This window comes from Planktothrix sp. PLAVEN19ND, from assembly GCF_057220675.1.
In genome coordinates this window covers 368015-423339 of record NZ_CM170132.1, presented here as the reverse complement: position 1 = coordinate 423339, position 55325 = coordinate 368015, and the positions used below count along the sequence as shown (strand labels likewise).

Genomic DNA, 55325 nt, shown 5'->3' with positions numbered 1-55325 from the left:
AGCTGGATAGTGTTTTCCGGTTGCATCATAGCTGATCTTGGATCTAAAATCAACTCTTGAACCTTTATTCATTATTTGTTGAGATCCCAGCCCATTTAATTCAATATTATTTATTTTAATTTATGGATTTTTTACAAAAAAAACAGTCCCATTATACCCTAGAAACTCGAAAGGCCAGAAACCTATTAATCCTATTACTTCCGGCTACAATTTGGTTACTAATTTTCTTTATTATTCCTCTGATTATTGTCTTAGTTTATAGTTTTTTAGAACGGGGAACCTATGGGGGAGTTACCTGGGAATTTACTCTGAAAAATTATCAACGATTAGCTAATGATTTATACCTAAATATTTTTTGGCGATCGCTAGGACTTGCCTCTTTAACTACCTTAATTTGTTTAATTATTGGTTATCCCTTAGCATTTTTTATTGCCACATCTACGGCCCGTTGGCGAAACCTGTTATTGTTTTTAGTAATTATTCCCTTTTGGACAAACTTTCTAGTTAGAACCTATGCGTGGATGATTATTCTTCGTTCTGAAGGTATGATTAATACTTTTTTACAAAGTTTGAATTTAATTTCAGAACCTCTGAATTTACTATTTACTCCCTTTGCCGTTATTGTCGGTTTAATTTATGGTTATTTACCCTTTATGATTCTACCATTATATGCCACCATTGAACGATTAAACTTTTCTTTAGTCGAAGCGGCTCAAGATTTAGGTGCAAACCATATTAGAACGTTTTTCAGAATTATTTTACCCTTAACTTTACCTGGAATTATTGCCGGATCTATTCTGGTTTTTATTCCGGCTTTAGGTGCATTTATTACCCCAGATATTCTCGGAGGCGCAAAAACAGTTATGGTGGGAAACTTAATTCAAAATCAATTTTTACAAGCCCGGGATTGGCCTTTTGGCTCGGCGTTATCAATGGGATTAATGATATTAGTATTAATTCCTGTTATGATTTATTTTAGAAGTTCTAATACTGATAATTTATATTAAAACCATGAACATTAAAACCCTAGATAATTTTATTCATACTTGGGGAAAAACCGGATTAAAAATACAGGCTACCTTGGTTTTTTCCTTTCTTTATTTACCGATTTTAATTTTAATCATTTATTCCTTTAATTCTTCTCGATTTAATTCAAATTGGATGGGATTTACGTTAAAATGGTATCAAAAGTTATTCAGTGGCTTAACAGAAAGTACCGCCGATATTTCTACCCAAAGTCTCTGGAATTCCTTACAAAATAGCTTGATTATTGCGATCGCTTCCACCTTAATAGCCTCCATTTTAGGAACCATGGTAGCCTTAGCTTTAGAGCGCTTTCGGTTTCCAGGATCTAAATTACTAGAAGCATTATTATTATTACCTATTATTATTCCTGAAATTACATTAGGCGTTTCCCTATTAGTCTTTTTTACCTTAGTTTTTAGAATCCTAGAAAATCTCACCGGAATTCACTTGACTTTAGGCTTACCATCGGTAATTATTAGTCATGCCACCTTTAGTATTGCCTTCATTACTATTACGGTCAGAGCGCGTTTATCCGACTTAGATCCAGCTTTAGAAGAAGCCGCATTAGATTTAGGAGCAAATGAATGGAAAACCTTTTGGCGAATTACCTTTCCCTTAATTTTCCCCGCTATTTTAAGTGGCGCATTATTAGCTTTTACCCTCTCCTTGGATGATTTTGTTGTTACCTTTTTTACCACTGGAGTAGGCGCAACTACCCTACCTTTATTTGTATATGGAATGATTAAATTATCCGTCAGTCCAGTTATCAATGCCATTTCAACCTTAATGTTACTCGCTTCTCTTTTTTTGGTAATATCATCTTTAAAATTACAAGATGGAGTTAAGCTAAAATAGCGAGCGGTGACCCTCGCACTACTTGTATTTATAACCGATTAAGTTTAAAATTAATCAATCCATAACTCACCCTAAACTTTGATATTAATTTATAGAACATGAAACGAATTTTAACCTTAATTCTGCTATTCTGTTTGGGTGTATTTTTACCCTTTGGTTGCACAGCAAATCAGTCTAACACCCCTCCGACTGCCCCTACAGCAAATGTTCTGAATCTTTATAACTGGTCAACCTATATTGACCCCGAAGTGCTTAAAGCCTTTGAGGAAAAATATCAAGTTAAAATTAATTATGATACCTATGATAGTGCCGAAAGTCTTTATGCTAAATTAAAAGCCGGAAACCCAGGTTATGACCTGGCATTTCCCCCAGATTATATGGTTAAAATTATGGTAAAAGAACAAATGTTAGAGGAGTTAGACCCGGCTAATATTGCTAATATCAAAAATATTGAACCAAAATTTCTAAATCCTCCCTATGACCCAGGAAATAAATATAGTATTCCCTATCAATGGATCACGTTAGGAATTGGCTATAATCTCAAAAAAACCGGAGAAGAAATCAATAGTTGGTCAGCCTTAATTGATCCTAAATATAAAGGTAAAGTGGCTTTATTAGATGATATGCGCCATACAATGGGGGCAGTTTTAATGTATTTAGGCTATAGTCCCAATACAAAAAAACCTGAAGAAATCAAAAAAGCCCAAGATTTCCTAATTAAAAATAAAGATAATATTGCCGCTTTTGCTCCCGACACAGGTCAACAATTGTTAAATCAAGGAGAAGTTAATTTAACCATGGAATATAGTGGCGATATTTTTCAAGTTATGGCAGAAAATCCAGATTTGCGATATGTTATTCCCAAAGAGGGAAGTATTATTGGTATGGATAATATGGTGATTCCCAAAGGCGCGCCTAATAAAAAACTCGCCGAAACCTTTATTAACTTTATTTTGGAACCGGAAAATAGTGCCAAAATCTCTAATTTTATCGATTTTGCTTCCCCAAATAAAGTTGCTATTGATCAGAAATTAATTGACGCTGAAAACTTAAAAAATCCCGGTATTTATCCCCCTCCAGAAGTTTTTGAAAAACTCCAATATCTCCAAGATGTAGGAGAAGCCACCCAATTATATGATCAAGCTTGGACAGAAATTAAAGCGGGTGTGGGGAATGGGTAATGGGGAATGGGTAATAGGTAATAGGTAATAGAAAGAGTTTACCTCCCCTGCTCCCCCTGCTCCCCCTGCCTCCCCTGCTCTCCTACCTCCCCTGCTCCCCCATGAATGCTGCCGTTGAATTATTGAACGTTTCTAAATTATTTAAAGGATTAAATAGCCAGGATTTTTTGGCTGTTAATCAACTGAATTTACAAATCAAAACTGGAGAATTTTTCTCCTTATTAGGGCCATCTGGTTGTGGAAAAACCACAACATTAAGAATGATTGCTGGATTTGAACATCCGACTTCAGGGGAAATTTTAATTCATCAACAACCGATGAAAAATTATCCTCCCTTTCATCGTCCCGTTAATACCGTCTTTCAAAATTATGCCTTATTTCCCCATTTAACTATTGCGGAAAATGTTGCCTTTGGACTAGAAATGGAAAATTTGCCCCGTCCCCAAATTAAAAGTAGAGTTTTAGAAGTATTATCCTTAGTTAAATTAACCGATTTTCAAACTCGTTATCCCCGTCAACTATCCGGTGGACAACAACAACGGGTAGCTTTAGCTAGAGCATTAGTTAAACAACCAAAAGTGTTATTATTTGATGAACCTTTGGGGGCTTTAGATTTAAAATTGCGAAAAGAAATGCAGTTAGAACTCAAAAAAATGCAGAAACAATTAGGGATTACTTTTGTTTATGTCACCCATGATCAAGAAGAAGCTCTAACCATGTCTGATCGAATTGGGATTATGAATTATGGAGAATTATTACAAGTAGGAAACCCGATGGAAATTTATGAATATCCTCAGACTAAATTCGTCGCTGATTTTATTGGAGAAACCAACTTTTTAACGGCAAAAGTAACCGAAACCCAAGGACAAGAAATTACCCTTTTAATTGATGAAAAACTCCCGATTCATCTGACAGCATCTCAACCTATTATACTAGGACAAATAATCAATTTAGTCATCCGTCCAGAAAAATTAACTATCTATCCTAAGACCCATGAAAATCTGGGAAATTATCAAAATGCACAAACCTGGGAAGGAACTATTGAAGAATCTGTTTATTTGGGAACTGATACCCGTTATGGAGTGCGTTTAACTGATAAAATTTTAATCATTATTCGCCTGCAAAATTGGTATCAAGATGATTTGCAACAATTTAAAATTGGCGACCGGGTTAACGTCGTTATTTCACCGAATAGTATTCGGATAATTGACAATTAAAAACTGAATTATTATATATAGCAAGAGGCAATAGGGAATAGGCAATCTCGCTATAGGTAAATACTTACCATGAGCAGCTTTTAGCTTTCAAGAATGTTCTAATAGATGCGGCAACTGCTATATTTTAATCTTAAAAAATATTTCAAAACAAAAAAACGCCCATCCTAATGGGCGCTAAATCAGGGTGCAATACCATCAATATTCTGATATCATATTATAGTTGATCAGAACCATATCGGATCGGGATTTTTAATAAAAATTAACAATAATATTCTCCAAAACTTTTAATTGTTACTTCCATGACTCCAACATTAATCGGACGGTGGCAAACTCGTCTATTTCTATTTGCAACTATTGGTGTTTTAGTAACCTTAGCCTTTTTGGGGTTAAAAATTAATGATCAACCCCGATCAATTTATTTTTGGGTTTTAGGATATATTACCTGTTTTGGCTTTTTTTGGGATATTCTGTATATCAAAATGCAACAATTTCGCTGGGATCGAGATTGGCTAGGTGTTTTTCAACTCTTAGCCGGAATTTGGGAAGGCTTATTTTTAGTAAATCTGATCAAAACAATCGGTTTACCCGGTCTTTCTGCTTCAGAATTTAATTTGGGACTATTTATTTTCCACTATAGTTGCGTTTGGGTTGCTATTTTTATTGCTTCCCAAAGTATAATGAGAATTTTATTTCCTTACTGGCGTTTTCGAGGGGGACAATTATTTTAAGTTTTAGGGTGCATAAGAGCTTCTCTCCCGCACCCTTTTCAATATCTTAAAACACCCGCCGATCAACCTTCAACTATCTCAATTTCCTTTAAAATTTTCAGAGAAGGAATATTAATTGGAATCATTTCTCGCCTAGCTTGGTTTAAATCATGAAAACTCCCACATAATAATAAGCGATCGCCTGCTTCTAAATCCAAACTTCGATTCGGCCAGCGATAAAATTTATCCTCTCGACGTAGGGCTTGAATTTGTACCCGAAACCGATTTGCTAAATCTAATTTAGATAAAGATTTACCAATTACCGGACTATTTTCGGGAATATTTAACCATTGACAAGAAATACTTTCCGCCGGAATCGTCACTTCTCCTTTTGCCAATTGATCTAAAGTTTCTAAGGCGGCTGCTTCTCCCACCACTAATAACTTATCATCCTTTTCTAAACGAACTTGACCATCGGGATAATCAATTTCTTCTCCTGTAAACCGTCGAATAGCCATCACACTAATTCCCGTCATCGGACGGATATTACTTTCTTCTAACGTCATTCCTATCAAGGGAGAAATCACAGGTAAAGTATACCATTTACTATTCATTTCTTGAGTAGCCTGCTGTAAATCCCGCGCCACTTCTTGAGCCGATTGTTTCAGGCGAAAATCAGAATACTGACTTTGACGAATTTTCTGTATTTCCTGTTGAATTTTATCCCCTCCTAACCCCATTTTTGTTAATACATGATTTGATAATTCTAAGCTGGCTTCAAATTCTGGTTGCACTACCTCTTTCGCCCCTAATTGATATAGTAATTCAATATCCTTATCTCGATCTGCTATGACAATTACATCTAAATTTGGTGAAAATTCTAAGGATCTTCTTAAACATAATCGGGTACTCATGGGGTCAGGAAGGGCGATCGCCATGGATGCTGCCCGATCCACCCCGGCAGCTTCTAAAACGTGCAAACTAGCTGCATTTCCATATAAATAAGGAATCTGATTATTTCTTAATTCCTGTACTGTTTGTTCAGATTGATCAATCACAACCACCGCATAATTATGAGCTTGTAAAAGCTGAACTAAATTACGACCAACCCGACCATATCCACAGACAATAATATGGTTTTGTTGAGGTAAATCTTCGGAAATATTCGTGATTTTTTTACTGTTTTCTAAAAGATTAGATAAATCCCATTTTTCCTCAATCCAATCTAATAATTTCGGAGCAAATTGCAAAATAAACGGGGTAATCATTAATGTTAAAGCTGTCGTCCCCACAATTAATAAATAAACCCGTCGAGAAACCAACCCTAATCCCTGTCCAGCACTGGCTAAAACAAAAGAAAACTCTCCTATTTGAGCTAATCCTAATCCGGTAATAATTGAAGTTCGCCAAGAATAGCCAAATAATTTAACTATCGGAATAATAATTAAGGTTTTTCCAGCTACAATCAGCAACATTAAACCAATAATCAATTCTAAATGTTCCCAGAGAAAGATCGGATCAATTAACATCCCTACCGCCACAAAAAATAAAGCGGCAAAAATATCCCTGATCGGTTCAACATAGGTTAAGGTTTGATCGGCATATTCCACTTCAGAAATCATTAACCCGGCTACAAAAGCCCCCATTTCAATCGAAAAACCCAAATGTTCTGTTAACAGAGCAATTCCCAAACATAAGGCGACAACCCCTAATAAAAATAGTTCTTTACTTTCAGTTTTTGCTAAAAATTGTAATAACTTAGGAATTACCCAAATTCCGGCAATAACTGCCCCTAATGCAAATAATCCAATTAATAAAAGCGATCGTCCCACCGCTTCAAAAATCACCCCGCCCTGGGGTTGATTTAAAGCAGGTAATACCGCCAACATTAACCCCAAAGCCAAATCCTGTACCACTAAAATCCCTAACATTACCTGCCCTTGAGGACTCGCCATTTCATTGCGTTCCATCAAACATTTCAGAACAACGGCTGTCGAAGATAGGGATAAAATTGCTCCTAAAAATATGCCTTGAATTGGAGAAGTATCCCAACCTAAAATCCCCATAGTTAGGGCGGTAATTAATATCGTAAAGATAATTTGTAACCCGCCACCTCCTAAACTAATTCCCTGGACTTTTTTTAACTCCGCAAAAGAGAATTCTACCCCCAAAGCAAAAAGCAGAAATGCTACTCCAAATTGAGCGAGGGTTTCGACTTGAATTAACTCTTTAATCACCCCTAATCCACCCGGGCCAACAATGATCCCACCAATCAAATACCCTAAAATCGCCGGTTGTCGCAGTAAGGAGGCTAAAAGTCCTCCAACAGTCGCAGCGGCAAGGACAAGGACTAAATCTACAATTAAACGAAAGTCTTCTGGCACGGTTAATTTTAGGTTAAATAACTCAATGTAAAATTATATTACTAATTCTTAAGATACTAGAATTGTTAAGATTCTGGGATTAGTCCTAAAATTTTAGGGGGGTGACCCGTCAACATTGGAGACAAAACAGAAGATGAGAATAAAAATCCCTCGGGGGATCAAATCGTTGGTTTTAGCCCTAATCACCGTTGGGGTGGTTCTTGCCGTGCCGGGACTAGCTGCCCAGGTACGGGTCAATCCTACCGCCCCGGAGTTGGGGAATACCTTGTCTGTGGTTTTGGAGTCCCCCACTTCCGCCACCCCCACGGTTACTTGGCAGGGCAAAACCTACCCGATGTTTACCACTGCCCCAAACCGGATGCGGGCCTTATTACCGACGACACCTTTGGATCAGCCGGGAACTAAATCCCTACAAATTAATGATGGGACACAGGGACAGAACTTAACGGTACAGTTGCGCGATCGCTCCTTTCCCACCCAGTCCATTTGGCTACCCCCCGATAAAGAAGAACTCAACGGTACGGATAAGGAATTTGATCGGGTGGATGCGTTTAAAGCCTTGGTGACTCCCGAAAAATACTGGAAAGGCCCATTTTTACGTCCCAATGCCGGAGAAATTACTACCATTTATGGCGTCCGCCGTTACTACAATGGCGAGTTTGCCAAAGACTATTACCATCGGGGCGTAGATTATGCCGGGGAAATGGGATCGCCCGTAGTTGCCCCAGCAGCCGGACGAGTTGCCCTGGTGGGACGAGAATCCGAGGGATTTGAAATTCACGGCAATGTCATTGGTTTGGATCACGGTCAGGGGGTGGCAAGTATTTTCATGCACCTCAGCCGGATTGATGTGCGGGAGGGAGATTTTGTCCAACCCGGTCAAGTGATTGGGGCGGTGGGAGCAACGGGAGCATCAACTGGGCCGCACCTACATTGGGGTCTCTATGTTCAGGGCCAAGCTGTTGATCCGGTTCCCTGGCGCTATGCAGCCATTGAGTGAACGGATGTGTCGAAAATCATAAACTGATGGTGGGTGGGTTAGGCCTAATTCCCTCAGTATTGTAAAACTTCACTCAACTTCTGGTTGAATATTCTCAGGAATAGTATTTTGTTAACAAAAGAGATTAGCGAAACGGATTGCCTCGGCTTTCCCTATGGAGTAGTATGGAGTATGACTTAAAAGCCAAAGACGGTTAAAAAGCCCTTGAAAATCCGGTCACACAAGCGTCCTTACCTAATCGGTTACTAAAAGGACTGCGCCTATTGTCTAGGACAAGCAAAAGGGTTTAACAAGAGGTAATTAAAAAAGAGTTGAAGGAAAAAAGCAGTCCCAAATGCTTTACAGCTATGGGATAGGGGGTGTTGTAGTTCACCCAGTCCGGTTCACCCCGGCCAAGTAAGACCTGAGATATTTGTCTATGGTTTTTCTAACTATTTAAAGATTTAGGAGACTCTCGTTTTCCCGCTTTATTGCTGTGAATTGCAGTGGTGAAGAAACCAAAAAGCCTTTTTGGCGGGAATATTGAGGCGCATAGTCGTTAAAAATAAAAATTATACGAAGTGCAATAGCATTATGAGTATTGAAAAGATTGTTGAGCAAGCGTTAGGAGACGGGTATCTGACCCCTTCGATGGAGGCAGAGGTTGGAAGAATTTGTAACACCGCTTCAGAACTGTCTATTGAAGAATATATGGCTTTGGATCGGTTGATGGGTGCTTTGTTAACGGGTGAAGTCGTTGTTTTGCCCCGCAAACAATTTATTAATGTCATGGAGGAATTAGTCCTCAGTGAAGCGATCGCCAAGGTGGCAGAAATCGAAGAAAACAGCGAGCAAACCCTAGATGTGGGAGATATTGCCGCCTATGCCCTCAACCGTCTTCCACCCCTTTATGCCACCACGGAAGAAGGGGCGCAATTCCAACGTTCAAGGGCTAAAGAAGAACTGCAAGCCCTGATTTCTGGTCAGATCAAAGCTGCTATTGAACGCAACATTAACAGCGTTGCCCAACATCAAACCGTTCTGGGTAAGGCCGGTGGCGACACAGTATTAACCCAAGTGAGTGCCTTGTTACAAACCTATGCCCAAAACTACGAACGCACCAGCAGTTAGAACCACCGATTAAGACCGATAGTTCTGGTCAAGACTCCCCCGCTTCCCTTGAGGGTACAGCAGGGGATTTCTATTTTTGCGCTTATTGATAGATGCTTTGAATCTCAGCCCTAATCAGTCTCACACACTCTCCAATGGCTTAAAAACCTCAAGGATATCAGGTATCTTGTTGGGAAATCCCGACGGCTTGATTGGCACGCTGTTCCCGCTTCTTGCGTTCGGCCTGGGTCATTTCTTCGATCATAATCCGAGCTTGGGCTAGTTTTTCCAGATTGCTGCGATAGAGATCTAAATCCTTGAGCAGTTTGTCTTGGGGTAAATTTAGGACTTCGGCCATTTGACCTAAAATTTGTTCCCTGGTCGCCTTGTCCTGAATGCTTTTGGGATCAGCCTGTTCTAAAAGGGTAAATAAACCAATGGCAAATAAACGACTGTATTTGAACTTGGAATTATTGATAATCCTTTGAAAATGCCCTTGTAACTCCTGATCTGACTCCCCATAATTAGGAGATTTTAAACTGGCAATTAAGTCTTTAATCGATAGATTTTGGGCCAATGCCTGTAAGCGTTCAGCATCACCCCGATACCGTTGGGGGTCATCTTGTTCAGCTTTGATCAGAGCATTATAAATCGATTCTTGATCAGATAAGGGATGATACCCCTGCATGAAGCGATCAAAAGCCGTTACAACACCCAGGGCATAAATGGGGTCATAGCTAAAATCAACATTGACCGAGAGCAAGTGCATTTCCACCATCAACTCCTCAACCACACGACGATAGATCGAGTTGATGGGACGAGTATGTAGACTGTAAAAAGTACGCTTTGTATCTGAAACCGTGCGGATGTTGTTCACAAGCCAATCTTAAAAGGGACTAAATATTATTCTAATTTTTGGCGGTCGGATTGTAACGCTTTCCCGTCACTCATGCTAATTCGTTGAAGTCGGGAATTAGATTCGACTATCGTGGAAAAAAACACTATAGCAAGAGGCAATAGGGAATAGGCAATGGGCAATAGGTAAATACTTACTGTGAGCAGCTTTTAGCTTTCAGGTTGAATTGGGCTTTGAAGCTACGGCGGATCATTTTTTCAGCTATGACAAAGGGATTGACCCTGGTACGGGAAAGGCATTATGGGGAGCTCTGTTAGGGCCATTTCAATTTCAAAAACGCTGTTGTTTTGCGACAATGTTACCTGAAAATCCCACTTAAACCCCAAAACCTACCGGTCAGCCCCGGGTAGAGACGCACCCAAGCACGTCCCCACCGATGAAAGGTGACCTTTGGGGTGAGAAACCCAGGATATTTTAACTTCAACTGGCTCTTACCCCGCCTTCAAGGGCTTCATCTTCTGCCTCAAAAATCTCAAATACAGAATCCATCATGGTCACCTCAAATACCAACTTGGCTTCGGGATGAACATTACAAATTCGGAAGCTGCCCTTCACTTTGTCAGCATCTCGCATTCCAGCAACCAGTGAAGTCAGACCTGAACTATCAATAAAGTTCACTTGACCTAGATTTACCACGACATGGCGACTCAATTTAGATATACATTCCTGCAACTTGAGGCGGAATTGCCAAGCTGTTGTGATGTCTAGGCGTCCTGTTGGTGCCAAGACAATGACCTTTGTGCCATCCTGGGTCGTATGTTCTTTTTGATCGATATGAATCACTGACCGTCCCCTCGGAATTTTTGATATTGCTTTGGTTGCTTATCTGATCTGTAGTTTAACTCAGACCTGTGAGTTGGGAGCAGTCCAGTTCACCCAATCTTGAGGCTTCAAGAAAGTATCATACAGTTCTGCTTCTGGAGTCCCTGGTTTTGGCTCATAGCCATATTCCCATCTTACCAGAGGCGGTAAAGACATGAGAATTGACTCAGTACGACCATTGGTTTGTAGACCAAAAATTGTTCCCCGATCATAAACCAAATTGAATTCCACATATCGACCCCGCCGATATAATTGGAACTGCCGTTCTCGATCTCCATAGTCATTAGAACGCCTGCGTTCTACAATCGGCCCATAAGCGGGTAGAAAAGCTCCTCCACAGTCTTGTGCAAAACTGAACAAAGAGTCCCAATCTTTTGGATTAGGGATTCCCACCTTATCACTATACAGGGCGGCTGCTCCTTTCGGATCAGGGCCTTTATAGAGTTGGCTTTGTCCATCTTGATAGTCAAAAAAGATACCGCCTACCCCCCGGGTTTCTTGCCGATGTTTCAGATAGAAATATTCATCGCACCAAGATTTAAATACAGGATAATAGTGTGGATCGTGGCGATCGCAAGTTTCTTTTAAGGTTTGATGGAAATGGTGGGCATCTTCGGCAAAGGGATAATAGGGGGTTAAATCAATACCGCCCCCAAACCACCACACGGGCCCGGCTTCAAAATAGCGATAATTCAGGTGTACCGTGGGAATATAGGGATTGCGGGGATGCAAGACCATGGAAGTTCCCGTGGCATAAAATCCATATCCGGCGGCTTCTGGGCGTTGGGCCAGAATCGAGGGGGGCAATGTTTCGCCCCAAACCTCGGAGAAGTTCACTCCGCCTTGTTCAAAGACATCGCCCTCTCGGATCACACGAGATCGACCGCCACCTCCTTCGGGACGCTCCCAAGCGTCCTCTCTAAACTTGCCAAGGCCATCAAGCTGTTCTAAGCCTTGACAAATTTCATCCTGGAGTTGTTTCATAAACTGACTGACACGGGTTTGAGAGTCAGTCGCAGGGATCAAGTGGGGCGTAGTAGTTTCCGATACCTGAGAAGCTGTCATAATTTTTTTTAACCTATTTCGCGATCGCAAACAATTGGTTGTAATCTCACCAAGCGTTATGATCATGTCTGCATTGTGTCCCCTGAGTCAAGTGACTAACGGGAACTTCTGCAATCAAACCCTAATAGTGTAAATCTTGTTTACATTAATTTTAAGTTACCTTAAGCTTTTTTCAGACTTCTCCCCAAAATATTAAGAACTTTTGAATCACCCAATTCTTTAATAATAAGGGGGAGGGATAAATGCTCTATTCGCCAAAATAGCCTTCCGTCCATTGCTCAAACTGGGAACACTCTTATCCAATATGCTTGATATCAATACAGTATTAGAGGTATTACGACCTGTACAAGACCCCGAACTCCAAAAGAGTTTGGTGGAGTTAAACATGATTCGTAACATTCAGATCAAAGGAGGGGAGATTAGTTTTACCTTAGTTCTCACTACCCCCGCCTGTCCCTTGCGGGAATTTATTGTCGAGGATTGTCAGAAAGCGGTTAAACAGCTACCTGGGGTGGAAACGGTTGTTGTTGATGTTACGGCCGAAACTCCTCAACAAAAGGCTTTACCAGACCGTCAAGGCATTCCAGGGGTTAAAAATATTCTGGCTATTTCTAGTGGCAAAGGGGGCGTGGGAAAAAGTACCGTGGCGGTGAATGTGGCCGTTGCCCTGGCTAGAATGGGGGCTAAAGTTGGGTTAATTGATGCCGATATTTATGGCCCTAATGACCCCACGATGTTAGGGTTAGCCGATGCTCAGGTTGTGGTACAGCAAAGTCCCCAGGGAGAATTCCTAGAACCTGCTTTTAATCATGGGGTGAAGTTGGTTTCTATGGCCTTCTTGATTGATAAAGACCAACCTGTAATTTGGCGAGGCCCGATGTTAAATGGGGTTATTCGTCAATTTCTCTATCAAGTCAATTGGGGTGAATTAGACTATTTACTGGTGGATATGCCGCCCGGCACCGGAGATGCTCAACTCACCCTCGCCCAAGCTGTTCCCATGTCCGGGGTCGTAATTGTCACCACGCCCCAGTTAGTGTCCCTGCTAGACTCCCGTAAGGGGTTAAAAATGTTCCAACAGTTGGGGGTTTCGGTGTTGGGAATTGTGGAAAATATGAGTTATTTTATCCCTCCCGATGCCCCGGAGAAAAAATACGATATCTTTGGTTCCGGGGGCGGGGCAAAAACGGCCCAAGAATTAGGTGTTCCTTTGCTGGGGTCTATTCCGTTGGAAATGCCTGTCCGAGAAGGGGGAGATATCGGGGTTCCCATTGTCATCTCTGAGCCTAACTCTGCGGCTGCTTTAGAGTTAACGGCGATCGCCCAACGCATCGCCGGAAAAGTCTCTGTCTTCGCCTTAACTTAGGTTTTGATTGTTAAGAGGTAGGGGTGGAGGCGACCCCTATTACTGTCAACTTATAGACTGTAGTGGCGGGTTCTAATAGCTCTAACAAATCCTACCCTAAATCTTAATAAACCCGCCCTCTTTCTATTAACATATTTTGGCAAAGATGGGAGGGTTTAGAGAGGTTATTGCTGGGATGTCAAAGATTGACGCGAACCCGTCCCTACATTTTGTGATGATTTTAATACTTTAATCACCGCAAGATAAAATATAATTTTGAATCACGGAATCAACTGTAAAAACTATTTCATTGTCTAAATTTTGTTTTTCAATTAATCCTCGTCTTTCTAAGGAAAGCAGCACTTTAAAGAGTTGATTTGGAGTATCAGAAAATTGTCCTAATAATTGTGATAGTAGAACAGGTTGAGGGTGGGAAGACAGAAAAGCGATCGCTTCTTTTTCTAATTCCGATAATCGCTGATACTGTTGTTGTAAAATTTGGGTTAATTCATCTCCTAAACAGACAGGTTTATAACTGATATATTGATTAATTTTACCTCCAAATAATTGCTTGATCAAATGATTAGCTAATTTTAAATAAAGGGGATTTCCTCGAAATAGATTAATTAATTCTGGGTAATTTTCCTCATTCTGTAATCCTTGGTTTTTCAATATTTGCGTTGCTTTTTGTCCTAAACCTGTTAAGGAGAAAATTTGAGTTAAACCACTCTCTCCACTCAAGGTAACGACTTCTAAGGGAGGTTCCCAACTATTGAATAGTAAACAACTATTATGGGTTAATTCTCCGATCAGTTTAAAGAATTTACTATAGTTTTGATATTCCGGTTGATAATTGCCCACCAGTTGACCGTCTTTAAATAGACACTGAACATCATCTAAGATAATTAAACAACGGCGATCGCGTAAACATTCTAATAAAATTGCTAATTGACCATCGAGATCATCAGGAAGATTTAATTCCGTGTGGTTTGATAAAAATTGAATCAACTCTTTTAAGGTTGTTTCTAAACAAGAAAAGCTACGAAGACTCCGCCAAATAATACAATCAAATTCTGTTTTTATCTGTTCAACTAGATGACGGGCGATCGCACTTTTTCCCATTCCGCTTATTCCTAAAATAGCAATCATGCGAGATTGTTTTTCTAGGATTGATTGTTTTAGAGTATTGAGTTCAGAAGTGCGATTATCAAATGTTGCTAATTCCGGTGCATCTCTTAAATCAATTTGCGGTTTTATAATCGAATATTGTTGATTTTCTGTTGCTGTTGGTGGGGCGTTTTGTTTCGCTTTTGGGGGTTTTGTAGAGTTTCCACAATAACTAATATTTTCGATTTTAACATCCTTCCAAAAGTAAGCAGAATGAATACTATTATTTAATTGAATTCTTCCAAATGTAGAGCGTAAATTAGATTTATTAACAACTTCCCCAACTTCCTCTGATATCACCTGCCATAATTCCGATGCAGCTTTTCTAACATGAGGTTCGGTACAGTTGTATTGGTTAGCAATGTCCCCGTATTTTTGACTATCCCACACCCCCATTAATATCGCTTCTTGCAGACTACTTAAGTGTTTCCCTGTTTTTTCAAATACCACTTGGTCAGCCCATGTCAGCATTTCATCAAAGTCCATTTGACTTAAATATTACAAATGATTAACTATTATTTCACATTTTCCGATTTTTTGCAACTTTTTCCTACAAAATTATATTTATATACTCATTTTAGGTTTTACCTTGAATAAATATTAACATATATTGTACAAAATCCTATATTTTGCACCTTGCAAAAATCAGAAAGATGCTCTATAGTAATAAAATCAAATACTCACTATGTAAAAAGTATAACAACTGTTAAAACTCAAAGCCAAATAAATAATTAAGGTTAAGTTATCATGGTCTCACAAAAAACTTTGTATTTTAGTCTAACTATTTTATCCTTTTTGCCGTTTTTTAACTTCAAATTTACAAATAATATGGTGTTGCCATCCGGTTCAAAATGGCTGATGGCGGAAGAAACACCAGCAGAATTGGTAGATGATTTAAACAAAGCTACACAGATTTTTCAAGAAAGGGCAAATCAAGCTAAACAGTCTGAAGCAAAACAGTATCTCTCGTCAATGAGCAAAGGGCAGCAAGTATTTTATGTGGAAAACTCTTTCTTTGCATCTAGGTTAGAAGGGTTACAATACTTAGGTATAGGTCTAAAATCAGAAACAGATAACTATTCTTACAGTATTATTGAGATTAATAAAGAGAAATTTGTTCAAATGGTAGCTTTAAGCAAAAGAGATGAGTTAAGAACTTACACAGCAATCGTTGGTTTGCAAGGGACATCAGGGAACTATTCTTCAACATCGATACTTTGTGAAAGTAATCAACCTACGAGAGATTTTCCCCCAAGACACGAAGATGCTAATAGTTGTCCCCCTGGTTATTCAGAGGTTGAAAGATAATAGATGTGTAAGGTTGGTAACAATAAAAAAGATGAGGATCTTAATCGAAAGTTGAGCAATAATCATGTCCGGTGTAGGGGCGAGGCGCGCCTCGCCCCTACGGGGAATTGAGGATCAGCAATAGTTTTATAAAAGGTTAAAACCCCATCAATATAGTTCGAGATGATCAAAATTTAAAAGGGAAGATCAATCAGTAATTCACTTTTAATTTTATTTAAAGGCGGATGTTCTGGATCATCTTCCCAACGTAAGGGATTTTCAATAATGTATTTTCTAATTGCATTTAAAGCGGTTTCATCTCTGATAATTTCTTCATAATAATCTCGTTGCCAAATTAATCCTTGACCGGAATTATTACAAATTCTATTAATAGATTTAGACACAGAAGATTTATACCAACCCACAACAGCACCCAAGGATTTTGGAGCAGCACCATGAGGTCGTTGTGTTGATTCTGAAGATATTTCTTGTTCTGATAATGATGTCCGGTGTAGGGGCGAGGCGCGCCTCGCCCCTACGGGGAATTGAGGATCGGCAATGATTTCATGGAAAATTAAAATCCCATGAATATGATTCGGCATGATGATAAAATAGTCTAATTCAACATGAGGGAATTTTTCAGCAATTTGTTGCCAGGTATTAAAAGCGATCGCCCCTAAAGAATTAAATCGCATTTCCCTTTGAACAATATCTCCAAATAAACATTGTTTTTCCTTCGTGCAAATCGTAACAAAATATCCCCCAGGTTGAGTATAATCGTATCCTTTTAAACGAATAGAACGCCGATGATGAATTTGTGGATTATAGGGCATATTTTTTTGATGATAAAAATAGATAATCTACATTCGAGGTTTAAGTTGAAAGTATTCGCACCCGTAGGGGCGAGGCGCGCCTCGCCCCTACACCGGAGGATTGAGGATAATCAAATTTACTATAATTAAATAGATTACCCCCTGAACTCAAATATAGTCATGACGATCATACCCATTTAACTCCCCCAAACTGTGTTTTCTGCACTCCGTAGCTCGACAAATATCTTGACTTTGAGAACTATTGTAACAACACCTCGAAGCAGATGGGTCGGGGGAGAGGTCACACCCGTTTTTGGAGAAAATCAAACGGCCCTGTCCCGATTCCCGCCACTGGGTGCTATAGTTTAAAATTGTCTGATGTTAAGTGGCTGTTTATTTTTAAACCTGCAATTATGCTACTGATTACCCTATTACTCTACGCCGCTTTAGCGGGTGCTTATTTGTTAGTGCTTCCGGCTGCCTTATATGCCTATATGAATGCTCGTTGGTATGTGGCCAGTTCTTTTGAACGCGCATTTATGTACTTTTTAGTCTTCTTCTTTTTCCCTGGATTAATTCTTCTAGCTCCCTTCTTTAATTTCCGTCCTCAACCTAGAAAAATTGCCAGCTAATGCGACGAATTGATGTTATTGCTATTGGAATGCTCGTCTTTTTGATAGGTGGATCGATCTACCTAATTTTACAATGGGCGGGTCTGAATAGCGTTGATGCTGGCATCTGGAGTCAGACTTTTTTAGTCGGTGGTTTATTTATTTGGTTACTCACTTATTTATTCCGGGTGGGAAGTCGAAATATGACCTATAACCAACAACTGAAAAACTACGAAGATGCGGTTTTTCAAAAACGACTGGAAGAAATGACTCCAGAAGAATTGGCTCAATTGCAAGCGGAAGTTGAAGCAGAAAAAAATAATTGAAAATCTTACTTTTTTTCTGCTTAATTATTGGATAATTAGTTGGTCTATTTGAGTTTAATTTTAATGATTTCTGTTTCTCAGTGCTTTGAATCCTTAAGAACTTCGGACAAAAAAAACTGTGCTTTAATTCCTTTTATTACCGCCGGTGATCCGAACTTAGAAACAACCGCGAAAGCCTTACAAATTCTGGATCAAAATGGGGCTGATTTAATTGAGTTGGGGGTTCCCTATTCTGACCCCTTAGCCGATGGCCCGGTAATTCAAGCCGCAGCAACTCGCGCTTTACAAAAGGGAACCCGTTTAGATCAAGTATTAGAAATGGTGACAACGGTTAGCCCAACCTTGAAAGCCCCAATTATTTTATTCACTTACTATAATCCCATTTTACATCGAGGGATTAAACCCTTTTTAGAACAGATTTATCAAGCCGGGGCGAGGGGTTTAGTTGTCCCAGATTTACCCTTGGAAGAAGCGGAAACTTTATTGGAACCCGCCCGTCAAATTGGCATAGAAGTGACGTTGTTAGTGGCGCCAACCAGTCCGAAAGAACGGATTGAGTTAATCGCCCGTCAGTCCCAGGGGTTCATTTATTTAGTGAGTGTTACCGGGGTTACGGGGATGCGTACCCAAGTCCAAACCCGGGTTGAAGATATCCTCAAGGAAATGCGAGGTCTAACGGATAAACCCATTGGGGTTGGGTTCGGGATTTCTCAACCGGAACAAGCGACCCAAATGCGAGACTGGGGTGCAGATGCGGTGATTGTCGGGAGTGCTTTCGTTAAACGATTGGCGGAAGGAACACCGGAACAGGGTTTGGCGGATATTGGTCAGTTTTGTCAATCCCTAAAATCGGCAATTCAACACTAAAATACAGGACTTGTATGCCAAGTCCCCCGTTTGGGTATTAAATGTAACTATTTCCGTAATTTTTCAAGGACGATATAGCCTTTTAAACAATTGTTGTGTATAATTTATTTAGCTGAGTGTGTTTGTGATCAATTCACACTTGAGTCTATTCAATCTTTAGAACTTCCAGAGTGAGAACACTCGGTTGTTTTTTGGGGTTTCCTTAAAAGAAAGCAAGAACGCTGGAGGTATGGTGCTCCCATAAACACATTACCTCCAGCTCCTTGAAACCCTCGTAATGTGCCTTTCTGTTTATTATTATTGCAACCTTGCCAAACGATTGCAAGAGGTCTTTTGCAATCACCCACTTTTAAGGTTAGATGGGTCTACAAGTCTCTTGGTAAGCGGGTTGTTGGGCTTTAGACTTCAAGATTGCGCTGAAGCGCAACAACGGCGCAAGAATGAAAAGACGCGGCCATCAGTAATAGTTATTGATGACCGCGTTATTGGTGGGAAAAATTCAGGAAAAACAGAACAAACCTAACTGTATTGCTGACCCGAATTCTTTTCCGGTTCTAAGTTGAATAGGGTTTGTAGGGTTTGCATGGCGCGACGTCGGGCTTCTATATCCTGTTGGGCGCGCAGTTGTACCATGGGGTCATGGAGAATTTTATTGACAATTCCCCGGGTTAGGGCTTCAATTACTTCTTGATGTTTGTCGGCGAATTCTGAACCTAAGCGAGATAGGGCTTTTTCTAATTCCTGTTCTCGAATCGTTTCAATTTTATCGCGTAAACAGTTGATCACAGGAACAGTTTCTAAGCTGCGCCACCAGACCTCAAAAGCTTGGACTTCTTCTTCTAATAAAACTTCGGCTTCCTGTGCCATTTTACGACGACTTTCATGGTTTTGGGCTACAACCGCTTTTAAATCATCGACGTTATAGGCTTGAACATTGGCTAATTCGGTGACATCGGTAGCGATATTTCGAGGTACAGAAATATCCACTAACATTAGGGGTTGAGATGGGGTTAAAATCGTTTCTAATTTAGCTCGGTCTATAATGGGTTCCGTAGCGGAGGTACTGGTAAATACAATATCAGAATTTGCCATTACAGACATCATTTCCGACATGGTATAAATCCGTAAATCAGCATCGGGAAATTGATTTGCTAATTCTTTCGCCCGTCCTAGTGTCCGATTTAAAATAGAAATTTGGTTTGCACCTTTTGATAACAAATGCTGAACCAATAACCGAGACATTTTGCCCGCGCCTAAAATGGCAACTCGATAATTACTTAAGTTCTGGACTTTCATCTGCACTAATTCCACCGCAGCCGAACTAATAGAAACCGCCCCTGTACCAATGCTGGTCTCGGTTCTCACCCGTTTTCCGGCGGTTAAGGCTTGGGTAAATAAACGGTTGAGAATGCGACTAATCCCTTTATGTTGTTGGCTTAATTTATGGGTTTGTTTAACTTGGGATAAAATTTGTCCCTCCCCTAAAACTAGGCTATCTAACCCGGCGGCAACTCGCATTAAGTGCATGATGGCATCATCATGAATCAGGGTAAATAAATGGGGGCGTAATTGTTGTAAAGGTAATTTACTTTTTTCTGATAAAAATTGAGTAACTTCCCTGATTCCAGGTTGAGTTTCTGTTGCTACTAAATAAATTTCTAAGCGGTTACAGGTGCTAAGAATCGCAACTTCTTCGAGATGGGGATAACTTAATAAATGAGCGATCGCAGCCTCTAATTGGGGTTCGGGAATACTCAATTTTTCACGAACTTCAACGGGTGCGGTCTTATGACTCAGACCTACAACAGCAATATTCATAGAACAGTTGTTATAAATATGGTTTCAAAAATCAGTAATTGGTAATCAGTAATCAGTAAATTGCTAATAGTTTTCAAGTGTTAGCCAAAAAAACCAAAATCTAAAACTGATTACTGATTACTGATCGCTTAAATTTTAGTGCAACTGAATATTTTTGGGTGCGCCAAACATATGAACAGTATCGACAAAACGAGCAGTTTTAGACAGAGAAGAAATGACTAAACTTTGTGTCCGAGCGCCACCACTAAAGAAGCGCACTCCTTCCATCAAGGTACCTGGTGTGATCCCACAAGCCGCAAACAACACCGTTTCACCGGAGGCTAATTCATGGGCATCATAGACCTTATCAGCATCATTGATTCCCATTTCTTTGAGGCGATTCAGATTCCCTTCTCTGCTTTCCCCAATCAATCCGGTTTTCACCACTTCGGGATCATAGATTAACTGACCTTGGAAGTGACCACCTAAAGCCCGCATCGCAGCAGCAGAAATCACCCCTTCTGGTGCAGCCCCAATTCCCATGAGTGCGTGAATATTGGTTCCTGAAAAGGCACAGGAAATCGCGGCAGAAACATCTCCATCACTGATCAAACGCACCCGAGCACCGGCTGTACGAATTTCATTGATCAGGTCTTTGTGGCGGGGACGATCCATCACCACCACCACTAAGTCCTCAATGGCGCGGTTCATGCAGTCAGAGAGAATTTTCAGGTTTTCGGTGGCGGATTTGTTAATATCAACGTGATTCTTCGCCACCGCCGGGGCTGCTAATTTCTTCATGTAGAAATCAGGAGCCGCAAATAAACCACCTTTTTCGGAAATCGCTAAGACAGCCATGGAGCCATTTTGACCATAGGCGACTAAGTTAGTTCCTTCGCAGGGGTCAACGGCGATATCAATTTCCAGCAGTTCGTCGGGGTTACAGAATTTAGCTGCATCTTCCTGGGTACAGATCCCCACTTCCTCACCGATATAAAGCATGGGGGCTTCGTCTCTTTCCCCTTCCCCAATTACGATCCGACCTCTCATGTGAATTTGGTTCATGCGTTTACGCATGGCTTCCACGGCCACATGGTCGGCTTCATTTTTGTCGCCTTTCCCCATTAAACGAGCCGATGCGATCGCCGCTTGCTCGACGACTTCAATAATCTCTAACCCAATAACATTATCCACAGAATTATTTCCTCCCAAGAACTGAGATTGCCGAATTATTAGACACTCCCAGTGTTTTAGTCTATCAGAGGGGGGGATGCGGTTTGCATTTGGGGGAGTTTAGTTTTTGTTAATTTTTACTGCGAGTCAGGGGAGTCAGCATCTATATACACTTCCTCTGGACTAAAAAATCGCTTCGGTCAACCGACAGGCTTCTAAATCCAGAATTGCCAATTTGTCGTAGGCTTGATTAATCAAACGTTCTCCCCGTAAGGCTCCGGTATTAGCCCCCGGACAAATATAGTTCAGGGTATGGGAATTAAAGCGCTCCAAGATTAATCGAATACTGTTTAATTGTCGGGGCCAATGGAAGGTTTTGGCGGTGCGTAGGGGAACCGGTTGGCCTTGGAGATTGGGTAATAGATGGCGTCCGGTGAACAATACCCCCCCATGCCCACTAAAATAAAGACAGGATGAACCAGGGGAATGTCCAGGTGTCCAAAAAACTGAACTCTGGGAACTCAATTTTAACTCAGTCCCAAAAGTGGTTACCTTGGACTCGGGTAGTAAGTAAGCTTCTTGTTCCTGGATCAGAATATTGCATCCTAGGGTTTTTTGAATTTCTCGGGATGAGCCAATAGCCGCCCGATGGGTAATGAATAACCACTGAACACCCCCTAGCTGCTCGATAAACTGCTGATTTGTCGGATTCCAAGGGGGAGCATCGATCAAGATGTTTGTCTGGTTCTCCACAATGAAATAGGCTGTTCCGCCCAAGGTTTCCCGGTTAGGCGGGAAAGCGTAAATATTTTCCAGCACAAGCCGGGGGGATTTGGGAACAGAACGCTCCTGTGACATATTATTAGATTAATTTTTACGGTGTAATTGTCGATTTTAGCCAATAAAAACTGCCGATGATCATGTTATTTTGGTTAATAATTTTGGGGTTGATGACCTACTGGCTACTACAAAGGGGTGTAGCTCAAATTACCCGGACTCCGGTTTGGTTGCTGTGGTTGGTGATGATGACTCCGGCGTTCATTTGGGGGACTTGGATCTGGATCTACGATCAAAAACCCATTCCCGCCGGGTTAGTGATTATTCCCTTTATTGTTTGTCCCTGTTTATATTGGTTTTTAGTGCAGTGGGGTCGTCTCCCTCCACCATCACCGGAATCAGATATCGCCACTGCAACAAAACCGATTCTTCCCCTGGAAAAACCCAGTTTCCCCCGCCCTCTGGATCAACAGGAAGAAGACATTCTTCGCAGTTGTTTTCCTTGGACAGTCTTTCCCTTACATAATATTGAATATCGCTTACAAGCGGTGATTTGTCGGGGTCAGTTACGGTCTAATCCTGATCGGGCTTATCAGACGATTCGAGATAATATTCAGGCTAAATTTAGCGATCGCTTTTTAATTGCTTTTCAACAGGATCTTCAAGATAAACCGTTCTTTGCTTTAGTCCCCAATCCCTATCAAGAAAAGGCTGATAATCCCCTTCAATCTGAACCCTTAACCCGTCCTATTTTGGCTTTCTGTTTATTTTTAATTACCCTATTTACAACCACGGCGGCGGGTGTCGAAATGGCAAATATTCCTCTGGATGCTTGGCAAGATCACCCAGGTTTATTATTAGCAGGATTACCCTATAGTATCGCTTTAATGGGAATTTTAGGAATTCATGTATCGGTTCATTATTTGGCGGTTCGTCGGTATCAAATGCAGACGACTTTACCTTATTTTATCCCGATTCCTTTTTGGTTAGGAACTTTGGGTGCTTTTATTCAAATGCGCTCGCCTTTTCCCCATCGCCAAGCATTATTTGATATTAGTGTTGTTAGAGTTTTAGCTGGATTGATCATGAGCTTACCGCTATTGATTTGGGGGTTAAGTCAGTCAACGGTTGTTCCCTTTGATCCCAAAACTTCAGGATTTCTAAATTTTGAATCTTTGAATCCTAGTTTTTCATTTTTACTAACGGTATTGAGTAAGTTGATATTAGGTGCTGGGTTAACTTCTGAACACGCTATCCATTTACATCCGGTGGCGATCGCGGGATATTTAGGATTAATGATAACAGCATTTAATTTAATCCCCATCGGACAACTAGATGGCGGTCATATTGTTCATGCTATGTTCGGTCAAAAAATCAGTCTAATCATCGGTCAAGTAGCTCGATTTTTAATCTTAATTTTAGCCTTAATTCACAGTGAATTTATCATCTTAGCCCTATTATTATTCTTTTTTCCCTTACAGGACGAACCCGCCTTAAATGATGTCAGTGAACTCAATAATATTCGAGATGTTATTGGGTTATCAACCTTGGGATTATTATTATTATTAATCCTCCCGATGCCTTCGGTTGTTGCTCAATGGTTTAATTATTAAGTAAGTAATGGGTAATGGGGAAGATATAAGCTGTTAAGCATCTTAGAACACTTGAAAAATCAATCACTATTGCCCATTACCTATTTCCCCTTTGAAATATTATCGCAAAAATGCCCGCGAAGCTGGATAATAGAATAGGGATTGAAATTTTGCTTGTCTTTCATTGGCAGGTTCAGGTGCTTCATCCCATAAACTTTCATAGAAAAAGAACGAAAACCCTAAGCCATTTTGACGCGCTGCTTGTATCTTAGCTTGAATTTGTTGCATCCCTATCGGTCGATTTCTTAACCCTGTTAGAATTCCTACTCCGGTCGGAATTTTGCCCCGCGCCTCTTGAATTTCTGGTTTAACTAATTCTCTCACAAAACTTGGTAAATCGGGTCGATAAATCTGCACAATTAACTCATCAACTAGATTTTTTTTCACCCAACTTACCCAGTCTTGAAGATGACTATTATAAGCGGTATGATAGGGATTAGGAGCAACAGAAAAAATCGCTTTGGGATTTTTTGCTTTTACGGTTTTATGCAATTTTTCCACAAATTCTGTAATTTTATTTGCACGCCAACGCACCCAAGCAGGATCTTTTGGGTCTTTCGGGGGGAGTGAATTCGTTTGTTGCTGATACAACTTAACCGTATAGGGATCATAACCAAATTCAATCGGTAAACTCAAATGATCATCAAATTGAATACCATCCCCTTGATATTGGGTCATGACTTCTAACACTAAATTAGTAATTAATTGTTGGACTTCTGGATGAAAGGGATTTAACCAAACTACCTCTCCGGCGGCGCCTTCCCAGGTCTGAATTCCATCTTGGCGGCTGGTTAACCACTGGGGATGATTTAAGGCTAATTCCGAAGATGGCGAGGTCATAAATCCAAATTCAAACCAAGGAATTACTAATAACCCTTTTTGATGACTCAAATTAATTAAATCTGCTAAAATATCTTGTCCCTGTAACCCCCGACGAATAAAGGGCTGAAATCCTCCCGCTTGAGCTACTCCACTGGGATAAAACACATAACCCGAATTCCAAACCACCGGATAAATTGTATTAAAATTGAGTCGTGCTAGTTGATTAACTGCTTCCTGTAATTTAGCATGATCTCTAACAATATCTGTATCATTTGTTGTCACCCAAACCCCTCTAATTTCTGGAAAGATTTTGGGAGTATTCGCCATACCAGGGTGGGCGGATAACAAAACTATTAATCCCAGACCTAAAATCATCAGAGAAATTGATTTTAGTATTTGTTTTGTGCTTTTTGAAAGACCATATCGCCACGAACTTTTCGCCATGAAACCCAAGTGTATAAGTTTAAAACAGAAATCAGCAATTTAGCAGATAATCCTGTATTTTTAGAATATTTTAATAATCTACCAAATTTTGCTGACTTTCTAACCTTGAATCTCAATTTCAGAGTAGACTCACGGTTTGAGTCGGAGTAAAGTCGGGAAAAACTCGACCTATCTGCTGAGAATTGAGTTTAAACTGACTCGCTAAAATCTGAGAGATCGCCTCTCTAAAATCCGTTGTCACCTTTAAATCCCGTTGTTCAAATAACTCCGACTTAGCTAAACCCGGCCATTTACCATAAACTTTTCCCCCTTGGATCGCCCCGCCCAAGAGCCACATCACGTTCCCATAGCCGTGATCCGTCCCCCCATTACCATTTTCCTGAACTGTGCGGCCGAATTCCGACATCACCACAATTGTTGTATCCCCATAAACATCCCCTAACCGTTCCACCAACGCCATTAAACCCTCTGATAAAAAAGCTAACCGATTCGCTAAAAGTCCGGTCGATCCTCCCTGGCTAACGTGGGTATCCCAGCCTCCCAGATTCATGAAAGCCAGTTGAATACTCGGATCTCGCACTAACAAACTCCCCAATTGTCGAACTTCCCCCGCAAATCCCTTGGGTAAGGGTGCTCCTTGGTTGGCGGCTTGCATTTCCGCATCCAATTCCTTCAGGAGTTGTTCTCGGGCGGTTCTCCCTTCTCGGTAGGCTAAACTGAGGGCGTCGTTACTGGCGTAAAGTTGATCAAAAGCCGCCTTGACTTGATCCCCATCAATAGGAAGTTCCCGGGTACTGTTGGAATTGAGAGTAATATTGGCAACGGACTGGGAACCGGATAAAATACGGGGTATCACCGTACCCACGCTGACAGCCTCAACGGGAGTATGTCCAGGCAAAACACCTAATAAACGGTTCATCCAGCCATCGGCGGTTTTTTGAGTGTTGGGGGTTCCAGTTTCCATCTGGTCTTGGGCTTCAAAGTGGGAACGGTTAGAAATCAGAGAACCTATCGCATGAACAAAGGCTAAATTACTTTGCTTCCAAAGAGGTATTAGGGGGGATAAAGCTGGGTGAACCCCAAAAAAACCATCTAAATCTAACGCCCCTTTTTCGGTTCCGGGTTTGGGAATGGCAATTATCGGACGGGCGGCATAATATCCGGGTTCAGCATAAGGAACTACCACATTTAAACCATCAATTCCACCTCGGAGAAAAACCACAATTAAGCGTTTTGAGCAGGGGGAAGCAGCCAGGCTTTTGGCAATCCATCCGTGAGTGCCTAAAGTTGCGATCGCTGATGTACCTGAAATTCCTACAAATTTTAAAAATTGCCGTCTATCCATTGTGTTAACCTGATTGATAGAACTAAAAATAGGGATACATCTTGTTAACTGAGTCGAGAGAATGATTTAATATTAAGGGTTATTTAGTATTCCTATAGGTTAACATAAAACCGGAAGATTGAGAGGAGAAGTTAAACATGATTTTAAAACGTGGTGAACCTGGGGCTAAGGTTCGAGAAATTCAAGGTCAGTTAGAACAGTTGGGCTATAATATTGGTCGGTTGGGAATGCCTTTTGATCAGAATTTGGAAACTATTATTAAAGCTTTTCAAGAGGAAATGGAATTACCGATTGATGGGGTAATTGGGGAGGCTACTGTCCTGAAAATCAAACAAGCAATAGCGGCGATTAAAAGTTCTAATCCCATTCAATCTGAACCGTCTCCCAGTCCCAATGAATTAGGGGATTTTATTAATGGAAATTGGCAACAATGGCAAGTAATTTCTGCTAAAAAATTAAATGCTCGTAGCGGCCCAGGATTTAATTATAATATTGATACGAGTTTTCCCACGGGTACGGTATTAATCCCCCATCCTGAGTATCGTTATCCGATTAAATTTGATCAAGTCGGTAAACCTTGGTTAGTGGTTTCCTATCAGGGGGGAGCGTTTTTTGTTCGAGCGAATCAACGCTTTATTGAACCCGTTGTTTAATTAAGATTACTAACGTTAATTTTAAATTAAAATAGGGATATTAAAACAATGATTGCTCTTTCTGACCCTAATTATCTAACTCCAGAACAATACCTAGAAATCGAAACTAAAAACACCATCAAACATGAATATATTAAGGGTGAAATCTATGCAATGGCGGGAACAACCGACACCCATATAAAAGAGGCGGAGCCTCCATGAAAGAATTGCAAACGACGGAGAGAAATCACCAAGCTATTGTTTGCAAGTTATTAACTTCTTGAAAATGGGCATCCCGTGTTACTAAAATCAACTGATGTTGTAGTGCAAGGGCAGCAATCCAAATATCATTTTCAGGCAAAGGACGACCTTTAAGTCTTAACCTGTTTTTAATATCGCCATATTTCTGAGCAGTTTCACTATCACATACCAGCACTGTACTGCTGGAAACTAACTGCTCAATTCTGATCAAATTTGCTTGAATTCGTCCTGATTTTCTAGCACCATAATACAATTCGCCAATAGTAATACTGGCAATAAAAACCTCATTGGATTGAGCCAGGTTATTTTTGATTACAGTTTCATCGGCAAAAAGAGCAATAATGATATTAGTATCCAACAAATATCTACCACTCATTAATATCTACCCTTTCACAATCTTGCTCAATAGCTTGACGCATAAATTCAAGGTCATCAAGAGGAATAGAGCCAGCAAAACACAGCAATTTCTGCCCTGTTGTCCCTCGAAGTTCTGTTTTTACTAATGTTCGCGCAAATTCCAGTACCTGCCATTGCAAATCCTCCGGCATGACTTTTAGCTGTTCAACAACTTCATCGATGATAGAAATGTTCATCTTGTGTTCCTCCTTTCTACCATTCTACACTGTTACTTTATGTTCTTATCACCTTAGTTCTCTGACCAACAATATCCTTTTTCTCCTGTTCCATCACCAACCCATTCTAGCGGTCTATCAAATTCTTTTACATAAAAAATGATTCTGCCTCCGTCACCGTCATAGTGTTCCCAACGTTCAATTATTCCTTGTTTATAAGATGAACTGTTTTTATGGTCGTGAAGTGCTAAATAGAGTGCGGTATTAGCCGTTTCTTCCGATACTTTCCAATCCCCACTTTTGAATCGACCGTCTCCTAATTCTTCAATATTAAGCCCATTTCTACAAACAAAATGAATACCTAAGACTTTTCGAGCCATGATTGATATTATCCTTAATTCAAGTATTTATTGGATATCAGAGGACTACTATCGGCAATAATAATCTGATTAATCATCCCGTAATTCGTCAGCAATTTGGTCATCATCTAGGTTGATTACTGGAACTTGTAATCGTCCGATTTCGTACATAAATTGCAGTTTATTCATTCGACAAAATTCGGCGGCTTTTCCGAGAGATAGTCGCCGTAACTCAAATAGCTTTACTGCCAGCAAAAAGAGCAATTCAGCTTCTAAGCTTTCGGGAGATTTACCAGAAGTAACGAGCAAATCATCGGGATAGGGAAGGGACAGATTGGGCATGGTCGTATTGGGATTTAATAACTGTCAATAATCAGCTAAAATGGTCGATATTTTAGGCAGCTTTTCCCGGGTAAATCGTGCGTTCTCCTTTAGGAATAGAAATCCAACCTAATTCTTGTAAACGATTGGTTAAATTAGAAATACTCACCCCTAACTCATCTTTGATGGTGTAAAGGTGTTGCCAATTGGTTAAATCTCGGCCGACTCGTTTGGCTTCTAAAATTGGGCGAGGCATTAATAAACAACTGGCAAAATATTGGGCTTGCCATTCAATAGATGCTAAATGGGTATCTTCAATAGTAGCTCGACAAACAAAGGGTTCATCTAATAGATTGTCCGCAGTTTCTGACCCTCCAGACTCTAATTGATCATGATTAATATGTAAGACCCAATGACCGATTTCATGGGCAATAGTAGACTCAATAAAGCCCTTGGGTTTCTCTTGAATTTCTTCATTAATTTCGATTAGTCGTTCTGTTGGCAAAATTCGAGCTGCGATCGCCCCCTGTTCGTCGGGTTGAATGCAATCCCAAACCACCCCTAAATCCAGGAAATCTGCCACCAAAGAAGCCTCAAACGGCCACTCTGGGGCAAAATTGGGTGTGGCTTGCATCCGTCGCAAAATCTCATTTGCCCGCCGCTCAATCGACTCTCGACGATAAAAGCGATAGGGTTTCAGGATACTCACTTATTCAACCTCCCGCGCTGCCTCAAAGATTTGCTGGGCAAAGTTTGGATTTTCTTGCATTCGGCGGAATAGTGCCGTCATACTCTTATTATTTTCTTTGAGAAATGTCTCATAATGCTGAGGTATTCGCCCCGCCAAAAAGATTAATTCCTCCTCATCTAAACCCAAATTTCTTGCTAAACCCCTAATTACATCTTCTTTAGGAGAGTAGTCTGCGCGGTCATTCTCTAGCTTGGATAAATAGGTGAAATCCACTTCCAGCAATGCCGCTAACTGACGCTGTGAGTAGAATTTCTCTTTCCGCGCTTGGCGAATTAGATTTCCAAAGGTTTGTTCCATAGTACATTCCTCCCGATTCCGATAATACTCTGGTTTGAATAAAATTTCAACCCACTACCACCAGTCTACTCCTTACGAGTCACCAAGGGGTAGAGATGGGGAAATCGGGATCAAAAAAATTTTTCCTCTGGGACTTGACGATTACATCAACATTGACTAAGATAGGGGAAGTTGAATAAAAGTTCAATACCCAAAAGCGGTTTGTGGCTTTTGTGGTAAAAGTCTGATGATTCAACCTAAATCGAGTGCTAACAACACCCGATTAATTAGGGATTGAGGTTTTAGTAAAAAAACCAAAATCCATACCGGAGGAAAATGCCATGCTCAGAACTTGGACAGATACTCACTACAAATTAGAAGACGAGGATTGGCTTTATATTGCCATCCATGAAGAACAAAGTTCTGCATCCTTAGTCTGTCCAGGTTATGCCCGGGATGGGGAAGGATTTAGTATTCATTTTACCACCGCCCATACCCATTTGTTAGAGCATTTGTTAGGAGTTTTAAACCTTCTCAAAGCTCAACAACAGCCTTTATATACCTATCCCGAACCGGAAAAACAATCCCATTTAATTCGATAGGATATTTTCCAAATTAATTAAAATTTAGGCGAGAAAATTGAGATCCTTCTCAACTCGCCTTGATAGGGAAAATTAGTGCAAAAATTCTGAATTATTAAGGAAAAGAAAATGACTAAAACCTTAGAAAGAGCGACGTTTACTGTCTTTGGTGCAAAACCGAAAGAAGCCCTATTAGTGCCTGAAATTCCAATTGCTGTTCGCAATAATTGTCAGTCGGGACAGTGGACAATTGGAGACACGGATTATGGTTCTAAATGTTCCATGACTATCTTGAAATTTAGCAAATTTTTTGGCAGTTTAGGACAAACAGAACACACTTTATGGGGACAAATTTGGTGGGTTGCAGAATCAGGAGAATTACCGAAAGGTGTCGTCATGGTCACTTATTTAAAATCTCGGGGATTAAGTGATTTCAACCGTTTAGTGGCTTCAGTTCAAGCCCGAGGGGTGGAACCTGCAACGGGAATTTTTATCCCTGAATTCAGCAAACATTCCGGCCAGAAACCTGATGAAAATGGAGTTGTAAAACCCATTAATTATTATAGTTTAAAATGGTCTTGGCAGGAACGCACGGATTGGTCGATTGTCGAACAAGCGGCGGCGGTTTTATCCGATCCGAGTAATTTATCACGGATGATTGACTTAGAAGGAACTCGAAAAATGGTCTGTTTAGATAATTTACCTCCCCATGAAATTGCCTGTTTAATGGCGGCTTATGCGAAAGGAGAGGAACATTCTAAATTGATGTTAAATTCAGGACAAGATATTGGATTACCTCCGGCTTTAGATGCCGTTTCTGTGTAAGTTATTGAGGGCGGGTGAATATCTGGATATTTTCCCGCCTCCTATTTTTTTGTTCTAGGAAAATATGAAAAAAATAATTCACTTGAAACCTGGTGATTCACTTGAACATCAATTTATTCAAACCGGAGAATTAACCTATCAAGTTCGTCAAGATACGATGCACGATTTGGAAAATATCGGTGAAGATATTAAGCATTTATCTTTAGTAATTCAATCGGTTCAGCGCAATTATCAGGCGTTGTTAGACCAAAATCAACAACTGCAAAGTTTATTGCTAAACTTAGTTAAAAATTGCTATTGTTGGGAAGGAAATCGTTGTCAGAATTGTCAAAAGATTCTACAAGCGATCGCTAAAAATCCCACCCATCTTGATCCAGTACCGACTGAAAAATATCAAGATATTGTGACTCAACTGCGAAAACAAAATTAACCTCTAACGGGATATCCACCCGTTGCTTATTCATCTAGCTGATGTTATAAACGGAGAAACTGATCATGACCCATTCCCCTTTTGTCCCCACTAGCAAAACCCAACTTTTAGCCGCCTTTCAACAAATTTTAGCCGAACAAAAACGCATTGAGTCAAAAGTTGCCACGAAGGAACAGGAAGCGGAGCAAGAAAAAGGCAAACAAATTTTAGAAACTGCGGCGACTTATACGGTCGATAGTATTGTTAAAGGGTTAGCAGATTTACAATTAGATTTTGGCTCTGTTATTACAGAATTAACGGAAAAATTACGAACGGAATCAACAAAATTAGAGGAATTAAACCGAGGAATTGAGGTCGAAAATCAGCACTTCAAGGAAATTCATAAAATTCGGATTGTGGCTGATGCTTTACATATTTTAACCCAAGAACATCAAGAAAAGTTAAGTTTATTAGAACAGAACGCCACCCTGGGTCAAGAAGTTTTACAAAAAGATATTACTACAAAACGCAAAATCTGGGAAAAAGAACAGCAGGAATTTGATACTACGGTTGAGGAAGAAACCGAACGTTTAACCCGCAATCGTGAACAAGGGGAAGCTGATTATAATTATGAGTTAGAAAGAACTCGAAGAATTGAAACGGATGAATATGAAGATGTCAAACGGAAATTAGAACGAGACTTATTAGAATCAAATCAAGAAAAAGATAAAAATTGGACAGAAAGAGAACAAATTCTAACGCTAAATCAAGCGGAATTTGAAGCCAATCAACAGCAAGTTGCGGGATATGAAGAACAACTAAAACAAGCCCATGATCAGGCGAAGGAAGAAGCGATTCAAGAAGCCACACGAGAAGCAAAAGTTAAATCAGATTTATTAGCTAAAGAATGGGAATCTAATAAACAGGGTTATGAGTTACAAGTTCAATCTTTGGAGCAAACAATTCAACGACAAAATGAACAAATTACCCAAATTACAACTCAGTTACAAGAAACCTTAAAACAAGCTCAGGATCTAGCAATGCGGGCTTTTTCTAGTTCAAATAGTTCTAATAGTGGGACTAAATAAACCCTAGAATTTAGCTGATTTTAGTTCTTACCCGTACCTCAAATAAAGGAAAATAAAATGACTAAAAAAGTAAGCGATCGCAATACTAAAGCCGAACTATTAGAAGCCTATCAAGAGTTAGCTCAAGAAAAAAATGATTTAGAAACCCAGATTAAACAACTGAGTTCTACCCCCAAAGAAGTTAAACCCATTAGTGAGGAAAAAATAAAACCCATGACCTCTACACCTGTTGTCCAAAAACCTAAAATGCAGCAAACAATTGATAATTTATTGCTATTACAAACCGGGTTTGGGAGTGCGATCAATGAATTATCAGAACAACTAACCTCTGAAGCGATAAAACTGGGAGAATTGCGTCAAAATGTGACCCAGGAATTGCAACAATTGGCAGAATTACATGATTTAGAAACCGTTGAAGATGATACCTTAGACACTTTAGTTCAACGCTATGAAACCAGTGCAAAAACCTTTGATCAGGAGTTAAGTCTACGACGAGAAACCTTAGAACAGGAATTTCAAGAACAGCAAAAAGCATGGCAAAAAGAACAGGAAGAATATCAACGGACAATTAAGGAACGCAATGAAACTTATAAGAAATCGCGATCGCGGGATCAAGAAACCTACAATTATAACTTAGAATTACAACGAAATATTGATAGCGATACCTATTCACAAACCCAGAAAACCCTGTATAAACAGCTTGAAGATTTACAAAAAGAACAGGAAAAACAATGGTCAGAACGAGAAAAAACCATTGCTGAACGAGAAAAACTTTATGCAGAAGTTAAAGCAAAAGTAGCAGAATTTCCTCAAAAGTTGGAAGATAATATCAAACGGGGGAAAGACCTGGGAAGGAATATTGGCAATTATCAAGCTAAAATTAAATCAGATTTACTGGCAAAAGAAGTAGAAGGTCAGAAACAATATTATGAATTGCGGGTTAAGTCCTTAATGGAAACCATTCAAAGTCAAGAGACTCGCCTACAAACCTTATCAAAACAATTGGATTCTGCCTTAAAACAGGTTCAAGATTTAGCGGTCAAAGCTATAGAAGGAGCTTCTAATGTGAGTTCGTTCCAAGCGGTAAAAGAAATTGCTTTAGAACAGGCTAAAAACCCCAATAAGGGCAAATAGGCAATCTTGCTATGGGGAGAAAGTCTGAATTTGATTGAGTTTGACTAACGGAGGAATTTATTATTGGCATTTTTGAGCAATTTTTGATACTCTAGGATGAAAATATCTTTGTCAATCTTAGTCAGGATACCGATTGCTATGAAATCTCAACAGATGATTACCTTTTTTTCTGAAATTGTCACCCAAAAACCCGAACTATTTTCGGCAGAAGTTTTAAATGATTTAACTCGATTAGAAATGGTTTTGGATAACTCCGAGACGGAATCGGATTCTGATCGAATTGAATCTATATCGGAAGCTATTATTGAGTTTTGTGATGTCAACCCTCAAATCAATTCTAAATTAACAGAAATTGCCTCGGAACCTGAACTTAATGCGGCTGAAAACTTGGAGGAAAATCAAATTCAAATCTTAAGTGATTCTGTTAAAAAAGTTTTAGATTCACACTTTTTGAACCGCTCCAATGTTTAAATGTATCGCAGTTATATGTAAGGGTAATTCATGAATTTACCCCTACATATAATTCATTCACGAGGTGTGCAAAAAGCACAACAACGGGCAAAAACATAAAAAATAACGCGAGATTTGCCGATCCCGCGTTACCCGAGTTTAATTGAACAGCTAACCGCTAAAAACTAGACCGCTGCTGCAACTTTTTCGTTAGCCCCGACTAAGCGCTCGTAGGTCGCTCGCATTTTCAGACCAACTAACACCTGGAATAATCCGCTACCATTATTGGAACCGGGATACTCTTGGCGTTCACGGAGGAGATGGGTCATTTCTCCATAGTATTTCGTAGACAAATTGCTTAAGTGTCCTTCGACGTAGATCATTTCATCGAGGTTATCGAATTGACCATCAACTTCGAGGATAGACACTTCGTTTCCGTAGTAGTTATCGGGGCCATAATACATTTTCAGACCCGGATAGGAACAGGTCAGTTTACGTCCGCAAGGTGTCCAGTAAATGGTTGATCCTTGATCAAATAAGTAGGCGGGTTCGAGTCCTTCCACACCTTCTTTCTGTACCAAACGCACTCGCAGGACTTTATGTTCCTTGTCTTCAGCAATCAGGTTCGTGGGCAGAATTTGAATCACCACATCAGCATATTGCTTTTGAGGGTCAATATAGGCTTCAAAATCGGGACGGCGAGCATTAATTGCCGCCAAAACATCTTCATAACGATGTCCCCGTTCCGCCATGTCGCGCTGAATTTTCCAGGAAATTTTAACTTCGTCGCTGATATCCAAATAAACACTAAAATCAAGCAGCGATCGCACCCGTTCGTCATATAACGGATGTAACCCTTCAATCACAATAATATGATTGGGATCGATCCGTTCGGGGGGATCTAACTCGCCAGTTTCATGATTATAAATGGGTTTATCAACGGATATACCATTTTTAAGAGCGTTAACTTGCTGATACATTAAATCGAAATTATTAGCTCTAGGATCAAGAGCAGTAATTCCGGTTTCTTTGCGTTGCTTACGATCTAAACAATGGTAGTCATCTAAACAGATAACCGTCACAAAATCTTTTCCAAAGATGTCTGTTATCCGACGTAAAAATGTTGATTTTCCGCACCCAGAATCTCCAGCAACACCAATTAAAACCACGCGATTCGGCTTATTTCCCATCTTCCTCTACCCTAAAAGAAACTGTTGACAACTTAGATCATTGAATTTAGAGCATTAAAACCTTGACCAATGCCAGAACCGTCGAGTCTTCACCTGATCCGAAGGTGGAGTAAACCTCAACTTTGTGGTAGTGAACAGACTCCCAACTGACAGAAGGCCTTGCACTTAGGCAAGCTAAGTATTTAATACTAACTTTTGTTTCTGATTTTACCAGAAGGGGATCATCCCTACAAGCATTAATTTCAATATATGGCAATCCTATTTGAGTTATATCCAAAATTTAGGATCAAAAGGGAACACCGGAACGGGCGACACCACAACACCGCAACACCGCAACAAAAGATAATCAACGGCGTGTTACAGATTCGGGGAAGGAGGGGGTTATGTGAAATCCCAGTAGTATTATTATACAATAAAAGTTATGGCTTGTTTCAGGAAAATATTATGGCATCTTTACCGACGGAATTGCGGAAATGGTACGGGCTTCAAAACAGAGAAGAAAAGGATTGGATACCAAATTAAAATATATTAGAACAATTGGGTCAGAAATTGTGCTATATCCAGTCAACTGATTAATGATTTTAAGAGGATAAAACATGAGTTGTGTTAGAAAAAATTTATCGTTATCAAAAATAAATTTATCTTATTTAGAATGGAATTCTGTTATTGAAAGTTCCTCGGATACCAATATTTTGTTATTACATGGGTTAGCAGATCAGGCATTAGTCTGGAAAAAATTAGGGGAAAAATTAAGCGATCGCTATCATATTATAGCACCTGATATGCGCGGACATGGGGAAAGTAGTAAACCCGACCACGGCTATACTTTCACCGAAGTTATTGAAGATTTAGCAGCCTTAATGGAGCATCTAAACTGGTCAAAAGCCCATATTTTAGGGCATTCTTGGACAGGGAAACTGGCAGCAATTTGGGCAAAACAAAATCCTGAACGGTTTAATAGTCTGATCTTAGTTGATCCAATTTTTATTATGAAACTTCCGGGTTTGTTTAAATTAACTCTACCAATTCTATATCGTCAGTTAGATTGCTTAAAATTAATGGGGCCATTTACCAGTTTTGAACAGGCGGAAAATCTGGCTAAACAATTAGCTCAATTTTCGGGATGGAGTGATTTACAACAGGAATTATTTATATCGGGAATGGAACAAAAACCCGATGGAAGTTGGGGAAGTAAATTTGGAAGTGCTGCTAGAAATGAAATTTTTGAACAGGTGATGGAAGTTCCTGGGTTAACCGAAAATATTGATATTCCTACATTATTAATTCAACCGGAAAAAGGTGTAAATCGTATGGACTGGCAATTAAAACCCTATAAACAGTATTTAACTCGATTAGAAATTCAGCGTGTGGCGGGAAATCATTGGTCATTTCTAGTCGAAGCTGAACATTTTAATCAAACGGTTGAAAGGTTTTTAAATAATCAAATTGTGGTAAAATGACAATAATAAAAATAGAGGTAAAATTATGGATTTAGAAATTATTGCCCATAGGGGTTTTTCGGTGATGGCACCTGAAAATACTCTGGTCGCGTTTAATGCTGCGTTGCAACAGGGGGCAAATTCCCTAGAATTTGATTTACAAATTTCTGCGGATGGAATTCCGGTTATTTTTCATGATCAAGAGTTAAACCGAATCACCGGAGTATTGGGTAAAGTTTCTGAAAAAACCGTGGCGCAATTAAAAGAATTAGATGCGGGTGGGTGGTTTGCAGAAAGATTTGTGGGGGAAAGTATTCCGACCTTAGAAGATGCGATCGCAACCTTTCAAGCGGTTAAAGATTTTTTGTATTTTGATGTTAAACCCGATCATCAATGGTCAGATCAGGAAATCCAACAGTTAGGAGAATTATTAATTCAAAATAACCTCCTAAAAAAATCTATTATGACTTCCTTTAATCAAGGATTTTTAGACCAAATTCGGAATTATTGTCCCGAAATCACCTTGGGATATTTTTTAATTGATCTTCAGCAATTTGAACAACAATTACAAACAGCAATTAATCAGGGAAATGCTATTTTAACCGTAGATTATCCTGTGATTTTAGAACATCCCGAAATAATTACCCAGAGTCGAAATCAGGGGGTAGATATTGTGGCTTGGACGGTGGATGATTTAGAGGATTTTAAAAAGTTAGTTAATCTGGGGGTAAAACGGATTATTACTAATTCATTAATTGGGAATCTTGAAATCAATCAACATAAAACCTAAATTCCAGTTACCACTTCCCAAAAATGGGTTTTAAAAGTTTTTAAATCAACAGTAATTTGCATTTCCTTTCCCCAAGTATAGACCTTGAAATTAATCAAGTTACTGTTTTGATTAATCTCTATTTCACCTAATAATGCCACCCAATGATTAGGATAGGAAAAAACGGGCGGTTGATTTAGGAGTAAACCAGAATCATTAATTAAAGCAAAGGCAACACCACCGGATTGAATCATCTGATTTGCCGTTTCAATGGCTTCTAAATCTCCAAATAAGTAAGCATTTCTATAATTAACGGTTTGATAGCCTAAAATTTCTTTAATCCATCCTGCAATTTCCCAAGGTTTAGTCATTCCAGCTAAATTTCTTAAGAGTTGAGGGGAATTCGGATCAACAGGAAAAATCATATTTTCCGACTCTCTGAGGGTAGATAATACCATCCAATCTACTTGCGGAATTTGTAAATTTAAGGGACTTTCTTGTAACCATTGAGGCGGAGAAATCCAGCGATTGGTTTGGGTATGAAATCCTCCAATTTGAAACAGATTTCGACAAAGTTGAATATAAGCTAGAGGATTTTTTCTAATCAGTTCAAAAATAATTGCAGCCGGGCCACAAAAGGGTTGAGTGCCTTGATTAATATTAAACGGATTAACCAGACGCGATCGCAATTCCGTAATAATTTGTTGTTGATCTAATCCCGTCCAAACTCCAGAAATTTTTGAATCTTCAAACTCAGTAATTGCTATTTCTGCTCGTCTTAAAATATCAGAATTTGCTGTCATATTTTATATAGCAAGAGGCAATAGGGAATAGGCAATGGGCAATAGGTAAATACTTACTGTGAGCAGCTTTTAGCTTTCAAGAATGTCCTAACAGATGCGGCAACTGCTATAACTTATCCAGGGAAGATTGCTCCTTTAAATCATTCTGAAATTTGGTTTCCATTTCTAATTCTTTATTCAGGAAATAGTTTAAAAATGTCCTAATTATAGCAATAGCAGCTAACTGACCTAAAGCAACAAAAGAGGGTGTAACGGTTGTGAACAGAATATCTGCACCTAACTGAAATTCCAAGGCTAAAGCTAACCAACTGCCAAAGTTTAGACGTAATTCTATAAATGGAAAAATTTGCCGACGACGGAAACTCGCCAGGGCTATTTTTAAGGTACTAATTAATCCTAATAATATACAAAAAGCCGAAAGAGCTTCTAAGCAAAATCCTAGAAGATGAACAAAGGAAGATAAACTATTTTTTAAAGGTTCTAAACCCACCATAAATTTAGGGATGAAGAATTAACTCAGTGCCTCAGACAAATAATCGGCGGCGGCTTCAACCACGGCGATCGCATTTTCATACATCATCCGAGTCGGGCCTAAAATTCCCACACTGCCAACTGGAATATTATCCCGTCGATAGGGAGCAGAAACCAAGGTACAGCCTTGAATGGGTTCTAAGGGATTTTCCGACCCAATGCGAACCGTAACCCGTTGTTCTTGTTTGGGATTAGGGAAAATTAACGGCCACAATTGTTCCTGTTCTTCTTCTAATAAGTGCATCAAAGTTTTCACCTGTTGCAGTTGCGAAAATTCAGGTAAATGTAAAACTTCGGCAATGCCACTAATCAGAATTCGAGTATATTCTGGGGTTTGGCTCCGAAAACTTAAATCCGTTAATAACCTTCTCAAAAAGTCAGAATAGCACTGAAATTCCCGATCTAATTCACTCCAATCTAAAATCGAAAGTTCAGAAATAGATTTGCCTCTGAGTTGAGCATTTAAAAAATTAGAAAGCAGTTGCAATTCCTGTTCTAAAACTTCTTGATCTTTGGGTAAAAGATTAACTCCCATGGCCTCAGAATCCGAGAGAGAATTAGCTGGAGATAAATCAATTAAACTGGACTGAGTTTGATAGGAGTCTGTCACCACCACTAACATGATTTTCCCCGGTTCTATAGAAACTAAATGCAAATGTCGTAACCGGGTAGTGACAGTTTTCGGAAGTGTAACTAAAGTAATATACCCACTCAGGGTTGATAAAATTTGTGATGCCCCCCGCAAAACCGCTTCCAAACTACAGTTTTTTAAATTCAGTTGTTCGCGTAACAGGTGCAGCGCCTCATCTGCAACGGTTTCTGAGGGGGTAATCAGTTTATCGACATAAATCCGATACCCTGAGTCCGAGGGGATGCGTCCGGCGGAGGTATGGGGCTGATACAGGAGTCCAGCCCGTTCTAAAACCCCCATGCCATTACGAATAGTGGCGGGACTGACTTTGAGGTTGTATTCTTCCACCAAAGCCTTAGAACCCACGGGTTCGGCCGTCGCAATATAGTGACGAATCGTTGCCCAGAGAATATGATGGTGTCGCTCTGTCAAATGCACTTGTGTAAACATTTATTTTTGATACAGATTTGACTAACGAAAGTGCGCTATGGAATCCGGCAACTCTGAAATTTACAGAGGTTGATGACTCACAAAATTTTTAACAGAGTTTTGATATCCAAGATAACAGATATTTGAATGAAACTGGGAAATTTGATCCCATAATATTATTATCTAAGCAAATTTATTCCAATGGCGACCATGCCTTTTCAGCCTGTTCAGCAACATAGGCAGCAACGGTGGTAATTTCTCTGGAAGTTAACCGACTTTTAAAAGCTGGCATCGCATTTTTACCATTGGTGACTTGGTTAATAATTGCAGCCAGAGGATTTTCTTCGTATCCTTTTAAGTATTTAATCAATGCTTCTTTTTTCAGCGTTTTGTTAGCAACTATAACGTTATTTCCGTTAATATGGCAAGCCGCACAGGAGTTGGAAAAAATGGTAGACCCACTTAAAACCCCTTCTGCTAATGCAGGTTTGGACACAAGGACTGTTAACAATAGAAAACTCAAAATAAGGACTGATAAGAGCTTTTTCAATGGAGTCTCCTTGAATCAAAAATAGCTAACAAGAAGATTTTACTCTTTAAGTTGTGCAAATCGACAACCATTCCCCCATCCAAAGAAAGGTCAAGTCTCAAATCAAAACAAACGGGCTGGGCGTCAGTCACAAAGTTTTAAGGGGTCATTCTCCCAATCCTCTAATTTTAATCAGGAGGATTTCCCTGTTGCCCGTTGCCTTTTGACCTTTTGTGATCTATCTCACTTGTTATTAATGGGGACGATCACATCCATAATAGCACGAAAATCATTAAATAGAGTGAGTCAGTAGCGGATATTTATACCCCTTAACGAGTTGCCTTTGAGTATGTTGATGTCTGAAACGTTATCTATTCCCGGCTTGAGTTTCAAGCAAATGATTGAGAAAATTCTCCAGACTGAATCGATGAGTCGGCAAGAGCGATATGCCCTGAGATATTGGTTATTGCGCCAACTCAATGAACAGGAAAAACACTTAGTTCGTACCCTCCAAAAAGCATTAAGTGCCGGGCAAATCAAAATCGTTGATTAGTCGTTTAGAGGGTTAAACACACGGACTCTGGCCATTCTCGACACCAGGATTTCATTTCTGTGACAACGGGAAGATGAATACGATTCCAACTAAACAAACCCTGGTTAATTTCTGCATAGGAACCTTGATGAAACTGGACTTCTCCAGGGGATAAACCACTTTCTACAAATTTAAAGGTTAATTTGGAGGGGTTAAGTTGTTTTTGGAGTTGCTTTCTCCACCAGTTTCTATGGATAATTCCGGTATAGGTACTCCGAAAACTACCCGCAAATTGCTGACAGTTCCACATGACTAAATTACAGATTAATCCGAGGGTTTGTTCATCGGTAAAGGGTAAATTTTTAAATTCTTTTTGAAAGTTGGTAATAATAAATTGATCAATAAAAATAGCATTTTTATAATAGTTTAAAATTGGGTTAAAAAAATCCATATTCTCTGATTCATCGGTACAAATCAATAAAAGTTCTTCCGGTGGAAAAATTTCTTTTAGGGTTTTTAAGATTAAATAGGGATGGTCTGCTTCTCGATGGGGAATCCAGTTGCGATAGTCTGTAAGACGAATATGAATTCCATTATATTGTCCGAGGGTTTGAGAGATTTTATCGGCTAAATTCCGATAAATGGGTTTAAATTGAATCGCTTCCATCAGGGAATAGAGCGTAGGGGAAGGCAGATAAAAAAAGCGAGAATAATAGGCTAAATTACAGGCACTAAATTCTAAAATATCCTGTTCAACATCCTGTACAATGATGCGATTTTCAGCAAAATCAGATAAAACCTTGGGGTCAATTGTCATATTATTCGGAACAAAAACCGCATTAACTAATCTAACCTGACTTTGATAATGGCTGAGATTTTTTCCTTGGGTTTCTGCTAAAAACTCTGAATAGTTTAAAACAGGAATGGGAAGTTTATCCACTAAATCTAAAATCGTTGGAAGTTGGTCAATATTAATAATATGTTTCCGACTTTCAGGCACTGATAAAAAATAGCCTCCCCGCACAGGTAAAATGTTTTTCTCCTCTCCTACAGAACCATAAAAGACTAACTTTCGTTGGGTTAAATAGGCTAATCCTACGGCTATTTCTAACCCCATTAAGTTATTATTTAAGCCGGATTCATAATCTTTGTATAACAGATAGCGTGAGGTCATGAAATTGAAAATTAAGAAACTTTAGCGGAAGAAAAATTTAATAGTTTTCCTTGGGCAGACTCCAAAATCACATCCCGGGTAAAAGCACTTGCTTCTAGGATTTCTAGTCCAATTAATTCCCCATATTCATTCAGTTCGGCCGTCATATTAGGGCTGATTTCAATACTCCCAGTTTCCGGTTCGTCTGAAAATTTTAAATGCAGAATATCTTCTTGTTCAAAATAAGTCATTTTTGTAGGATTCATAGATTACAAATCTCCCAGTTTTTAAACAAATCGGTAGAGTTTGTGTAGGGTGGGTTCAGACCCACCTTTTTGGGTTAAATTTTACAAATCCAATTATAGGGATCGGGTGCTTTTCCGGTTTTAATGGCTTCCAATTGTTCTAAAATAGATGGGGCATATTTACGTTCAGAAATCGGAGGTAAAACTAAATCCCGTCCTTGATATCCAATTTTAGAAACCTGGGCAATGGTAGCTGCGGTTTCCCATGCCAAAAGCCTCTTGTAAAATCCCTTGGTCATGGGCTTCTGCCACTTCTTCTATGGAAATTAACCGTTCTTCCACTTGTACCCCTTGATCTCGGAATAACTTTAACACACTATCGCGGGTAATTCCTTCTAAAATGGTTCCGGTTAATTGAGGTGTTACCACTACATTATTAATCACAAACGCTAGGTTCATAGTTCCACATTCTTCCACATATTTTCTGTGGACACCATCGAGCCAAATTACATTATCATAACCCAGGGCTTTGGCTTCTTTATCAGCTAATAAACTAGCAGCATAATTTCCCGCACACTTTGCCGCCCCGGTTCCCCCTTCACAGGCTCTAATATATTTATCCGTGACGATTAATTTAACTGGTTCAGAATAATAGGCTCCTACGGGACAACTCATAATAATAAAAGTATAGTGAGTTGAAGGTTTTAAACCAATAAATTCATCGGTGGCAAAATACAACGGCCGAATATATAAACTGCCCTCTGATTCAGGAATCCAACCGGAATCTAAACGAATTAATTCCCTTAATCCTTCCATAAAAACTGCTTCAGGAATCGGGGGCATACAAAGTCGATGAGCCGATTGATTAATCCGTCTAAAATTAGCATCCGGTCTAAAAATCAAAGTTTCTCCCGTGGCACTTTTATAGGCTTTCATCCCTTCAAAAACAGCCTGGCCATAGTGGAGAACTGCCATGGCTGGAGTCAGGGTTAAATTGCTGTATGGCATGATTTTCAAATCTTGCCAAGTCCCATTATCATAGGTAGCAATAAAAATATGGTCACTGAAGATTCGACCAAAGGGAATATTATGTAAGGTTTCTGGGGAAAGACGGGAGCTTTCGGTTTTTTGAATCAGAATTTTTTGAGTTAGTGTTTCCATTATAGCTTAGGTGGTCAGGGTTTGATTGTTTTTCATCAGAATAGCATGAATAACTGATAACTGATAATGGGGATACTTGATAACTGATTAACAGAAACTACTCCCATTTTTAGAATGAGGATAGAAATAGGAGGAGTTGGGGCAGACCCCGGTTAATTTTGATCGTTTTTGGCAATTATCCAAACGGCATGAACAATCCCGGGAATAAATCCCAGCAGGGTTAGGAGAATATTCAGCCAAAATGCTCCGCCAAAACCAACGGTCAAAAAAACGCCCAAGGGCGGTAAAAACACAGCGGCAATTAAACGAATAATGTTCATATCACTTGATTACAACTTCTCTATCATTTTAGCAATTTTTTCAATTAGAATAGGGAAACCTCTGTAATATCTTAAATTTTATGTCCATGTTGTTCGATATTTTTCCCTTCCAATTCCATTTTGACCCCAAATTGATTGCCGGGGCAACCCTCTGGTCTTTAGCATTGTATTGGGGCTTTTCTCCGGTGAGTGAATGGGTCACCCATCAATTAAATCGCTGGTTTAATTATGCAGAACGAATGTTATATCCCTCAGAAGCTGAATATGAACGGACTCGCCAAGCTCGAGAATCTCAAAATGCGTTTTATGCGTCTTTATTTAGTATTGTTCCCTTTTTAATTTTGGGATTTGTATGTAATTGGGGAATTGAGATTGGTTTAGATAAAAGTTGGTCAATTAGTATGGGAATCATTGCTTGTATGAGTGGGGGAATTTATGAATTAGGACGACAAGACGGTAAAAAAGGAATTAATTCTTAATCATGAATTTCACCATTCGGCATGATTGCCCCGTGCAAAGTGGCTCCGGCGGTATTCGCACTACTAAATTCTACACGAGTTAAATAGGTATAACTTAAATTCGCATTTCTTAAGTTAGTTCGAGCCACGGAAGCATCGGTTAAATCTGCTTGAGTGAGATTGGCTCCACTCAGATTGGTTCGGGTTAAATCGGCGCGAACTAAATTGGCTCGACTCAAATCGGCATTACTCAAATTGGCATTACTTAGTTGAGCGTCGGGGAGAATGGCATCACACAATTCTACCCCAGGTAATTGAGCATCAATTAAAATCGCCCGTTCTAATTTTACTTTTTTTAAATTAGCTCCAATTAAGTTTGCTTCGGTGAGATTTGCTTCAGTTAAAAAAGCAGATTGTAAGTTGGCTTGACTCAAGTTAGCTTGACTTAAAATCGCTCCTTTTAAGACAGTTTCGGTTAAATTAGCTCCGCTTAAATTCGCCCGAGTTAAATCAGCCCCGGTTAGATTTACCCCTTGTAAATCCGTGCCTCGTAAATCAGCCCCGCGCAAATTCACGCTTTCATAAATTCTGGGTTCATAGCGCAGATTAGCCCCTCTTAAACAGGCTCCTCTCAGGTCAGCCCCTTGTAAATTTGCCCCTCTTAAATCCGCTTGAATCAGGTTCGCATCTAATAAGGTTGCGAGGGCTAAATTGGCTTTCCGAAAATCTGTTCCTTGTAAACTTGTGCCATGAAATTCGGCATCATTCAGGTTAGCACTACTTAAATTCGCTTTATTTAAAATTGCCCCATTAAACCTAACTCCCCTCAGATTAGCCCGGGAAAAATTAGCCCCATTCAAATAGGCTAAAATAAAGTTAGCTCCCTGCAAATCTGCACCACTTAAATTAGCACCAATTAAGTCCACACGACTTAGTTCAGCACTTCTTAAATTCAGCCCTTTAAAATTCTTTTGTCCGGCTCGATACTGTTCGAGTAGTGTTTCCTCATCCATGATTGATTATCTCTGAGTTCCAGTATAGGTAAATTCTTGAACCCAAGCTATTGACTTACTACCAGGAGTTCGAGCGTAAACTTTAACTTTCTGAATCGATTGAATTTTCAAATCCAGCAATTTTTGATGGACGAATTGACTCATAGAGGCTTGATTTGGCACCTGATCTGACTCTAGTATAATGTGTAGACAGCCCTCTTTTGACTTGGTGAGAGTGTTAATTCCTTGGAGTCTAAGAGATTGGCTAATTACTGTTGCGATCGCTTTAGCATGGCCTTGTTTAGCCAGTTCTAATAATTGGGCTTGAGTCAATCGAGGTTCTAGGTGGTCTGGGTCTTCGCCCTCCATGACTATTGTGGTCTTATGCTGAGATAATCGTTGCTGTTCTTCCACTTCCGATTGATGCAGCACCGCCGCTAAATCTCCGACTTTAGCTTGCAGGACATGAATAAATCGTCTTAAAGATTTATATTTAATCTCTAATTGAATTTCAGGAGGATGACTTTTTAATTGTTCATTTAGGGCTAGTTCCAAATGTTTTAAAATAGTGGTTAATGGCACCAGGGCATCTGCCACACTATGTCCAACAATCTGCTCAACTTCTTGCTCCAGGATTAGCTTTTTTCTGATATCATCACTCATTTCTCCTGAGTCTGTGGGCGGGATATCAATATTGCTAAAAGCGGTGGCGGAAGTAAAGTCAGAAAAACTACTTTCGCTAATTGTAGTAAAATGTTGAGTTTTTAGCAAACCTGACTCCAATTTTTGGGGATTAGGGGATAATAAATGCACGGTTTCACTTTCATTAATATCAATGGCATTATTAGTTAAAGAATACTGCTGTAAAACTGAAGAACGGGAGGCGAGTGTATTTCCCTGAGAATGATTAAACCCCGAATCCGAATAGGATTTAGCTTTGGTTTCATAATAGGGGTTGAGGGCGTCTAAAATCACCGTCACCACTTGAATATTTTCGTCCGTATCTTCTAAATATTCTGCCATCTTATAAAGATGGGATTTTAGCCGTTCTAAGTTAGGAAAAGTTTGTAAGAGTTCGTGAAGTAAATCATCGAGACTTTGATTTTTGAGTTGTGACCAATCTTCATCTCGATAGTTGAATTCCCGTTCTAAACTCGAAAAAATCACCAGTTTTGCCCTTAAAGGATTGGTATGCTGCATGATTTTAAACCGCACATCAAATAAATTCGATATGTTGCGAATCTGACGGGCGGGAACACCTTGACTAAAATAGGCTGAAGATAGAGAATTTAACTCCTCTGGACTAATTTTTATGGTTTCTGAAGCAGTAATTGATAGTTGATTGAGTTCGGAAATTTCTCTGGGATCAGGCTGAATATAAAGTTGAATAATCTGGGCTTCAATTCTCTCTAAAACCAGATTATATTCATTTTTTTTATTCAGACGAGATAGAATATTATTCAGAATAATTTTAAGCGGTTCAAATTGGGGATGTTTTTGATAAATATTTTGGAGTAAAATATTCAAATTAATGCTATCTAGGATATGGGAATCATTCTCCCATTTTCCACTATAGGCACATAACAGAACTTTCTTAATCCGGGTGATATTCGGATCAGTTTCTAAATTTTGAGCAATCTCATTTAGGCGGGATGGGGTTGGCATTTGGGTCTCCAATACAGAAAGTCAACACTGTGGGAAGTGACTTAGGGATATCCGGCACGAGGGTCTTGGAAATAACGGAGTACATCCGGTTAAAGGAATATTCAAAACGAAATGCAAAATCCCTGATGATCCGCTCAAACACATCTTAATTATAAAAACCAAAATTTCTATTTTTGACTGACCATTTTTGATTCTCCCATCTTAGAATACAATTTTAATCCGTAGCAGCCTAATATATTATTTTACGCTATTTTTTATTGAAATAGCTGTAGGATTTTTTGCTACTCCCTTACCCCCGAATTCATACGGATGCAAAGTTTTGATGGGATTGTGATTGGCAGTGGAATCGGTGGCTTAGTTGCCGGGGGGCTTTTAGCTCATTCTGGTAAACAAGTGTTGATTTTAGAGGGTCACAGCTTGCCCGGTGGGGCTGCCCAAGGTTTTTCTCGTCAGGGTTTCCACTTTGACTCGGGGCCATCGTTTTATTGTGGACTGAGTGATTCCCAGGGTTTAAACCCTTTGTCGCAAGTCCTGACTCGTTTTTATCCTCAGAAAAAACAGGAAAAAGCCGAACCTCTCTATCGAGCTTTAGAAAAAGTTATTCCCAATTTACGTCAACGAATTACCCTAGAATTAATTGGCACTCCCCTCACCCATGCCCGGTTTTTACGGCGGTATCAAGGGACTTATGGCCCCGCTATTAGGGCAGGAAAAGGCAGATTTCCTGGGCCGTTTACCCCGATTCAAGGCTTATATTTAGTGGGAGATAGTACCCAACCTGGAATTGGAGTTCCTGCGGTTGCCGCGTCAGGAATTCTTTGTGCTAATTGTTTATAGATTCGTTTTCTTCAAACAGTTTGAGTTGAATATAAACTAAAATTAAAGCGATCGCTAATAAAATACTCGCTGCCGCCGCGGCATAGCCAAAATCAAATTGAGAAAAGGCTTGATCATAAATATAATACACTAAAACATTGGTCGAATTTAAAGGGCCACCACCCGTAATCACATAAGCCTGTTCAAAACTTTTTAAAGTAAAAATAGCGGTGGTTACTGTGGCAAAAACTATTGTTGGTTGTAACCCGGGTAAAGTAATATATAGAAATTGTTGCCAAGGATTTGCCCCGTCTAATTGAGCCGCTTCATATCGACTTTGGGGAATAGTTTGTAACCCGGCTAAAAACACGACTAAATTAAAGCCCAATTGTTTCCAAATACTGAGTAAAATTAATACGGGCATTGCCCAGGTTGTACTACTTAACCAAGGAATCGGATCAAGTCCTAATTGGGCTAAGAGTTCGTTAACTGGCCCCTGGGTTTGAAATAACCAACGCCATCCTAATCCGACCGCCACTAAAGAAGTAATTGAGGGGATAAAATAGGCGGTTCTCAGAATATCTCGCAGAGCAAAAGTCCGATCTAAAAGTACCGCTAAAGCCAAAGAAATAATTAAACTAGGAATCACCGTTGCGATCGTAAAATAAGCAGTATTAAATAAAACTTGCCAAAAATCGGGACTCAGAAATAGACGAATATAATTATTTAGTCCCACTCCATGAACTCCCGAACGGGTAAAACTTCCTTGGGTGAAACTCAGGTAAAATAAATATAGAATTGGCCATAAAATAAATACCCCCATCAGCAATAAAGCCGGAGCCAGAAAAATCCAGGCCATGATAGCATCTTGATCCAAAAGCTGTTTCTGAGAACCCGGTGAAGAAGCCATAACCCGAATCAATTTTGATAAAGTTTCATAAAAGTATTTTACAATGGTTAGGTTAATTTATTCTGGGTAAAACCTTTAATGGATAGGAAGATGACCGAAATTGACCCCACCTCCTGTTTGATTTCTCCAGCAATTCCCTCGCCTTTATTTGTGCAGGGATCTCCGGTAAAAATTGGAGTTTTAGCCTCTGGAAGTGGCACGAACTTTGAGGCGATCGCTCAAGCCATAAAAGATCAACAACTCAATGCCAAAATTCAGGTTTTAATTTATAATAACCCCGAGGCTAAAGTGATAGAACGAGCCGAAAGGTTCGGAGTCAAAACTATTCTTTTAAACCATCGTAATTATAAAAAACGGCAAGATTTAGATCAAGCAATTGTTCAAACTTTAAAAGAGCATGATGTGGATTGGATTGTCTTTGCCGGGTGGATGCGAATTGTCACGCAAGTTTTAGTGGATGCTTTCCCCCATAAAATCATTAATTTACATCCGAGTTTATTACCGAGTTTTCCGGGAATTAGAGGGGTAGAACAGGCCTTAGAAGCTCAAGTAAAAATTACAGGTTGTAGTGTTCATTTAGTCGAGTTAGAAGTCGATAGGGGCCCAATTTTGATGCAAGCCGCAGTGCCAATTTTACCCAATGATACCCCCGAAACCTTGCACGCTCGAATTCAAATTCAAGAGCATAAAATTTTGATTGGGGCGCTTTCTTTGGTGAGTCAGTGGCAAAATGCGATAAATTAAAATACAGTGCCATCACTCTCTAATTTGAGGGGAGGAGAACCATCAAAACGGTGTTGTTTAGCGATTTCCCGTCCGGCATTCCAGGTGCCACCTTGTAAGACTTTAACGAGGGGCAATTCTTGGGAGGTAAAATTTAATTTTTGGCGAAGGATTTCCGCAATTTTATCGAGTATAATAATCGTGAGCGATCGCCATTCTATAATCACATTAGAATCGGGTTTGTGTAGTTTTCCCGATAAATTATTATCTTTTAATTCCAATAATCCTAAATCTAAAATTAATCCCCCGTTACGATATTCTGCTAATCCAGTTAATTGATCTAAATCAATAATTTGCAATCCTAAATCCTGTAAAGGTTCAAGTAAAGAATAGGTTAACCACTGGGATAATTTATGGAAGGGAACAAAGGGATATTCCGAGTCTAGGGCTTCTAACCCTGAATAATACCAAACATCTCCTAAATTGACTTGATTTAAAGTTAATCGTCCCGGCCAAATTTCTCCTAATCCTTCTAAAATAGCGGTTAAAACAATAACAGCACTGAGTTGATTGTCTTGGGTTTGGGTTAAAAAATAATCCGCTAATTTCCCAGGTCGGGGATGACTTTCTCCAAATAAATGAGGATAATTAGATAGGGTTTCACCGAGTTTTTTTAGGAGTTCTAATCTGCCTTTTACTCCCGTTAAAGAATTATTTTCATTCACTTGAAATCCGGTGATTAATTGGGATTCCGTTAAATTCATTAATCCCTGGGCATCGGCTTGAAACGGATATTCAATCTGACTAGAAAATAAACCTTGACTAAACATTTCATAACTGGCAATAGCTAACCCCTCAGAACGTCGCCAAATCAACCCGGTTTCTGATTCTTGATAATGCCATTTTTCCCCCGCTCCGGCATCTAGTAACACGCTAATAATGGCTAAATCAAGTTTAGCTTGGGTTTGTTCTAACCGGGATAAACCATTTAATTGTTTTTGTAAGTTTGCAATTCTAGGAATATTACCGACTTCAAAATGTCGCCAGCGAGAATGGAAAGGGACATTGAGATCGGGATAGTTTTGAGTAATATTATCTAAAACAAAATTAGCCACAAATTCTAACTTTTCTGGATGATAAACAAAATGTTGTAGTTGATTAGATAAGGCTAAATTAAAGATAAAATTACAACGTTCTCGAATAGCTTGAGGAGAACGAAAATAGGCGATCGCATTTGAATAATTTTCTCGATTTTGCATTTTAATATTAATTCTTGTAGGGTGCGTAAGCCAGCAGCCCACGCACCATTTTATTAACAATTTAACTTAGGATTTTGCGCCCAAGTGCAACAACGGGTTAATAATCTCGACCTTTAATACCAAGTAAACCTTCTGGGTCTAAAACTGCCCCTTCCGTATAATACCCGGCGGCTTTTTTCGCTTCAATTTCCACTTGAGCATCCGCCGGAATTAAATCATCAGGAATAGCAATTCGTCTGACCACTTCAATCCCCGAATTCACAATCGCATCATATTTCATATTACTCATGGAAACTAACCGATCAATCCGAGTAATTCCTAACCAATGTAACACATCCGGCATTAACTCTTGAAACCGCATATCTTGCACCCCAGCCACACATTCTGTCCGTTCAAAATAGGCATCCGCGCGATCGCCTCCAGTTTGACGTTTGCGCGCATTATAAACCAAAAACTTTGTTACTTCTCCTAACGCTCGTCCCTCTTTTCTATAGTATACAATTACTCCGGCACCGCCTTCCTGGGCTGTTTTAATACATTCTTCAATTCCATGCACTAAATAGGGGCGACAGGTACAAATATCTGACCCAAAAACATCAGATCCATTACACTCATCATGAACTCTAACTGCAACGGGAAGATCGGGATCGGTAATCGCGGCAATATCCCCCACAATATAAACCGTAACTCCCCCAATCGGAGGTAAAAATACTTGTAAATCAGGACGAGTAATTAACTCAGGAAACATTCCTCCGGTCTGTTCAAATAATGCCTGACGTAAATCACTTTCTGTCACCTTTAAACGATGGGCAATTCCGGGTAAATACCAAACGGGCTCAATTGCAGCTTTTGTTACTACTAAATCACCATTTTTCTTCATGATTTCGCCATCAATTTTTAACCGTCCTTTCGTGGCTGCGTCATATAATTCTGGCATATTAATATGGGCTTTTGTAATCGCAATGGTGGGGCGAATATCATAGCCTTTTTCCAAATATTCAGTAAATGCCTCCCCAATAACCGCGCCAAAGGGATCGAGGGCGACAATTTTATCGGGATCTGACCAACTAGGGTAAGGGCCGATTTTTACGAAGGGGGAAGTGTTAGTTAAGTCGGCGCGGTGGTCGGTTTTCAGATTGCCCTGGACGACGGCTAAGGCTCGATAAATGGCATAGGAGCCCGAATGGGTGCCAATGACGTTGCGATGGCTAGGATCGGTGAGGGTTCCAATCAGGGGGCCACGTTTGCCGGGATCGGCATTTCCCCAATGGATGGGGATGGGTTTGGCGCCGTAGGAGGTGGGGTGAGAGGTCAGAACAATATGCCTCAGTTTTGGATCTTGCTTTTGGCCAGCCATTGTTGTGTCCCATGCTATTCGGATATTCCTATTATGGGCATATTGGGGGTGTTTTATTTTTTCAACAAGATCCCTGGACGGCATTTTTTATTTCGGAGACTTGTAGGTTTTTCCCAATAAAAACTAACTGGGTTTGACGGGATTCTGTGGGTTTCCAGAGACGATCATAAAAGGTTTCAATCCGATCGCCCACTCCCTGTAATACTAACCGCATTGGTTTATTTGGAACTGAAACAAACCCTTTAATTCGGTAAATTTCCTGTTGTTTCACCATGGTTTTTAACCGTTGAATTAAATCTTCCGGTTCAAAATCTTGGGTTAAAATTACCGGAACCGAATTAATATTATCATCATGGTCATGTTCTTCTTCGGTGTCATGATGACTGGGACGGGCTTCTAAATTATCCTCAACCGCCGCATTAAACCCTAAAATTACATCGGGATGAATATTTCCCTGTTGACAAGGAACGACTTTAACTCCTGCTCGCAATTCCTGTTTTAACCAGGTTTCAACTTTCTGTTGATTATCTCGATCAACATGATCGGTTTTGGTTAATAAAACTAAATCCGCACAGGCTAATTGATCTTCAAATAATTCCTCAATTGGGGTTTCATGATCTAAGTTAGGATCGGCTTGACGTTGGGCTTCCACAGCCTGAATATCCCCAACTAAAGTACCATTAGCTAAGGCTTCACAGTCTACTACAGTGATCACACCATCCACCGTTGCCCCGGTGCGAATTTCCGGCCACCGGAAGGCTTGAACTAGGGGTTTAGGGAGAGCCAAACCCGAGGTTTCAATCACAATATGATCGATTTTATCTCGTCGTTTGAGCAGGGCTTGCATGGCGGGGAAAAATTCTTCCTGCACCGTACAACATAAACAACCATTAGTCAGTTCTACGAGGTTTATTTCTGGGGTTTCATCGTCACAAACTTGACAGGATCGAATTAATTCACCATCGATTCCAACTTCTCCAAATTCATTGACTAAAACGGCAATCCTTCGCCCATGATTATTTTGTAATAAATGACGAATTGTGGTAGTTTTTCCACTTCCTAAAAATCCAGTAATTACTGTAACGGGAATTTTGGCAGACATAATATTTATAAGAGGGAACGGGGAACAGGGAATTACGAATTACGAATTACGAATGGGGGAAAGACTTCACCGTCAGCTTTGTTGGATCAATCTTTATCCGGGTTGTTATAATTCAAAGTTTGCAGGTTAAAAGTAGAGATATTTTATCAATATCTCTACTCAATTCTAATTAGGCTCAACTAGCTGACAATGGCTAAGGATAAACCTACTACACCAATGGCTAAAACAGCAAAACCTGAATATTTGATCAGGGAAAATTGGCTATTTTCTAAGGTTTCCTTAAAGGATTGAGTCAGTTTCATTGTGGCTCCAGCAATCATCAATTGAATGGCTGTAAACCCAACTAAATAGGAGATTAAGGGGGTCATTTCGGCTCCCATAATTGATTCTCCGTAGGCATAACCATGAAACAAACCCGCCACACTGGATAAACCAATTAATAATGCTAGGGGTAACTGTTGTTTGAGAACTAATAACAGCCCAATTGTGATCACAGAAAGGGCGATCGCGATTTCAGGAATGGGTAAATTAAAACTCATTAAATGAATTCCGGTTCCCAACATTGCGGTTAACAGAAAAGCAACAATTATCCAACTACCGCCCACAATTCCGGCTGCAATTAAACCGATGGCAATAACAAAAGCCAAATGATCAATTCCAATAATCGGATGGGCAAGTCCGGCGAGAAATCCTTGAAAAAAGTTTTCCGGGGTTTTCCCTCCAAAGGCATGATGGGCTTCCGCAGGTTGCGCCATTAAGAGCAATAATAAACTCACCCCTAAAACCAAAATTCGATTGCTATTTTGTAGCGAAAAGTTTTGAAAAGACTTTAACATTTTAAACACCATCTGTACCGCGCAGATGTGCGAAAGAACAATCTGATTTCGGTGGGTGTTCTGACTTAGAGATTAATATTCTCATCACAGTTGCGGGACAGTGTTGGATTTGCGCCAAACTTTCCCCTTGCTTCTAGCGACTGTTCCCCGCTAAAACCGAATTCATATCTTTCATTATATCATAATTTCTCCCGATATTCAACCAGGAGAAATACTTAAATTATTACCATTTTTTATAGGAAAGGAATTTTCCAGACATCGTAATTTTAACCCGATCGCCATTGGGGTCTTCGATTTTATCCACATCCAAGGTAAAATCAATCGCACTCATAATTCCGTCTCCAAATTTTTCATGAATCACGCTTTTAAGAGGCATTCCATACACCTGCACAATTTCATAAAATCGATAGATTAAGGGATCGGTCGGAATAACTGGATCAAGTGATCCTTTGACGGGATAATCCGTTAGAATTTCAATATATTCTGAATTTAAACCTAGAGCTTCAACTAATTTTTTAGCCTCCTCATAGGAAGCACTCGCTTGTCGATAAATAACCGCAGCAATCCAAACTTCATCGCGCCCCAGCAGTTGTTCTAAATCCGAAAAGGTGACCCCTTTAGATTTTTTTGCCGCTAATAACTTTTCTGTAATTTCTGAAACAGCCATTTGAAGTTCCTCGTAGAATTTATCGGTTATAACTCGTTTCAAAGTATAAAATATTTTGCTAGTCATTCAACGGAAGTATTTAATTTTGGGGAATGGATCAATCCTATGCAGGTGGATTTTTCGGTAGAGGTTTAGGCGGAACAGGTAAAGTCCGGGTATGATTGGTTTGTAATTGTTTGACAACGGATAATAACCGTCTTAAATTGGGTTTAATCACCTCTTGATGTTCTTGGGTGAGTTCATCTAATCGGGTTTGAATCTGGGATAGATCGAGATCGGAAACAGGGTGTCCAGATTTTTCCTGTTGTAATTGATCAATTACGGCTTGAATTTCCAAAAATCGCCCTTGAAAATCCACTTGTAAAGACTCTAAATGAGCCGTTTCAGTTGAGGAAAATGTTTGTAATTCTTGCCGAAATTCTGCTCTAATTTCTGCTAAGGCCAGGGAAATATGTTCGGTGC

The 55325-nt window shown here is 39.8% G+C and carries 63 protein-coding genes, 2 pseudogenes and 1 riboswitch (1 of these 66 cut by a window edge); of the genes and pseudogenes, 29 read left to right on the top strand and 36 right to left on the bottom strand.

Annotation, left to right across the window (positions count from 1 at the left end; all coding sequences use genetic code 11):
* The first annotated feature begins 122 nt into the window (after positions 1-122).
* From AC2D3N_RS02005 to AC2D3N_RS01985, 5 genes are all read left to right on the top strand, one after another.
* On the top strand, positions 123-1007 hold the full coding sequence (locus AC2D3N_RS02005) for an ABC transporter permease (protein ID WP_484692612.1): 885 nt from the start codon (positions 123-125) through the stop codon (positions 1005-1007).
* Positions 1008-1011: 4 nt separating this feature from the next.
* Entirely contained in the window at positions 1012-1881 is an 870-nt protein-coding gene (locus tag AC2D3N_RS02000) for an ABC transporter permease (protein ID WP_484692611.1), read from the top strand.
* Positions 1882-1979: 98 nt separating this feature from the next.
* Positions 1980-3062 (top strand): polyamine ABC transporter substrate-binding protein, encoded by a 1083-nt coding sequence (locus AC2D3N_RS01995; protein ID WP_484692610.1) that lies wholly within the window; start codon positions 1980-1982, stop codon positions 3060-3062.
* 101 nt (positions 3063-3163) lie between these two features.
* Complete coding sequence (locus AC2D3N_RS01990; protein WP_484692609.1) at positions 3164-4279, top strand: ABC transporter ATP-binding protein; 1116 nt, start codon at positions 3164-3166, stop codon at positions 4277-4279.
* A gap of 299 nt (positions 4280-4578) precedes the next feature.
* A complete protein-coding gene (locus AC2D3N_RS01985; RefSeq protein ID WP_484692608.1) occupies positions 4579-5007 on the top strand; it encodes a hypothetical protein in 429 nt (142 codons plus the stop codon).
* 62 nt (positions 5008-5069) lie between these two features.
* On the opposite strand, the gene AC2D3N_RS01980 is transcribed toward AC2D3N_RS01985, so the two are convergent.
* Entirely contained in the window at positions 5070-7370 is a 2301-nt protein-coding gene (locus AC2D3N_RS01980; protein ID WP_079679656.1) for a cation:proton antiporter domain-containing protein, read from the bottom strand.
* Between the two features lie 133 nt (positions 7371-7503).
* On the opposite strand from AC2D3N_RS01980, the gene AC2D3N_RS01975 reads away from it, so the two are divergent.
* Together AC2D3N_RS01975 and AC2D3N_RS01970 are read left to right on the top strand one after the other, a co-directional pair.
* Positions 7504-8370, top strand: a complete 867-nt coding sequence (locus AC2D3N_RS01975; protein WP_484692607.1) for a M23 family metallopeptidase — start codon at positions 7504-7506, stop codon at positions 8368-8370.
* Positions 8371-8943: 573 nt separating this feature from the next.
* The gene (locus AC2D3N_RS01970; RefSeq protein WP_079679654.1) at positions 8944-9480 is read left to right on the top strand and encodes a late competence development ComFB family protein; all 537 of its coding nucleotides are present in this window, start codon (positions 8944-8946) and stop codon (positions 9478-9480) included.
* Between the two features lie 157 nt (positions 9481-9637).
* Here the strand turns inward: AC2D3N_RS01970 and psb29 are convergent, their stop codons facing one another.
* Complete coding sequence (gene psb29 / locus AC2D3N_RS01965; RefSeq protein ID WP_079679653.1) at positions 9638-10336, bottom strand: photosystem II biogenesis protein Psp29; 699 nt, start codon at positions 10334-10336, stop codon at positions 9638-9640.
* A 205-nt stretch (positions 10337-10541) separates the two neighbouring features.
* Between psb29 and AC2D3N_RS01960 the strand changes: the two genes are divergently transcribed.
* Positions 10542-10694: a CpcT/CpeT family chromophore lyase gene (locus AC2D3N_RS01960; RefSeq protein WP_079679652.1), complete on the top strand. Its 153-nt coding sequence runs from the start codon at positions 10542-10544 to the stop codon at positions 10692-10694.
* A gap of 101 nt (positions 10695-10795) precedes the next feature.
* Here AC2D3N_RS01960 and AC2D3N_RS01955 read toward each other — a convergent pair whose 3' ends face one another.
* Positions 10796-11158, bottom strand: coding sequence for an STAS domain-containing protein (locus AC2D3N_RS01955; RefSeq protein WP_079679651.1), 363 nt, complete (start codon positions 11156-11158; stop codon positions 10796-10798).
* Between the two features lie 60 nt (positions 11159-11218).
* Positions 11219-12262, bottom strand: coding sequence for an oxygen-dependent coproporphyrinogen oxidase (gene hemF, locus AC2D3N_RS01950; RefSeq protein WP_079679650.1), 1044 nt, complete (start codon positions 12260-12262; stop codon positions 11219-11221).
* Between the two features lie 304 nt (positions 12263-12566).
* On the opposite strand from hemF, the gene AC2D3N_RS01945 reads away from it, so the two are divergent.
* Complete coding sequence (locus AC2D3N_RS01945; protein ID WP_484692606.1) at positions 12567-13628, top strand: Mrp/NBP35 family ATP-binding protein; 1062 nt, start codon at positions 12567-12569, stop codon at positions 13626-13628.
* 228 nt (positions 13629-13856) lie between these two features.
* Here AC2D3N_RS01945 and AC2D3N_RS01940 read toward each other — a convergent pair whose 3' ends face one another.
* A complete protein-coding gene (locus tag AC2D3N_RS01940; protein WP_484692605.1) occupies positions 13857-15260 on the bottom strand; it encodes a helix-turn-helix domain-containing protein in 1404 nt (467 codons plus the stop codon).
* Positions 15261-15521: 261 nt separating this feature from the next.
* On the opposite strand from AC2D3N_RS01940, the gene AC2D3N_RS01935 reads away from it, so the two are divergent.
* Complete coding sequence (locus AC2D3N_RS01935; protein WP_079679647.1) at positions 15522-16082, top strand: type IV pilin-like G/H family protein; 561 nt, start codon at positions 15522-15524, stop codon at positions 16080-16082.
* A 173-nt stretch (positions 16083-16255) separates the two neighbouring features.
* Here AC2D3N_RS01935 and AC2D3N_RS01930 read toward each other — a convergent pair whose 3' ends face one another.
* The gene (locus AC2D3N_RS01930; protein WP_484692604.1) at positions 16256-16894 is read right to left on the bottom strand and encodes a transposase; all 639 of its coding nucleotides are present in this window, start codon (positions 16892-16894) and stop codon (positions 16256-16258) included.
* A gap of 392 nt (positions 16895-17286) precedes the next feature.
* Here AC2D3N_RS01930 and ndhL point away from each other — a divergent pair, with 392 nt between their 5' ends.
* The 3 genes from ndhL to trpA all read left to right on the top strand — a co-directional run bounded on the left by ndhL (position 17287) and on the right by trpA (position 18677).
* The gene (ndhL, locus tag AC2D3N_RS01925) at positions 17287-17505 is read left to right on the top strand and encodes an NAD(P)H-quinone oxidoreductase subunit L (RefSeq protein ID WP_079679645.1); all 219 of its coding nucleotides are present in this window, start codon (positions 17287-17289) and stop codon (positions 17503-17505) included.
* Positions 17505-17810: a DUF3007 family protein gene (locus AC2D3N_RS01920; RefSeq protein ID WP_079679644.1), complete on the top strand. Its 306-nt coding sequence runs from the start codon at positions 17505-17507 to the stop codon at positions 17808-17810. The genes ndhL and AC2D3N_RS01920 overlap by 1 nt, the downstream gene beginning before the upstream one ends.
* A gap of 63 nt (positions 17811-17873) precedes the next feature.
* A complete protein-coding gene (gene trpA, locus AC2D3N_RS01915) occupies positions 17874-18677 on the top strand; it encodes a tryptophan synthase subunit alpha (RefSeq protein WP_079679643.1) in 804 nt (267 codons plus the stop codon).
* A gap of 519 nt (positions 18678-19196) precedes the next feature.
* Here trpA and AC2D3N_RS01910 read toward each other — a convergent pair.
* From AC2D3N_RS01910 to AC2D3N_RS01900, 3 genes are all read right to left on the bottom strand, one after another.
* A complete protein-coding gene (locus tag AC2D3N_RS01910) occupies positions 19197-20495 on the bottom strand; it encodes a glutamyl-tRNA reductase (RefSeq protein ID WP_079679642.1) in 1299 nt (432 codons plus the stop codon).
* A 135-nt stretch (positions 20496-20630) separates the two neighbouring features.
* Positions 20631-21668: a class II fructose-bisphosphatase gene (glpX, locus tag AC2D3N_RS01905; RefSeq protein ID WP_079679641.1), complete on the bottom strand. Its 1038-nt coding sequence runs from the start codon at positions 21666-21668 to the stop codon at positions 20631-20633.
* 162 nt (positions 21669-21830) lie between these two features.
* Positions 21831-22505, bottom strand: a complete 675-nt coding sequence (locus AC2D3N_RS01900; RefSeq protein ID WP_484692603.1) for an MBL fold metallo-hydrolase — start codon at positions 22503-22505, stop codon at positions 21831-21833.
* Positions 22506-22561: 56 nt separating this feature from the next.
* Between AC2D3N_RS01900 and AC2D3N_RS01895 the strand changes: the two genes are divergently transcribed.
* Complete coding sequence (locus AC2D3N_RS01895; RefSeq protein ID WP_484692602.1) at positions 22562-24037, top strand: site-2 protease family protein; 1476 nt, start codon at positions 22562-22564, stop codon at positions 24035-24037.
* A gap of 99 nt (positions 24038-24136) precedes the next feature.
* Here AC2D3N_RS01895 and AC2D3N_RS01890 read toward each other — a convergent pair whose 3' ends face one another.
* Together AC2D3N_RS01890 and AC2D3N_RS01885 are read right to left on the bottom strand one after the other, a co-directional pair.
* Entirely contained in the window at positions 24137-25342 is a 1206-nt protein-coding gene (locus tag AC2D3N_RS01890) for a glycoside hydrolase family 10-like protein (protein WP_484692601.1), read from the bottom strand.
* A gap of 118 nt (positions 25343-25460) precedes the next feature.
* Positions 25461-26687: a DUF1501 domain-containing protein gene (locus tag AC2D3N_RS01885; protein WP_484692600.1), complete on the bottom strand. Its 1227-nt coding sequence runs from the start codon at positions 26685-26687 to the stop codon at positions 25461-25463.
* 137 nt (positions 26688-26824) lie between these two features.
* On the opposite strand from AC2D3N_RS01885, the gene AC2D3N_RS01880 reads away from it, so the two are divergent.
* Positions 26825-27340: a peptidoglycan-binding protein gene (locus tag AC2D3N_RS01880; protein ID WP_079679636.1), complete on the top strand. Its 516-nt coding sequence runs from the start codon at positions 26825-26827 to the stop codon at positions 27338-27340.
* Positions 27341-27388: 48 nt separating this feature from the next.
* Positions 27389-27541, top strand: coding sequence for a Uma2 family endonuclease (locus AC2D3N_RS01875; RefSeq protein WP_234996703.1), 153 nt, complete (start codon positions 27389-27391; stop codon positions 27539-27541).
* A 25-nt stretch (positions 27542-27566) separates the two neighbouring features.
* Here AC2D3N_RS01875 and AC2D3N_RS01870 read toward each other — a convergent pair whose 3' ends face one another.
* From AC2D3N_RS01870 to AC2D3N_RS01845, 6 genes are all read right to left on the bottom strand, one after another.
* Positions 27567-27956: a type II toxin-antitoxin system VapC family toxin gene (locus AC2D3N_RS01870; RefSeq protein ID WP_079679635.1), complete on the bottom strand. Its 390-nt coding sequence runs from the start codon at positions 27954-27956 to the stop codon at positions 27567-27569.
* Positions 27946-28173 carry a hypothetical protein gene (locus tag AC2D3N_RS01865; RefSeq protein WP_079679634.1) on the bottom strand — a complete coding sequence of 76 codons (228 nt, stop codon included), beginning with the start codon at positions 28171-28173 and terminating at the stop codon, positions 27946-27948. The genes AC2D3N_RS01870 and AC2D3N_RS01865 overlap by 11 nt, the downstream gene beginning before the upstream one ends.
* 53 nt (positions 28174-28226) lie before the next feature.
* Entirely contained in the window at positions 28227-28532 is a 306-nt protein-coding gene (locus AC2D3N_RS01860) for a hypothetical protein (RefSeq protein ID WP_079679633.1), read from the bottom strand.
* 69 nt (positions 28533-28601) lie between these two features.
* Positions 28602-28853 carry a UPF0175 family protein gene (locus tag AC2D3N_RS01855; RefSeq protein WP_079679632.1) on the bottom strand — a complete coding sequence of 84 codons (252 nt, stop codon included), beginning with the start codon at positions 28851-28853 and terminating at the stop codon, positions 28602-28604.
* Between the two features lie 52 nt (positions 28854-28905).
* The gene (locus AC2D3N_RS01850) at positions 28906-29541 is read right to left on the bottom strand and encodes an ImmA/IrrE family metallo-endopeptidase (RefSeq protein WP_079679631.1); all 636 of its coding nucleotides are present in this window, start codon (positions 29539-29541) and stop codon (positions 28906-28908) included.
* Positions 29542-29880 (bottom strand): helix-turn-helix domain-containing protein, encoded by a 339-nt coding sequence (locus AC2D3N_RS01845; protein WP_079679630.1) that lies wholly within the window; start codon positions 29878-29880, stop codon positions 29542-29544. It lies immediately after the preceding gene.
* 320 nt (positions 29881-30200) lie between these two features.
* On the opposite strand from AC2D3N_RS01845, the gene AC2D3N_RS01840 reads away from it, so the two are divergent.
* The 6 genes from AC2D3N_RS01840 to AC2D3N_RS01815 all read left to right on the top strand — a co-directional run bounded on the left by AC2D3N_RS01840 (position 30201) and on the right by AC2D3N_RS01815 (position 34367).
* Positions 30201-30461 carry a hypothetical protein gene (locus AC2D3N_RS01840; RefSeq protein WP_079679629.1) on the top strand — a complete coding sequence of 87 codons (261 nt, stop codon included), beginning with the start codon at positions 30201-30203 and terminating at the stop codon, positions 30459-30461.
* Positions 30462-30569: 108 nt separating this feature from the next.
* Complete coding sequence (locus tag AC2D3N_RS01835) at positions 30570-31265, top strand: hypothetical protein (RefSeq protein ID WP_484692599.1); 696 nt, start codon at positions 30570-30572, stop codon at positions 31263-31265.
* Between the two features lie 64 nt (positions 31266-31329).
* Positions 31330-31695 carry a hypothetical protein gene (locus tag AC2D3N_RS01830; RefSeq protein ID WP_484692598.1) on the top strand — a complete coding sequence of 122 codons (366 nt, stop codon included), beginning with the start codon at positions 31330-31332 and terminating at the stop codon, positions 31693-31695.
* Between the two features lie 65 nt (positions 31696-31760).
* Positions 31761-32762, top strand: a complete 1002-nt coding sequence (locus AC2D3N_RS01825; protein WP_484692597.1) for a hypothetical protein — start codon at positions 31761-31763, stop codon at positions 32760-32762.
* Between the two features lie 57 nt (positions 32763-32819).
* On the top strand, positions 32820-33896 hold the full coding sequence (locus tag AC2D3N_RS01820) for a hypothetical protein (protein WP_484692596.1): 1077 nt from the start codon (positions 32820-32822) through the stop codon (positions 33894-33896).
* 138 nt (positions 33897-34034) lie between these two features.
* On the top strand, positions 34035-34367 hold the full coding sequence (locus tag AC2D3N_RS01815; RefSeq protein ID WP_079679624.1) for a hypothetical protein: 333 nt from the start codon (positions 34035-34037) through the stop codon (positions 34365-34367).
* 164 nt (positions 34368-34531) lie between these two features.
* Here AC2D3N_RS01815 and AC2D3N_RS01810 read toward each other — a convergent pair whose 3' ends face one another.
* Positions 34532-35536, bottom strand: coding sequence for a phosphoribulokinase (locus AC2D3N_RS01810; RefSeq protein WP_079679623.1), 1005 nt, complete (start codon positions 35534-35536; stop codon positions 34532-34534).
* 596 nt (positions 35537-36132) lie between these two features.
* Here AC2D3N_RS01810 and AC2D3N_RS01805 point away from each other — a divergent pair.
* Entirely contained in the window at positions 36133-36996 is an 864-nt protein-coding gene (locus AC2D3N_RS01805; RefSeq protein ID WP_484692595.1) for an alpha/beta fold hydrolase, read from the top strand.
* A gap of 25 nt (positions 36997-37021) precedes the next feature.
* Positions 37022-37765 (top strand): glycerophosphodiester phosphodiesterase, encoded by a 744-nt coding sequence (locus AC2D3N_RS01800; protein WP_484692594.1) that lies wholly within the window; start codon positions 37022-37024, stop codon positions 37763-37765.
* Here the strand turns inward: AC2D3N_RS01800 and AC2D3N_RS01795 are convergent.
* The 4 genes from AC2D3N_RS01795 to petJ all read right to left on the bottom strand — a co-directional run bounded on the left by AC2D3N_RS01795 (position 37762) and on the right by petJ (position 40688).
* Entirely contained in the window at positions 37762-38547 is a 786-nt protein-coding gene (locus tag AC2D3N_RS01795; protein WP_079679619.1) for a hypothetical protein, read from the bottom strand. The two genes, AC2D3N_RS01800 and AC2D3N_RS01795, sit on opposite strands and share 4 nt — an antisense overlap.
* A gap of 106 nt (positions 38548-38653) precedes the next feature.
* Entirely contained in the window at positions 38654-39040 is a 387-nt protein-coding gene (locus tag AC2D3N_RS01790) for a DUF1622 domain-containing protein (RefSeq protein WP_079677432.1), read from the bottom strand.
* Positions 39041-39058: 18 nt separating this feature from the next.
* Positions 39059-40159, bottom strand: coding sequence for an HrcA family transcriptional regulator (locus AC2D3N_RS01785; RefSeq protein ID WP_079677433.1), 1101 nt, complete (start codon positions 40157-40159; stop codon positions 39059-39061).
* Positions 40160-40331: 172 nt separating this feature from the next.
* Positions 40332-40688: a cytochrome c6 PetJ gene (gene petJ, locus AC2D3N_RS01780; RefSeq protein ID WP_484692593.1), complete on the bottom strand. Its 357-nt coding sequence runs from the start codon at positions 40686-40688 to the stop codon at positions 40332-40334.
* Positions 40689-41022: 334 nt separating this feature from the next.
* On the opposite strand from petJ, the gene AC2D3N_RS01775 reads away from it, so the two are divergent.
* Positions 41023-41220: a hypothetical protein gene (locus AC2D3N_RS01775; RefSeq protein WP_079677435.1), complete on the top strand. Its 198-nt coding sequence runs from the start codon at positions 41023-41025 to the stop codon at positions 41218-41220.
* Positions 41221-41224: 4 nt separating this feature from the next.
* On the opposite strand, the gene AC2D3N_RS01770 is transcribed toward AC2D3N_RS01775, so the two are convergent.
* The 5 genes from AC2D3N_RS01770 to AC2D3N_RS01750 all read right to left on the bottom strand — a co-directional run bounded on the left by AC2D3N_RS01770 (position 41225) and on the right by AC2D3N_RS01750 (position 44078).
* A complete protein-coding gene (locus AC2D3N_RS01770; RefSeq protein WP_484692592.1) occupies positions 41225-42373 on the bottom strand; it encodes an O-fucosyltransferase family protein in 1149 nt (382 codons plus the stop codon).
* Positions 42374-42384: 11 nt separating this feature from the next.
* Positions 42385-42618 (bottom strand): DUF2283 domain-containing protein, encoded by a 234-nt coding sequence (locus AC2D3N_RS01765; RefSeq protein ID WP_484692591.1) that lies wholly within the window; start codon positions 42616-42618, stop codon positions 42385-42387.
* 74 nt (positions 42619-42692) lie between these two features.
* Positions 42693-42869, bottom strand: coding sequence for a hypothetical protein (locus AC2D3N_RS01760; RefSeq protein WP_484692590.1), 177 nt, complete (start codon positions 42867-42869; stop codon positions 42693-42695).
* The gene (locus AC2D3N_RS01755) at positions 42829-43758 is read right to left on the bottom strand and encodes a branched-chain amino acid aminotransferase (RefSeq protein WP_484692589.1); all 930 of its coding nucleotides are present in this window, start codon (positions 43756-43758) and stop codon (positions 42829-42831) included. Before AC2D3N_RS01755 ends, AC2D3N_RS01760 begins: the two co-directional genes overlap by 41 nt.
* Positions 43759-43910: 152 nt before the next feature.
* Positions 43911-44078 (bottom strand): YqaE/Pmp3 family membrane protein, encoded by a 168-nt coding sequence (locus AC2D3N_RS01750; protein ID WP_079677438.1) that lies wholly within the window; start codon positions 44076-44078, stop codon positions 43911-43913.
* Between the two features lie 86 nt (positions 44079-44164).
* Between AC2D3N_RS01750 and AC2D3N_RS01745 the strand changes: the two genes are divergently transcribed.
* Positions 44165-44557: a hypothetical protein gene (locus tag AC2D3N_RS01745; protein WP_079677439.1), complete on the top strand. Its 393-nt coding sequence runs from the start codon at positions 44165-44167 to the stop codon at positions 44555-44557.
* Here the strand turns inward: AC2D3N_RS01745 and AC2D3N_RS01740 are convergent.
* Positions 44554-45549 (bottom strand): pentapeptide repeat-containing protein, encoded by a 996-nt coding sequence (locus AC2D3N_RS01740; protein ID WP_484692588.1) that lies wholly within the window; start codon positions 45547-45549, stop codon positions 44554-44556. The two genes, AC2D3N_RS01745 and AC2D3N_RS01740, sit on opposite strands and share 4 nt — an antisense overlap.
* A 6-nt stretch (positions 45550-45555) precedes the next feature.
* Positions 45556-47193: a hypothetical protein gene (locus tag AC2D3N_RS01735; RefSeq protein WP_484692587.1), complete on the bottom strand. Its 1638-nt coding sequence runs from the start codon at positions 47191-47193 to the stop codon at positions 45556-45558.
* Positions 47194-47502: 309 nt separating this feature from the next.
* Here AC2D3N_RS01735 and AC2D3N_RS01730 point away from each other — a divergent pair.
* Together AC2D3N_RS01730 and AC2D3N_RS01725 are read left to right on the top strand one after the other, a co-directional pair.
* Positions 47503-47724, top strand: a pseudogene (locus AC2D3N_RS01730) (NAD(P)-binding protein); the annotation flags it as partial.
* A 12-nt stretch (positions 47725-47736) separates the two neighbouring features.
* A pseudogene (locus AC2D3N_RS01725) lies at positions 47737-48030 on the top strand (phytoene desaturase family protein); the annotation flags it as partial.
* On the opposite strand, the gene AC2D3N_RS01720 reads toward AC2D3N_RS01725, so the two are convergent.
* Complete coding sequence (locus tag AC2D3N_RS01720; RefSeq protein ID WP_079677443.1) at positions 48017-48919, bottom strand: carbohydrate ABC transporter permease; 903 nt, start codon at positions 48917-48919, stop codon at positions 48017-48019. The pseudogene AC2D3N_RS01725 and the gene AC2D3N_RS01720 sit on opposite strands and share 14 nt — an antisense overlap.
* Before the next feature lie 90 nt (positions 48920-49009).
* Here AC2D3N_RS01720 and purN point away from each other — a divergent pair, with 90 nt between their 5' ends.
* Complete coding sequence (gene purN / locus AC2D3N_RS01715; RefSeq protein WP_484692586.1) at positions 49010-49663, top strand: phosphoribosylglycinamide formyltransferase; 654 nt, start codon at positions 49010-49012, stop codon at positions 49661-49663.
* Here the strand turns inward: purN and AC2D3N_RS01710 are convergent.
* From AC2D3N_RS01710 to AC2D3N_RS01685, 6 genes are all read right to left on the bottom strand, one after another.
* Positions 49660-50901: a URC4/urg3 family protein gene (locus AC2D3N_RS01710; RefSeq protein ID WP_484692585.1), complete on the bottom strand. Its 1242-nt coding sequence runs from the start codon at positions 50899-50901 to the stop codon at positions 49660-49662. The two genes, purN and AC2D3N_RS01710, sit on opposite strands and share 4 nt — an antisense overlap.
* A gap of 97 nt (positions 50902-50998) precedes the next feature.
* On the bottom strand, positions 50999-52258 hold the full coding sequence (locus AC2D3N_RS01705; protein WP_200816703.1) for a GTP cyclohydrolase II: 1260 nt from the start codon (positions 52256-52258) through the stop codon (positions 50999-51001).
* A gap of 61 nt (positions 52259-52319) precedes the next feature.
* Complete coding sequence (gene cobW / locus AC2D3N_RS01700; RefSeq protein WP_079677447.1) at positions 52320-53360, bottom strand: cobalamin biosynthesis protein CobW; 1041 nt, start codon at positions 53358-53360, stop codon at positions 52320-52322.
* Positions 53361-53539: 179 nt separating this feature from the next.
* On the bottom strand, positions 53540-54196 hold the full coding sequence (locus tag AC2D3N_RS01695; protein ID WP_079677463.1) for a HupE/UreJ family protein: 657 nt from the start codon (positions 54194-54196) through the stop codon (positions 53540-53542).
* A 33-nt stretch (positions 54197-54229) separates the two neighbouring features.
* Positions 54230-54372: riboswitch (cobalamin riboswitch) on the bottom strand.
* A gap of 47 nt (positions 54373-54419) precedes the next feature.
* Positions 54420-54863 (bottom strand): cyanase, encoded by a 444-nt coding sequence (cynS, locus tag AC2D3N_RS01690; RefSeq protein WP_079677448.1) that lies wholly within the window; start codon positions 54861-54863, stop codon positions 54420-54422.
* A 103-nt stretch (positions 54864-54966) separates the two neighbouring features.
* Positions 54967-55325 carry the 3' portion of a hypothetical protein gene (locus AC2D3N_RS01685; protein ID WP_079677449.1) on the bottom strand. The gene runs 481 nt beyond the window's last position, so only the last 359 of its 840 coding nucleotides appear in the window; its start codon lies beyond the right edge, outside the window; it ends in the stop codon at positions 54967-54969.

Bases quoted from the DNA above. Each gene is read 5' to 3' on its own strand.
- AC2D3N_RS02005 (WP_484692612.1), top strand. From the start codon at position 123: ATGGATTTTTTACAAAAAAAACAGTCCCATTATACCCTAGAAACTCGA.
- AC2D3N_RS02000 (WP_484692611.1), top strand. From the start codon at position 1,012: ATGAACATTAAAACCCTAGATAATTTTATTCATACTTGGGGAAAAACC.
- AC2D3N_RS01995 (WP_484692610.1), top strand. From the start codon at position 1,980: ATGAAACGAATTTTAACCTTAATTCTGCTATTCTGTTTGGGTGTATTT.
- AC2D3N_RS01990 (WP_484692609.1), top strand. From the start codon at position 3,164: ATGAATGCTGCCGTTGAATTATTGAACGTTTCTAAATTATTTAAAGGA.
- AC2D3N_RS01985 (WP_484692608.1), top strand. From the start codon at position 4,579: ATGACTCCAACATTAATCGGACGGTGGCAAACTCGTCTATTTCTATTT.
- AC2D3N_RS01975 (WP_484692607.1), top strand. From the start codon at position 7,504: ATGAGAATAAAAATCCCTCGGGGGATCAAATCGTTGGTTTTAGCCCTA.
- AC2D3N_RS01970 (WP_079679654.1), top strand. From the start codon at position 8,944: ATGAGTATTGAAAAGATTGTTGAGCAAGCGTTAGGAGACGGGTATCTG.
- hemF (WP_079679650.1), bottom strand. From the start codon at position 12,262: ATGACAGCTTCTCAGGTATCGGAAACTACTACGCCCCACTTGATCCCT.
- AC2D3N_RS01945 (WP_484692606.1), top strand. From the start codon at position 12,567: ATGCTTGATATCAATACAGTATTAGAGGTATTACGACCTGTACAAGAC.
- AC2D3N_RS01940 (WP_484692605.1), bottom strand. From the start codon at position 15,260: ATGGACTTTGATGAAATGCTGACATGGGCTGACCAAGTGGTATTTGAA.
- AC2D3N_RS01935 (WP_079679647.1), top strand. From the start codon at position 15,522: ATGGTCTCACAAAAAACTTTGTATTTTAGTCTAACTATTTTATCCTTT.
- AC2D3N_RS01930 (WP_484692604.1), bottom strand. From the start codon at position 16,894: ATGCCCTATAATCCACAAATTCATCATCGGCGTTCTATTCGTTTAAAA.
- ndhL (WP_079679645.1), top strand. From the start codon at position 17,287: ATGCTACTGATTACCCTATTACTCTACGCCGCTTTAGCGGGTGCTTAT.
- AC2D3N_RS01920 (WP_079679644.1), top strand. From the start codon at position 17,505: ATGCGACGAATTGATGTTATTGCTATTGGAATGCTCGTCTTTTTGATA.
- trpA (WP_079679643.1), top strand. From the start codon at position 17,874: ATGATTTCTGTTTCTCAGTGCTTTGAATCCTTAAGAACTTCGGACAAA.
- AC2D3N_RS01910 (WP_079679642.1), bottom strand. From the start codon at position 20,495: ATGAATATTGCTGTTGTAGGTCTGAGTCATAAGACCGCACCCGTTGAA.
- AC2D3N_RS01900 (WP_484692603.1), bottom strand. From the start codon at position 22,505: ATGTCACAGGAGCGTTCTGTTCCCAAATCCCCCCGGCTTGTGCTGGAA.
- AC2D3N_RS01895 (WP_484692602.1), top strand. From the start codon at position 22,562: ATGATCATGTTATTTTGGTTAATAATTTTGGGGTTGATGACCTACTGG.
- AC2D3N_RS01890 (WP_484692601.1), bottom strand. From the start codon at position 25,342: ATGGCGAAAAGTTCGTGGCGATATGGTCTTTCAAAAAGCACAAAACAA.
- AC2D3N_RS01885 (WP_484692600.1), bottom strand. From the start codon at position 26,687: ATGGATAGACGGCAATTTTTAAAATTTGTAGGAATTTCAGGTACATCA.
- AC2D3N_RS01880 (WP_079679636.1), top strand. From the start codon at position 26,825: ATGATTTTAAAACGTGGTGAACCTGGGGCTAAGGTTCGAGAAATTCAA.
- AC2D3N_RS01875 (WP_234996703.1), top strand. From the start codon at position 27,389: ATGATTGCTCTTTCTGACCCTAATTATCTAACTCCAGAACAATACCTA.
- AC2D3N_RS01870 (WP_079679635.1), bottom strand. From the start codon at position 27,956: ATGAGTGGTAGATATTTGTTGGATACTAATATCATTATTGCTCTTTTT.
- AC2D3N_RS01865 (WP_079679634.1), bottom strand. From the start codon at position 28,173: ATGAACATTTCTATCATCGATGAAGTTGTTGAACAGCTAAAAGTCATG.
- AC2D3N_RS01860 (WP_079679633.1), bottom strand. From the start codon at position 28,532: ATGGCTCGAAAAGTCTTAGGTATTCATTTTGTTTGTAGAAATGGGCTT.
- AC2D3N_RS01855 (WP_079679632.1), bottom strand. From the start codon at position 28,853: ATGCCCAATCTGTCCCTTCCCTATCCCGATGATTTGCTCGTTACTTCT.
- AC2D3N_RS01845 (WP_079679630.1), bottom strand. From the start codon at position 29,880: ATGGAACAAACCTTTGGAAATCTAATTCGCCAAGCGCGGAAAGAGAAA.
- AC2D3N_RS01840 (WP_079679629.1), top strand. From the start codon at position 30,201: ATGCTCAGAACTTGGACAGATACTCACTACAAATTAGAAGACGAGGAT.
- AC2D3N_RS01835 (WP_484692599.1), top strand. From the start codon at position 30,570: ATGACTAAAACCTTAGAAAGAGCGACGTTTACTGTCTTTGGTGCAAAA.
- AC2D3N_RS01830 (WP_484692598.1), top strand. From the start codon at position 31,330: ATGAAAAAAATAATTCACTTGAAACCTGGTGATTCACTTGAACATCAA.
- AC2D3N_RS01825 (WP_484692597.1), top strand. From the start codon at position 31,761: ATGACCCATTCCCCTTTTGTCCCCACTAGCAAAACCCAACTTTTAGCC.
- AC2D3N_RS01820 (WP_484692596.1), top strand. From the start codon at position 32,820: ATGACTAAAAAAGTAAGCGATCGCAATACTAAAGCCGAACTATTAGAA.
- AC2D3N_RS01815 (WP_079679624.1), top strand. From the start codon at position 34,035: ATGAAATCTCAACAGATGATTACCTTTTTTTCTGAAATTGTCACCCAA.
- AC2D3N_RS01810 (WP_079679623.1), bottom strand. From the start codon at position 35,536: ATGGGAAATAAGCCGAATCGCGTGGTTTTAATTGGTGTTGCTGGAGAT.
- AC2D3N_RS01805 (WP_484692595.1), top strand. From the start codon at position 36,133: ATGAGTTGTGTTAGAAAAAATTTATCGTTATCAAAAATAAATTTATCT.
- AC2D3N_RS01800 (WP_484692594.1), top strand. From the start codon at position 37,022: ATGGATTTAGAAATTATTGCCCATAGGGGTTTTTCGGTGATGGCACCT.
- AC2D3N_RS01795 (WP_079679619.1), bottom strand. From the start codon at position 38,547: ATGACAGCAAATTCTGATATTTTAAGACGAGCAGAAATAGCAATTACT.
- AC2D3N_RS01790 (WP_079677432.1), bottom strand. From the start codon at position 39,040: ATGGTGGGTTTAGAACCTTTAAAAAATAGTTTATCTTCCTTTGTTCAT.
- AC2D3N_RS01785 (WP_079677433.1), bottom strand. From the start codon at position 40,159: ATGTTTACACAAGTGCATTTGACAGAGCGACACCATCATATTCTCTGG.
- AC2D3N_RS01775 (WP_079677435.1), top strand. From the start codon at position 41,023: ATGTCTGAAACGTTATCTATTCCCGGCTTGAGTTTCAAGCAAATGATT.
- AC2D3N_RS01770 (WP_484692592.1), bottom strand. From the start codon at position 42,373: ATGACCTCACGCTATCTGTTATACAAAGATTATGAATCCGGCTTAAAT.
- AC2D3N_RS01765 (WP_484692591.1), bottom strand. From the start codon at position 42,618: ATGAATCCTACAAAAATGACTTATTTTGAACAAGAAGATATTCTGCAT.
- AC2D3N_RS01755 (WP_484692589.1), bottom strand. From the start codon at position 43,758: ATGGAAACACTAACTCAAAAAATTCTGATTCAAAAAACCGAAAGCTCC.
- AC2D3N_RS01750 (WP_079677438.1), bottom strand. From the start codon at position 44,078: ATGAACATTATTCGTTTAATTGCCGCTGTGTTTTTACCGCCCTTGGGC.
- AC2D3N_RS01745 (WP_079677439.1), top strand. From the start codon at position 44,165: ATGTTGTTCGATATTTTTCCCTTCCAATTCCATTTTGACCCCAAATTG.
- AC2D3N_RS01740 (WP_484692588.1), bottom strand. From the start codon at position 45,549: ATGGATGAGGAAACACTACTCGAACAGTATCGAGCCGGACAAAAGAAT.
- AC2D3N_RS01735 (WP_484692587.1), bottom strand. From the start codon at position 47,193: ATGCCAACCCCATCCCGCCTAAATGAGATTGCTCAAAATTTAGAAACT.
- AC2D3N_RS01720 (WP_079677443.1), bottom strand. From the start codon at position 48,919: ATGGCTTCTTCACCGGGTTCTCAGAAACAGCTTTTGGATCAAGATGCT.
- purN (WP_484692586.1), top strand. From the start codon at position 49,010: ATGACCGAAATTGACCCCACCTCCTGTTTGATTTCTCCAGCAATTCCC.
- AC2D3N_RS01710 (WP_484692585.1), bottom strand. From the start codon at position 50,901: ATGCAAAATCGAGAAAATTATTCAAATGCGATCGCCTATTTTCGTTCT.
- AC2D3N_RS01705 (WP_200816703.1), bottom strand. From the start codon at position 52,258: ATGGCTGGCCAAAAGCAAGATCCAAAACTGAGGCATATTGTTCTGACC.
- cobW (WP_079677447.1), bottom strand. From the start codon at position 53,360: ATGTCTGCCAAAATTCCCGTTACAGTAATTACTGGATTTTTAGGAAGT.
- AC2D3N_RS01695 (WP_079677463.1), bottom strand. From the start codon at position 54,196: ATGTTAAAGTCTTTTCAAAACTTTTCGCTACAAAATAGCAATCGAATT.
- cynS (WP_079677448.1), bottom strand. From the start codon at position 54,863: ATGGCTGTTTCAGAAATTACAGAAAAGTTATTAGCGGCAAAAAAATCT.